Annotated in this window: 42 protein-coding genes (1 of these 42 only partly in view); 8 read left to right on the forward strand and 34 right to left on the reverse strand. The window is 69.4% G+C overall.

The window, feature by feature from the left end; genetic code table 11:
- Nucleotides 1-3,697: the 5' portion of a type VII secretion protein EccCa gene (gene eccCa / locus APZ21_RS25275; protein ID WP_054815773.1), read on the reverse strand. Its footprint begins 347 nt before the window's first position; the window shows 3,697 of its 4,044 coding nt (coding positions 1-3,697); the start codon lies at nucleotides 3,695-3,697; its stop codon lies off the left edge, out of view.
- Between the two features lie 173 nt (nucleotides 3,698-3,870).
- Between eccCa (APZ21_RS25275) and eccD (APZ21_RS25280) the strand changes: the two genes are divergently transcribed.
- Both eccD (APZ21_RS25280) and mycP (APZ21_RS25285) read left to right on the forward strand, forming a co-directional pair.
- Nucleotides 3,871-5,337, forward strand: a complete 1,467-nt coding sequence (gene eccD, locus APZ21_RS25280) for a type VII secretion integral membrane protein EccD (RefSeq protein WP_054815774.1) — start codon at nucleotides 3,871-3,873, stop codon at nucleotides 5,335-5,337.
- On the forward strand, nucleotides 5,334-6,746 hold the full coding sequence (gene mycP, locus APZ21_RS25285; RefSeq protein WP_054815775.1) for a type VII secretion-associated serine protease mycosin: 1,413 nt from the start codon (nucleotides 5,334-5,336) through the stop codon (nucleotides 6,744-6,746). The genes eccD (APZ21_RS25280) and mycP (APZ21_RS25285) overlap by 4 nt, the downstream gene beginning before the upstream one ends.
- A 21-nt stretch (nucleotides 6,747-6,767) precedes the next feature.
- Here the strand turns inward: mycP (APZ21_RS25285) and eccB (APZ21_RS25290) are convergent, their stop codons facing one another.
- A complete protein-coding gene (eccB, locus tag APZ21_RS25290; protein ID WP_054815776.1) occupies nucleotides 6,768-8,258 on the reverse strand; it encodes a type VII secretion protein EccB in 1,491 nt (496 codons plus the stop codon).
- Between the two features lie 112 nt (nucleotides 8,259-8,370).
- Here eccB (APZ21_RS25290) and eccE (APZ21_RS25295) point away from each other — a divergent pair, with 112 nt between their 5' ends.
- Entirely contained in the window at nucleotides 8,371-10,014 is a 1,644-nt protein-coding gene (eccE, locus tag APZ21_RS25295) for a type VII secretion protein EccE (RefSeq protein ID WP_054815777.1), read from the forward strand.
- A gap of 16 nt (nucleotides 10,015-10,030) precedes the next feature.
- Here eccE (APZ21_RS25295) and APZ21_RS25300 read toward each other — a convergent pair whose 3' ends face one another.
- Genes APZ21_RS25300 through APZ21_RS25310 form a run of 3 tightly spaced genes read right to left on the reverse strand, consistent with a single transcriptional unit; the run spans nucleotide 10,031 to nucleotide 12,540 of the window.
- The gene (locus tag APZ21_RS25300; RefSeq protein WP_054815778.1) at nucleotides 10,031-10,591 is read right to left on the reverse strand and encodes an NADPH-dependent FMN reductase; all 561 of its coding nucleotides are present in this window, start codon (nucleotides 10,589-10,591) and stop codon (nucleotides 10,031-10,033) included.
- Nucleotides 10,592-10,643: 52 nt separating this feature from the next.
- A complete protein-coding gene (locus APZ21_RS25305; RefSeq protein ID WP_054815779.1) occupies nucleotides 10,644-11,672 on the reverse strand; it encodes an NAD-dependent epimerase/dehydratase family protein in 1,029 nt (342 codons plus the stop codon).
- Nucleotides 11,673-11,730: 58 nt separating this feature from the next.
- Nucleotides 11,731-12,540, reverse strand: a complete 810-nt coding sequence (locus APZ21_RS25310) for an S-methyl-5'-thioadenosine phosphorylase (RefSeq protein ID WP_054815812.1) — start codon at nucleotides 12,538-12,540, stop codon at nucleotides 11,731-11,733.
- 196 nt (nucleotides 12,541-12,736) lie between these two features.
- Here APZ21_RS25310 and APZ21_RS25315 point away from each other — a divergent pair, with 196 nt between their 5' ends.
- Nucleotides 12,737-13,060, forward strand: coding sequence for a metal-sensitive transcriptional regulator (locus APZ21_RS25315; RefSeq protein WP_054815780.1), 324 nt, complete (start codon nucleotides 12,737-12,739; stop codon nucleotides 13,058-13,060).
- 13 nt (nucleotides 13,061-13,073) lie between these two features.
- Here APZ21_RS25315 and APZ21_RS25320 read toward each other — a convergent pair whose 3' ends face one another.
- From APZ21_RS25320 to infA, 9 genes are all read right to left on the reverse strand, one after another.
- The gene (locus APZ21_RS25320; protein ID WP_054815781.1) at nucleotides 13,074-13,907 is read right to left on the reverse strand and encodes an LLM class F420-dependent oxidoreductase; all 834 of its coding nucleotides are present in this window, start codon (nucleotides 13,905-13,907) and stop codon (nucleotides 13,074-13,076) included.
- Between the two features lie 115 nt (nucleotides 13,908-14,022).
- Nucleotides 14,023-14,895 (reverse strand): tRNA pseudouridine(38-40) synthase TruA, encoded by an 873-nt coding sequence (gene truA / locus APZ21_RS25325; RefSeq protein ID WP_054815813.1) that lies wholly within the window; start codon nucleotides 14,893-14,895, stop codon nucleotides 14,023-14,025.
- 81 nt (nucleotides 14,896-14,976) lie between these two features.
- Nucleotides 14,977-15,510: a 50S ribosomal protein L17 gene (gene rplQ / locus APZ21_RS25330; protein ID WP_054815782.1), complete on the reverse strand. Its 534-nt coding sequence runs from the start codon at nucleotides 15,508-15,510 to the stop codon at nucleotides 14,977-14,979.
- Nucleotides 15,511-15,591: 81 nt separating this feature from the next.
- Nucleotides 15,592-16,650, reverse strand: a complete 1,059-nt coding sequence (locus APZ21_RS25335) for a DNA-directed RNA polymerase subunit alpha (RefSeq protein ID WP_054815814.1) — start codon at nucleotides 16,648-16,650, stop codon at nucleotides 15,592-15,594.
- A gap of 96 nt (nucleotides 16,651-16,746) precedes the next feature.
- On the reverse strand, nucleotides 16,747-17,352 hold the full coding sequence (gene rpsD / locus APZ21_RS25340) for a 30S ribosomal protein S4 (protein ID WP_054815783.1): 606 nt from the start codon (nucleotides 17,350-17,352) through the stop codon (nucleotides 16,747-16,749).
- A 20-nt stretch (nucleotides 17,353-17,372) separates the two neighbouring features.
- Nucleotides 17,373-17,786, reverse strand: coding sequence for a 30S ribosomal protein S11 (gene rpsK / locus APZ21_RS25345; RefSeq protein WP_040704448.1), 414 nt, complete (start codon nucleotides 17,784-17,786; stop codon nucleotides 17,373-17,375).
- 9 nt (nucleotides 17,787-17,795) lie between these two features.
- Nucleotides 17,796-18,167: a 30S ribosomal protein S13 gene (rpsM, locus tag APZ21_RS25350; RefSeq protein ID WP_039795645.1), complete on the reverse strand. Its 372-nt coding sequence runs from the start codon at nucleotides 18,165-18,167 to the stop codon at nucleotides 17,796-17,798.
- A gap of 223 nt (nucleotides 18,168-18,390) precedes the next feature.
- Nucleotides 18,391-18,504 (reverse strand): 50S ribosomal protein L36, encoded by a 114-nt coding sequence (gene rpmJ, locus APZ21_RS25355; RefSeq protein WP_011207363.1) that lies wholly within the window; start codon nucleotides 18,502-18,504, stop codon nucleotides 18,391-18,393.
- Nucleotides 18,505-18,622: 118 nt separating this feature from the next.
- Nucleotides 18,623-18,844 carry a translation initiation factor IF-1 gene (gene infA, locus APZ21_RS25360; RefSeq protein WP_003418601.1) on the reverse strand — a complete coding sequence of 74 codons (222 nt, stop codon included), beginning with the start codon at nucleotides 18,842-18,844 and terminating at the stop codon, nucleotides 18,623-18,625.
- Between the two features lie 2,430 nt (nucleotides 18,845-21,274).
- Between infA and APZ21_RS36495 the strand changes: the two genes are divergently transcribed.
- Nucleotides 21,275-22,750: a nucleotide-binding protein gene (locus APZ21_RS36495; protein ID WP_420845277.1), complete on the forward strand. Its 1,476-nt coding sequence runs from the start codon at nucleotides 21,275-21,277 to the stop codon at nucleotides 22,748-22,750.
- A 10-nt stretch (nucleotides 22,751-22,760) separates the two neighbouring features.
- On the opposite strand, the gene APZ21_RS25370 is transcribed toward APZ21_RS36495, so the two are convergent.
- The 4 genes from APZ21_RS25370 to eccD (APZ21_RS25385) form a co-directional block, all read right to left on the reverse strand.
- On the reverse strand, nucleotides 22,761-23,261 hold the full coding sequence (locus APZ21_RS25370) for a DUF4254 domain-containing protein (protein WP_054815784.1): 501 nt from the start codon (nucleotides 23,259-23,261) through the stop codon (nucleotides 22,761-22,763).
- 275 nt (nucleotides 23,262-23,536) lie between these two features.
- Nucleotides 23,537-27,601, reverse strand: coding sequence for a type VII secretion protein EccCa (gene eccCa, locus APZ21_RS25375; protein ID WP_054815785.1), 4,065 nt, complete (start codon nucleotides 27,599-27,601; stop codon nucleotides 23,537-23,539).
- Between the two features lie 10 nt (nucleotides 27,602-27,611).
- Nucleotides 27,612-29,012: a type VII secretion-associated serine protease mycosin gene (gene mycP, locus APZ21_RS25380; RefSeq protein WP_054815786.1), complete on the reverse strand. Its 1,401-nt coding sequence runs from the start codon at nucleotides 29,010-29,012 to the stop codon at nucleotides 27,612-27,614.
- The gene (gene eccD, locus APZ21_RS25385; RefSeq protein WP_204249154.1) at nucleotides 29,009-30,469 is read right to left on the reverse strand and encodes a type VII secretion integral membrane protein EccD; all 1,461 of its coding nucleotides are present in this window, start codon (nucleotides 30,467-30,469) and stop codon (nucleotides 29,009-29,011) included. Before eccD (APZ21_RS25385) ends, mycP (APZ21_RS25380) begins: the two co-directional genes overlap by 4 nt.
- A 159-nt stretch (nucleotides 30,470-30,628) precedes the next feature.
- Here eccD (APZ21_RS25385) and eccA point away from each other — a divergent pair, with 159 nt between their 5' ends.
- Nucleotides 30,629-32,464, forward strand: coding sequence for a type VII secretion AAA-ATPase EccA (eccA, locus tag APZ21_RS25390; RefSeq protein ID WP_054815816.1), 1,836 nt, complete (start codon nucleotides 30,629-30,631; stop codon nucleotides 32,462-32,464).
- Between the two features lie 2 nt (nucleotides 32,465-32,466).
- Here eccA and eccB (APZ21_RS25395) read toward each other — a convergent pair whose 3' ends face one another.
- Nucleotides 32,467-33,978 (reverse strand): type VII secretion protein EccB, encoded by a 1,512-nt coding sequence (eccB, locus tag APZ21_RS25395; protein WP_054815787.1) that lies wholly within the window; start codon nucleotides 33,976-33,978, stop codon nucleotides 32,467-32,469.
- Between the two features lie 120 nt (nucleotides 33,979-34,098).
- Here eccB (APZ21_RS25395) and eccE (APZ21_RS25400) point away from each other — a divergent pair, with 120 nt between their 5' ends.
- A complete protein-coding gene (gene eccE / locus APZ21_RS25400; RefSeq protein WP_239476807.1) occupies nucleotides 34,099-35,847 on the forward strand; it encodes a type VII secretion protein EccE in 1,749 nt (582 codons plus the stop codon).
- Between the two features lie 105 nt (nucleotides 35,848-35,952).
- Here eccE (APZ21_RS25400) and APZ21_RS25405 read toward each other — a convergent pair whose 3' ends face one another.
- From APZ21_RS25405 to APZ21_RS25475, 15 genes are all read right to left on the reverse strand, one after another.
- Entirely contained in the window at nucleotides 35,953-36,246 is a 294-nt protein-coding gene (locus APZ21_RS25405; protein ID WP_054815789.1) for a WXG100 family type VII secretion target, read from the reverse strand.
- 24 nt (nucleotides 36,247-36,270) lie between these two features.
- Nucleotides 36,271-36,603 (reverse strand): WXG100 family type VII secretion target, encoded by a 333-nt coding sequence (locus APZ21_RS25410; protein WP_054815790.1) that lies wholly within the window; start codon nucleotides 36,601-36,603, stop codon nucleotides 36,271-36,273.
- A gap of 48 nt (nucleotides 36,604-36,651) precedes the next feature.
- Complete coding sequence (locus APZ21_RS25415) at nucleotides 36,652-37,443, reverse strand: ESX secretion-associated protein EspG (protein ID WP_054815791.1); 792 nt, start codon at nucleotides 37,441-37,443, stop codon at nucleotides 36,652-36,654.
- Nucleotides 37,440-38,444, reverse strand: coding sequence for a PPE domain-containing protein (locus APZ21_RS25420; RefSeq protein ID WP_054815792.1), 1,005 nt, complete (start codon nucleotides 38,442-38,444; stop codon nucleotides 37,440-37,442). The genes APZ21_RS25415 and APZ21_RS25420 overlap by 4 nt, the downstream gene beginning before the upstream one ends.
- 22 nt (nucleotides 38,445-38,466) lie before the next feature.
- Nucleotides 38,467-38,787, reverse strand: coding sequence for a PE family protein (locus APZ21_RS25425; RefSeq protein ID WP_054815793.1), 321 nt, complete (start codon nucleotides 38,785-38,787; stop codon nucleotides 38,467-38,469).
- 30 nt (nucleotides 38,788-38,817) lie between these two features.
- Entirely contained in the window at nucleotides 38,818-40,179 is a 1,362-nt protein-coding gene (locus APZ21_RS25430) for a hypothetical protein (protein WP_054815794.1), read from the reverse strand.
- A 2-nt stretch (nucleotides 40,180-40,181) separates the two neighbouring features.
- A complete protein-coding gene (locus tag APZ21_RS25435) occupies nucleotides 40,182-40,493 on the reverse strand; it encodes a type VII secretion target (protein WP_054815817.1) in 312 nt (103 codons plus the stop codon).
- A gap of 100 nt (nucleotides 40,494-40,593) precedes the next feature.
- Entirely contained in the window at nucleotides 40,594-40,896 is a 303-nt protein-coding gene (locus APZ21_RS25440) for a YbaB/EbfC family nucleoid-associated protein (RefSeq protein ID WP_054815795.1), read from the reverse strand.
- Nucleotides 40,893-41,225: a hypothetical protein gene (locus tag APZ21_RS25445; protein WP_054815796.1), complete on the reverse strand. Its 333-nt coding sequence runs from the start codon at nucleotides 41,223-41,225 to the stop codon at nucleotides 40,893-40,895. The genes APZ21_RS25440 and APZ21_RS25445 overlap by 4 nt, the downstream gene beginning before the upstream one ends.
- An 8-nt stretch (nucleotides 41,226-41,233) precedes the next feature.
- Nucleotides 41,234-42,016, reverse strand: a complete 783-nt coding sequence (locus APZ21_RS25450; RefSeq protein ID WP_054815797.1) for an ESX secretion-associated protein EspG — start codon at nucleotides 42,014-42,016, stop codon at nucleotides 41,234-41,236.
- Entirely contained in the window at nucleotides 42,013-43,764 is a 1,752-nt protein-coding gene (locus tag APZ21_RS25455) for a hypothetical protein (protein WP_156371327.1), read from the reverse strand. Before APZ21_RS25455 ends, APZ21_RS25450 begins: the two co-directional genes overlap by 4 nt.
- 332 nt (nucleotides 43,765-44,096) lie before the next feature.
- Nucleotides 44,097-45,320: an antitoxin YezG family protein gene (locus APZ21_RS25460; protein ID WP_054815799.1), complete on the reverse strand. Its 1,224-nt coding sequence runs from the start codon at nucleotides 45,318-45,320 to the stop codon at nucleotides 44,097-44,099.
- A gap of 37 nt (nucleotides 45,321-45,357) precedes the next feature.
- Nucleotides 45,358-45,882 carry a DUF6301 family protein gene (locus APZ21_RS25465; RefSeq protein ID WP_054815800.1) on the reverse strand — a complete coding sequence of 175 codons (525 nt, stop codon included), beginning with the start codon at nucleotides 45,880-45,882 and terminating at the stop codon, nucleotides 45,358-45,360.
- A 33-nt stretch (nucleotides 45,883-45,915) separates the two neighbouring features.
- Nucleotides 45,916-46,299 (reverse strand): hypothetical protein, encoded by a 384-nt coding sequence (locus APZ21_RS25470; protein ID WP_054815801.1) that lies wholly within the window; start codon nucleotides 46,297-46,299, stop codon nucleotides 45,916-45,918.
- Nucleotides 46,300-46,362: 63 nt separating this feature from the next.
- Nucleotides 46,363-52,695, reverse strand: coding sequence for a hypothetical protein (locus APZ21_RS25475; protein WP_204249155.1), 6,333 nt, complete (start codon nucleotides 52,693-52,695; stop codon nucleotides 46,363-46,365).
- 366 nt (nucleotides 52,696-53,061) lie between these two features.
- On the opposite strand from APZ21_RS25475, the gene APZ21_RS35240 reads away from it, so the two are divergent.
- Nucleotides 53,062-53,267: hypothetical protein (locus APZ21_RS35240; RefSeq protein ID WP_204249156.1), on the forward strand; the 206-nt coding region annotated here is incomplete at its 3' end.

Consider the following 53,267-nt stretch of genomic DNA (forward strand, 5'->3'; position numbering starts at 1 on the left):
ACCAGGAGCGATCGCGCAACTGCTGCGGGGTGACATCCGCACCCGGCGTGCGCTGGCTCACGTAGGCGGCCAGATCGGCCATGTTCTGGGTGAACTGCGGTGCGGTGGAACCGTATCCCGCGAGATATCCGTCGGGGACGAGACCGAGCATGGTGCGCCGGTAGTCGCCGAGGATGAACCGCGCCTGATTCGGGGTGTTGGACGCCGCGATGCCCTCGATGAGCGCCCGCAACAGCGTGGTCTTACCCGATTCGGTATCGCCGATGATGATGAAGTGCGGGCTCTCGTTGAAATCCACGTAGACCGGCGCGAGTTCGGATTCGTTGATACCCAGCGGAATTCGCATGGTCTTGAGATTCGGATCGGTCTGCGACGGCCAGTGCCCTGCGAGCTGGAGCAACTGTTCGCGCGGCAGCACCTCCGGCAGCATCCGCGCCGCGGGCGCGGGACGGCCGGGGGTGTGGCGGGCGATCGTCGCGACCGCGTCGCCCACGGCCTGACCGAGCGTGGTCGGGTCGGCGCTGCCGTCGATGCGAGGCAGACCGGTGAGCATGTGCAGGCATTCCGGGGTCATACCGCGACCAGGGCGCCCCTGCGGGACCAGGGCGGCGAACTTGCGGCCGAGGTCGGAATCCATCGGATCGCCGAGGCGCAATTCGATACGGGTGCCGATCTGGTCCTTGAGGGCCGGGCGCGCCTCCGCCCAGCGGTTCAGCGCGATCACCACGTGTACGCCGTAGGACAGACCCTGCACCGCCAGATTCATGATCGGCTGTTCCAGCGGTTCGAAATCCTGGCGGATCGAACTGAATCCGTCGATCACCAGGAAGACGTCGCCGAAGGGATCGTCGTGCGCGCCCGCCGCGCCGGGGCTGCTCGACGGGTCCATCGACCGCAGCCGACGGAACTCCGACATCGACTCGATGCCGAGCGCGCGGAACCGGCCCTCGCGGCCGCGCACGATGGTGGTCATCTCGGCGACGGTGCGCCGGACCTTGTCCTCGTCCAAACGGCTGGCCACCGAGCCGACGTGCGGCAGCCCCTCGAGTGCCGCGAGGGTGCCGCCACCGAAGTCCAGGCAGTAGAACTGCACCTGTTCGGCCGTGTGGGTCATCGACATCGCCATGATCATGGTGCGCAGGGCCGTCGACTTGCCCGACTGCGGACCGCCGACTACCGCGACATTGCCGCGGGAGCCGGAGAGGTCCACCACCAGCGGGTCGCGGCGCTGGTCATAGGGCCGGTCGACAATGCCGATCGGCGCGCGCAGCGTGGCCAGCGGGGAGAATTCGCCGGTGAGGATCGACCGCGGAATGAGCTGGTCGAGCGTCGGCGCCTCGTCCAGCGGCGGCAGCCAGATCTCGTGCGCGGGACGGCCGTATCCACGAATCCGCGAGACCAGCATGTTCAGGTTGGAGATCTGCTCGCCGTCCTCGGAATGATGTTCCTGCGGCTCGTGCAAGGGCTCCGCCGGTAGCGGAATGCGGTCCACGGCACGGAAATCCACGTGGTGGGCGGTGAACGGCCGTGCCTTGACGTCGATCTCGCCGCCCGCGATACCCGCGCTGGTCACTTCGCGCTGCGAACCGCCGCCGACATAGGGACCGGAGACGTAGGACGCCTGGAAGCGCTGGATCTCGCCGGAATCCGATTTCAAGTAGCCGCCACCGGGGATGCCGGGCAGGTTGTAGGCGTCGGGCACGCCGAGCACCTGGCGGGATTCGTTGGCGGAGAAGGTCTTCAGGCCGATACGGTAGGAGAGGTGGCTCTCCAGACCCTTGAGCTTGCCCTCTTCCAGGCGCTGCGAGGCCAGCAGCAGGTGTACGTGCAGTGAGCGGCCCAGCCGGCCGATCATGACGAACAGCTCCGCGAAATCCGGATGCTGGGTGAGCAGTTCGGAGAATTCGTCCAGCACCACGAACAGCGCGGGCAGCGGGTCGAGATCGGCGCCCGCGGCGCGCGCCTTCTCGTATTCGGAGACGTTGGCGAAGTTGCCCGCCTGCCGCAGCACCTCCTGGCGGCGGTTCATCTCGCCCGCCAGCGCGTCGCGCATACGGTCGACGAGGTCGGCCTCCTCCTCGAGGTTGGTGATGATGGCCGCCACGTGCGGGACGCCGTCGAGACCGAGGAAGGTCGCACCGCCCTTGAAGTCGACCAGTACCAGATTCAACTGGTCCGGCGAATGGGTGGCCAGCAGGCTCAGCACCAGCGTGCGCAGGAATTCCGATTTACCGGAACCGGTGGCGCCGATGCACAGACCGTGCGGACCCATACCGCTCTCGGCGGCCTCCTTGATATCGAGTTCGACCGGCAGGCCGTCGGCGCCGACGCCGAAGGGCACGCGCAACCGTTCCCGACCGTAGCGTGGCCGCCAGGCGTGTTCGGGATTGAAGGTGCCGATGTCGCCGAGGTTCATCAACTGCGACCAGGTCGAGATCACCTCGCTGTCGTCGGCCTCGACATCGCTGCTGCGCTGGGTGGCGGCCCGGTACGGGGCGAGCCGCCGCGCGACCTGCTGAGCCTGCTCGACGCTGATGCGGTCGATCAGCGCGAAGCGCTCCTGATTGCCGGTGGCGCCGCGGCCGATGCACTCACCGTTCTCGATGACCATCTTGATGCCGCGCGAAACCGCCAGTCGCGGAGCGTATCCGCACAGGTCGATGATGGTGACGCCCTCGTAGCCGGATTCGCGCAGCTGATCGTCCTCGGCCTCGAGCAGACCGCCGTCGACCACGATGACGATATGCACGAGATTGGCGTTCGCCGGCTGGTTGCGCGAGTAGCGGACACGATTGGCGAGCAGCGAATGCAGGCTCGCCATCGCCTCCCGGATCGAGCCGTAGAACATGCGCTGGCTGCCGATGCCGTCCTGGGCGTCGGGATGCTGGGTGTGCGGTAGCCATTTGGTCCACTCCCACTCGCGCGCGGTGTCGGGACCGGAGACGACCGCGACCAGCACCTGATCCGGCGCCTGGAACATGCACAGCTGCAACAACATCGCGCGCGACATGTCACGCGCCTCTGCGCGATCGCCGTCCAGCGCGATGGTCGCGAAGCCCTTGACCGCGATGGCGGTGGGCAGATCGGGCACCGTCGAATGAGCCCGCACGAAACGGCGCAGCGAGACCGCCGCGATCGGCTCCAATTCCTCGACCGGCCCCGTCTCCGGCGCGACCAGCCGCGTCGCGAGACGCTGACCGCCGATGCCGATGCGGGCATGGCAGAAGTCCTTGTCCCCCGCGCGCCGCTCCCACATGCGGCTGGTACCCGCCAGCATCCAGATCAGCGCGGGTTCGGGATGACTCCATTCCACCGAGGCGCGCTGCTGACTCGCGGTCTCGTCGACATCCTTGCGCACCTGATCGAGGTAGCGCAGATAGTCCTTGCGATCCTCGTTGGCCTCGGCCGCCTTCTGCCCTTTGCCCCCACCCTGTCCCGCGTACATGCCGACCATCGAGAACAGCATCATGACCGGGAACATCATGCTCATCGGATTCGACGCGATGCCGCCGCCCTGGGTGAACAGCAGGGCCATCATGCCGACCATGCCGATCACCATCACGACCGGCATCATCTTCATGAGCAGATTGCCCGGTGTGACGCGAGGGATCTCGGGCGGCGGCTGGAGGGTGACCTCACCGCCTGGGGTGCGCGGCATCTCCCGACGGGCACGGCGCTGGAACCGGACAGTACTCATCGGTCGAGAAATCCCCCTCTGCGTGCCGCAACTTCGGCCTCAGTGTAGAGGCCACAGCCGACATGTCGTACAGTTCGACCAGCATTCTGCTGTCAGGACGCCGGGGATCGCAACCTCGCCTACCGCGGTACGCGGCAGCGGAAACACGAGGTAGAAGACGAGTTGGGGGAAGCTTGACGCACGCGCGCCTTGATCACATCGACGAAGACTCCTCCCGCGGCATAGTCCGTGCGCCGGATCTGGCGCGGGTCACCATTCTGGCCAAGCACACCCAGGTGGATATGGCCATCCCGGTGGACGTTCCGGTCGCGCTCGTCATTCCCAGCGTCGTCGACATGGTCGCACAGCACAGCCGTACCAACGATTTCGACAACGAGGGTGAGCGTTTCGAACCGGCGGAATGGGTGCTGGCCCGCATCGGCCATCCCCCGTTCTCCAATTCGCTGAGCCTCGGCGAGCACGGCGTGCGCGACGGCGAGTTGCTCATGCTCGAAAGCGCCTCGCACACAGCGCCGACGCCGCTGTTCGACGACATCATGTACAACGTCGCGATCGCCGACGCCGACCACTACCGCAGCTGGACCCCGCGCACCGCGCGGATCACCGGGTCGGTGCTGGCCGCGGTCACCATGCTGGTCGGCTGCCTCGGCCTGCTGCTGTCCCCCGGCGAACTGCCGGGCTGGGTCAGCGGATCGGTTGCGGTGGGCGTGGCGATCCTGCTCGTGGTCGCGGGCATGGTGCTCAGCCGCATGTACGGCGACACCGCCACGGCGCTCGTACTCGGCGGGTGCGCGCTGCCGCCCGCCTTCGCCGCCGGAATGCTCTATGTCCCCGACGATTACGGCTGGGCGCACCTGCTGTTGGGTTTCGTGCTGCTCGGCGCGACGGCGATACTCGCCTGGCGCGTCACCGGTGTCGGACTGGCGCTGTTCATCGGCGTGGCGACGCTGGCGATCTACGCGGTGCCCGCCGCGCTCGTCGGCCTGCTCACCGCGCAGCCGACCAAGGCGATCGGCGCGTTCGGCGCCGCGCTCGGCCTCGCCGGACTCTCGTTGTCCCCGCGCATTTCGATGCTGCTGGCGAAGCTACCCCTGCCGCCGGTGCCCTCACCGGGCACGCCGATCGACCCCACCGAGGACGATCCCGACGACCACCGCGCGCTGCCCACCATGGAGGCGCTGCGGGTGAAATCCGAACGGGCCAGGATGTATCTGGCCGGTCTGGTCTCGGCGACCACGCTGGTCACCGTGGTCGGCGCGCTCGCGGCCACCGATCCCGAGGCGAAGGACCCGTACTGGCCGGGTATCGCGCTGGCGCTGGTCTGCGCGGCGGTGCTGATGTTCCGCAGCCGCACCTACGCGGGCGCCGAACAGGCCGTCGTCCTCATCGCGGGCGGCGCGTCGATCGTGCTGATCATGCTGGTGGGCGCCGGATTCGAGATGGATATGCCGCTGGCGGTGTTCGGCGCGGCCATGGTCATCCTCGTCGCCGCGCTCATCCTCGGCATCGTCATTCCGAACCAGTCGGCGACCCCGCCGATGCGCCGCGGGGTGGAATTGCTCGAATACGGCTTCGTCGCCGCCGTCCTGCCGCTGGTGTTCTGGGTGGCCTCGCTCTACTCCCTCGTCCGCGGGCTATGAGCGCGCACGGCTCCGGCCTGCGAATCGCCACCGCCGCGGTCACCCTCGGACTCAGCGCAGCCTTCGGCGTCAGCTACGGACACGGTGTCGCACACGCGGATCGGCCGCCCGCGGTGAATCCGGCCCTGCGCCCCGCGGGCGATCCGGCCGCGCCGCCGGAAAAGACCGAACGTCCCGCGAATTCGAATTGCGCCGACATCGTCACCGGCGGTTCGGGATCGACCATTCCGGCCGCGCAGCGATCACTGGATCTCGAGCGCGCCTGGAAGTTCTCCAAGGGCGAGGGGCAGGTGGTCGCCGTCATCGACACCGGTGTGGCCCGGCATCCGCGCCTGCCCGGCCTCGAGGCCGCCGGCGACTACGTGGCCCAATCCGGTGACGGCACCGAGGATTGCGACGGCCACGGCACCTTCGTCGCTGGTCTCATCGCGGCCTCGCAGGTGGACGGTCAGGGATTCGCGGGGGTCGCGCCCGAGGCGCGCATCATGACCATCCGCCAGACCAGCAAGATGTACCAGAAAGAGGGCGCGTCACGGGACAAGTCACCCGACGATCTGCCCGACGGCTACGGCAATCTGAGCACCATGGCCTCGGCGATCGTGCGCGCGGTCGATCGCGGCGCGACGGTGATCAATATCTCCGAGGTCTGGTGCGGACCGGACAAGAACGTCGACGGGCCCATCGGCGCGGCACTGGAATACGCCGTGGACCGGAATGTGGTCGTGGTGGCGGCGGCGGGCAATACCGACACGTGCAAGACCGAGAACACGGTCATCGACCCGCTCGATCCCACGGCCGATCCGTGGAGCAAGATCTCGATGAACGTTGTCCCCGCGCGCTGGGACAACTACGTGCTCGCGGTGGGCGCCATCGATGCCAACGGCGCGCCGTCGAAGTTCACGGTGCCGGGTCCCTGGCTCAGCGTCGCCGCACCCGGCGAGAACATGACCTCACTCGACCCGCGCGGCACCGGAACCGCGGTAGGCGCGGTGAATCAGCGAAACGAGCAGGGCCCCATCTCGGGCACCAGTTTCGCGACGCCCATCGTCTCGGGTGTCGTCGCGCTGGTGCGCGCCCGATTCCCGGAGCTGAGCGCGCGCGAGGTCATGCAACGCATCCAGGCCACCGCGCACGCACCGGCCGAGGGCTGGAACAAATACATCGGCTACGGCGCGGTGGATCCCGTGGCCGCGCTCACCGACGAGGTGAGCGGACCACTGCCGCCCAAGACCCCGACACCGCCGAAGAGTCAGCAGCTCGCCGTGCCCGCCGCACCGCCCGCGCCGAACAACGGCGCGCGGAATGTGGCGCTGATCGGCACCGGAATCATCGCCACCGCACTGCTGCTCGGCTATCTCGCGTCCTTCCCCATCCGCCGTCGCTTCGGCGTCTCCGAGGACGGCAGCTAGCGACCAGCGTGGGAACTCGACTCACCTCGACGAATTGCCGACCGTCTGTTTGGCCGGCGCGGGATCGGGTGAGACGCCGTCGTGGGCGACCATCGCCTCTTCGCGGCCGAGGGTGGGTCCGGCGGCGAGCAGGCCGATGATCGGCCACGGCGCCGGCTCGGCGTTGACCCCCGCGTCGGCGTCGAGACCGAGCGCCTTCTGGGCGTCGGCGTTCTTGATGCCGTAGCGGACGCCGGTATCGGCCACGTAGAAGAGGCTGTCCTTGCGCCTGCTGTCGGTTTCGATGCCGGTGGTCTGCACGAACGCGCCGGTGCCCGGCGGCACGTACACCGAATCGGCGTTCGGGCCGGAGCCGTCGGCCTGTGCCAGCGGCACCAGCTTCGCCTTGTCAGGAATCGGCAGCGTCACACCGGCGATCACCGCCAGTTCAGCGCGCTTGCCGCCGTCCTTGTTGTCGGCCGCGGCCGGAATCGGCTTCCACGACAGGCAGCTGATCGGGCGGTCGTTGACCTCGACCAGCGCGGGCGCGCGCTGCGGATAGTCGTCGACCTTGAGCGCGTGCGAGATGTGCGCGTAGGTGCGGTCGGTCTCATCGATGCGCGCATTGTCCGACGGCGAGCGGTTGGCGTTGCGGATGATGTCGGCGGTCAGCCGCGACACCTGCTGCAAACCGTCCTGGAGCACCACGTAGTACTTGTCCGGTTCCGAGGGCACCTGCACCACATCGGCGATGCGGTGATTGTTGACCTGGTAGGACACGGTGCCGCCGGGATTGTCGATCTTCGGCGGCACGATCGGCAGCACCTCGGGGATGGTGTTGACCAGACCTTCCGACACCGGACGCGGGGTGCGCCCGGTGATGCCGAGCGCGTCGGTGACGGGGCGGTCGCTCATATCGACCCGCGCCCGCTTGTTGTCGTAGACGAGATAGACGGTGTCCCTGGCCTTGACCAGCAGCGCCTGATCACCGCCGAGCGCGGACGCCTTCTCCCCCATCTCGAGATCGCCCGCGATCACCGATGTCGTCAGATCCTTGCTGCCGTCGACCTTGAGCACATCGCAGACCGTCCAGGCGCGGCCCTTGCCGTCCTTGTCGTAGCGCAGGGCCGCGGGCGCGCCGGGAATGCCGATGAGCTGACCGCGCGGCTTCTTGCCGAGTTCGGATTCCTTGACGATGACGGCCTTGCCGGACTCCCCCGAGGCGAGCCGCGCCGAGGCCAGATTCAGCGTCGGATGCACGACGTCATCGATCACCACGTACACGCCGCCGGATTCCTTGCCGATCAGTAGGGTGTTGGAACCGATCTTGTCCTGGGGACGCAGCAGCGCCAAAATGCCGCAGCCCGCGAGCACCACACAGCCGAGGACGAGTCCGACCCCGTAGGCGCGCGATTGTGAGCGCATCGGGTCGTGCAGCATGCGCACATCCCGGCGAACCAAGGCGTGTTCCATCCGGCGCACCAGGAAGCGATAGCCGCTGACCTGCCAGCGCGTAGTGGGTTTCGATGGCATGTTCTCTCCCCCGGACGGTGCTCACCTTCGCCGAACACAGTACAGTTTCGCAGGACTGTTGTTCAGCTCGACCGGTAGCATGCGGTCGATACCGGGTACTTGGGGGACGAGTATGGCCGAAGCCGCCGGAGCCGGGCCGCGCCCGCTCCTTGGTCGCATCTCAGTACAGAATCTGTTGATAGCGCAGGCGATCGGCCTCTCCGCCTGCCTGGTCGCACTGTCGGCGGGACTCGGCAGCCTGCCCGCGCTGGCCATCACCGTGCTCGCCGTGCTGCTCCCCCTGATCCCGATCGCCAAACGCACGGTGCTGGACTGGATCGCCACCTGGTGGAGCTATCTCACCCACCGGCACTACGAGATCGGCGACACCGTGGACTTCCGCGGTCCCGACGACCGCTCGCTCGGCCTGTACTGGGACGGCAGCCGAGTGGTCACCGTGGTCGAAGTGCTGCCCCCGCGCGGCGGACTCACCCGGATCTCGAGCAGCACGGTGCACGCCTCACACCTGCTGCCGCTGACCGAACTCGCGAAATGCCTGAACCAGCACGACATCCTGCTCGGCGGTATCGACATCATCAGTCACGGGCACCGCAGCCGCTCGGGTACGCCCGCGGGCAACATCTACGAGTCGTTGCTCGGACCGCTGCCCGCCACGGCTCATCGAACGGTGTGGCTCGCGATCAGCTTCGACGCCGTGGCCTGCCCGGATGCCGCGGCCCGGCGCGGCGGCGGCAGCGCGGGCGCCTCGCGCGCGGTCACCATCGCGACCCAGCGCATCGTGCGCACCCTCGAGGACGCCGACTGCGGCGCGCGCATCCTGACCGCGCCCGAGATCCGCAAGGCCGTGCTCCAGATCACGGCGGGCTACGATCCGCGCACCCTCACCCACCGGTGGCGCTATGCCGAGATCGGCAACGCGGTCAATATCGGCGCGGCGGTCGACCCCGAACAGCTCGGCTCGGATCTGCTCGCCCAACTGTGGGTGCCGCAGTCGCGCGGCACCACGGTCGCGGTGCGACTGCGGCCGGGCAGTTCGGCCGAATCGGTCAACATCGGCGCGGCCTGGCGGCTCACGGCCCGAGAACTGCCGGAGCGCAACGGGGTTCGGGGCATGGTGTCGATGGCGGGGCGGCATCGCGACGGTCTGCTCGCCCATCTGCCGCTGGCCGTGCCCGACGTGGACGACACCGTGCCGATGACCGAATACCCGATCGACGTCATCGACGCGCTGCATCTGCCCTCCTCCGGGTGCGGTCAGCTGATCGGCTCGGACGAGGATCAGCAGGGTGTCGCGGTCCGTATCGTCGGCACCGGCATATCGACGGTGTACGTGGCGGGCGAGCTGTATCTGGCCCAGCAGTTGGTCTTCCGCGCGCTCGCGGTCGGTGAGCGGGTGCTCATCCGCACCGACCGCGCGCACGCCTGGGAACACCTGGTGCAGACCATCGGCAATCCCGAGCGGCTCAGCATCGCCGTCGAAACCCACCAGTCCGACGCGGGTTTCACCGCCGCGGTGGTCGACGGCGTACTCGCGCCCGCACCGCACGCGGGCGTCACCACCATCTACCTGACGGGTGACCCGATGGGCTGGCCCGCGACCCGTCCCGACCTGTCGATCTACCAGCCCGGCGCCATCGGCAATCACGTGGTCCTGCGCACCGGCACCGCACAGGTCGAATTGACGCTGGTCTCCATTCCCCGCGAGGCCACCTATATCGGGCATCCGCGCGGCCGCCGCGCCATGCAGCACCAGTAACGGCCGCGCCCGCAACTCAGCCGGGATACGGGTCGGCGGCGCGGGCCGCGCGCAATGCGCGTGCCCACCAAGTCAATTGGCCGAGCATACGGGCCGCCGCGTCGATGGCGGCCCCGTCCCGGGTCTGGCCGTTGTCGTCGAAGGCGCGTTTGGCCCGGTGGAAGCTGACGGTCTCGCGCACCGACACCATGTGGATCTCGGCGACCACCTGACGCAGTTGCTCGACCGCGCGCAGACCGCCGGACAGTCCGCCGTAGGACACGAATCCGATGGGTTTGGCGCGCCATTCGTGTTTGGCGTTGTCGAAGGCGGATTTCAACGAGGCCGGATAGCCGTGGTTGTACTCCGAGGTCACCGCGACGAAGGCGTCCGCGGCGGCCAGTCGCGCGCGGAACGCCTCCACCTGCGGTGTCTCGGTGAGATCGAGTGGGAGATCGGTCTCGGCGAGGTCGATGACGCCGGTGTCGAAGGCCGGATCGGCGCGCACCGTGCGCAGGAACCAATCCGCGACCACGGGGGCGAACCGTTCGGGCCGCACACTGGCGACGATGACCTCTAGCCGCAGCGGAGTGTCCACCGCGCGAGCCTAACCCCGGCAGGCGACGGCCCGGCCGCACGCCCCGCCCTGGTCAGTCCGCGGGCGCGGATTCGTCGGTGGGGGAAGCGAATTCGGCCAGCCCTTCGGCCGGGGTGACCATCGCGCTGAATTCCAGTGCGCGGCGGGCGCGTTCCGTGCTGACGACCACGTGGCGGATATCGGCGAGCCGGTACTGTCCGGTGACGATCGGCGCGGGTCCGCCGCGGGCCCTGGTCATGATCGAGGCGACCTGATAGAGCGTGATCGGATGTCCCGAGGCGATATTGAGCGGCACGAAGCCGGGCAGCGGGCGCAGCACCGCCGCCACGGTCGCGGTGACCGCGTCGTCGACGTGGATGTAATCCCTGACCTGTCCGCCGTCCTCGAAGACCCGCGGCGCGGTCCCCGCCGCCAGCGCCTCCCGGAAGCGGACGTGGATGCCGTAGCGCGCACCCGGGCCGTAGATGTGGTGATAGCGCAGCGCGGTGACCGCCGAGCCGGTGCCGATACCCCAGGAATAGGCGTAGTTCTCCTCGGCCGCCTTGCTCGACGCGAAATAGCCGCGCGGCCGGGCGGGAGCCTCCTCGCCGACCGGTTCCCAGGTCAGCACCTCGCCGGTGCGCGGCGCGCGGTGGTCGAACATGCCGCGATCGAGGTCGGCGCGCAGGCGCAGCCCCGGCGAGAACGAGCCGCCGTGCACCATGCGGTAGCGACCCTCGCCGTAGACCGCCGCCGAGGAGGCCAGCACCAGTCGCCGAATCCGGGCCTGAGTCATGGCCGTGAGCAGTACCGCGGTCGCGAAATCATTGTGCGCGGCGAAATCGGCGGCGCTGGGGCCGGGTTCGGGGCCATCGGTGAGCCCGGCCAGATGACACACCACCTCGACCCCGCGCAGCAGGCCCTCCAGCGCGGCGGCGTCGCGCACGTCGACCCGGGTGACACCCTCGGGCGGCTGCGTCCGCGTGCCGTGGACGGCGGGGTGCGAGGAGTCGATGGCGACTACCTCGTGGTCGGCGGCGATCAATGCCCGCCGCACGCGCGATCCGAGGAACCCAGCCGCCCCGGTCACCAGTACTCTCATCTCCCCACTCCGCGTTCACACCGCTCGAATCGCGGTTCCTCCGTGTGCGACTCCCCACTCACGGTAGTTCGAAGGGCAGCGATACCCCCGCGTGCACACGGCACCGGTCGCAGGTGTCCTCGCCCGGCACGGCCGCGATCGCCCGGCGGATCAGTTCCTTGAAAGGGCCGAGATTGCGTTCGAACTCGGCGAAGACGTCCACCGCGTGCACGCCGTCGCCCTCCTCTAGTCCCGCGTCGAGGTCGGTGACCAGCGCCACCGCCGCATAGCACAACTCCAGTTCGCGGGCCAGAACCGCCTCGGGGTGGCCGGTCATGTTCACCAGGTCCCAGCCTTGTTCGGCGAACCACCGGCTCTCGGCGCGGGTGGAGAAGCGTGGACCCTGTACCACGACCATCGTGCCGCCCACCTTCAGCGGCAGCTCCGGGATCGCCGACTCGATGGCGGCCGTGCGCAGTTCGTCACAGTACGGATCGGCGAAGGAGACGTGCACGCCACCGCCGCCGAAATACGTCTGCATTCGGCCCGAGGTCCGGTCCACCAGCTGAGCAGGCACACCGACGGTGCCGGGCCCCCAGTCCGCGCGCAGACTACCGACCGCGCACGGGGCAAGGACTCGGCGCACCCCGAGTGAGCGCAGCGCCCACATATTCGCCAGATAGGGCAGGGTGTGCGGCGCGTACTGGTGGCGTTTGCCGTGCCGCGGCAGGAATGCCACCGCCCGTCCCTCGACCTCGCCGATCGCGATCGGAGCACTCGGCGTGCCGTACGGGGTATCGATCTCGACATCGGTCGCGTCGTTGTCGAAGAAGTCGTAGAAACCGCTGCCGCCGATGACGGCGAGCGCGGGACGGGGATGCGAACTCATGCCTGGATTCTCCCCGTCGCCGCCACCGGGCGCGCGACGGGTACTCGATTCGGGCGGTGGATGGCGCTCGGCGGTATCGTGCTTGCCTGCGCGGCGCGCGATACCGCGCACGCCTGACAAGCCCGCAGAACAAATGTACCCTATGGGGGTATCGGATACCTATCCGATACCCCGTCGGGCAGCGAGGAGATATTCGGTGACATCCCCCGAACCCAAGGCGGCCGAAGACGAGGGCCACGCCCACGGCTATATCACCGCCAAGGACGATTACCTCAAGCGGCTGCGCCGCATCGAGGGGCAGGCGCGCGGCCTGCAGCGCATGGTGGAGGAGGAAAAGTACTGCATCGATATCCTCACCCAGGTCTCGGCGATGACCAAGGCGCTCCAGGCCGTCGCCGTCGGACTGCTCGAGGATCACATCAGCCACTGCGTGGTGGACGCCGCGGTCGCAGGCGGCCCCGAGGCCGAAGCCAAGATCAAAGAGGCCACCGACGCCATCGCCCGGCTCGTGCGTTCCTGAGCCGGGCCTTCGACTAGCCGCGCAGCGGCAGCACCGCCGCCAGCGCGCGCAATGTCGCGATGTAGTCGTCGTCCAGCGGCTGGATCGCGACGTGGTCGGCCCCGGCGTCCAGATGGGCCGTCACGCCCTTGGCCAACTGCTCGGCCGAACCGTGGATCGCGAGCACGTCGACCAGTCGATCGCTGCCCGGCTGCGCCACATCCTCCTCGGAGAATCCGCTCCTGCGCAGATTCCCGACGTAGTTGACGAGGTTGAGGTACATCGACACCATCTTGCGTCCGGTCTCGCGCGCCCTGGTCACGTCCTCGTCGAGGACGACCTTCTGCTCCGACACCAGCAGCGCCTCGCCCAGCACCTCTCGGGCGCCGCGGTTGTACTCCGGCGGCACCAGATAGGGCAGCGCGCCCGCGCTGCGATCGGCCGCGAGCTTCAGCACCCGGGGACCGAGAGCCGCCACCGCGCGGGACCGCTTCGGCACGCCCGCGGCGTCGAGGACGTCGAGGTAGTCGACCAGGGCGCCGTAGGGCGTACGCGCTCGCTCACCATTGGCCTCGGGATGCCCCGCGCCGATTCCGAGCAGGAACCGGCCGGGAAAACGCCCCTCGATCCGGTGGAACGACTCGGCGACCTGCTCGGCGGGCGCCGTCCAGATATTGACGATGCTGGTGGCCACGGTGAGCGTCTCGGTGGCCTCCAGCAACGATTCGACCACCGGCAGATCCGCGGTCGGGGAGCCGCCGAGCCATAACGCGCCGTAGCCGAGTTCCTCCAGTTCACGGGCCGCTTCCTGACTGAACCCCAGATATCCGCGCCATACTCCGAACCTGCCGAGATCATCGATGGACATGTTCAGCGCAACCCACTTTCATACGGAACCTATTCCCATGCCGCGGGATACATTCCCCGAAAACATTCCGGTGAACCCTGTTTCAGATTCGAATCACGCCGGGCGGGAACTCGCGTCAACCGCCGCAGCAACCCCCGCCGTTCGCCGGCGCGGCGCGCATCTCCCGGGTACGGATATTGCGGGCGGCGAGATCGGCGTCGGCGGGATAGTCCACCGCCACCAGACTGAGCCCGTGCGCGGGCGCCACGGTGACCGCGCTGGATCGGCTCGACTCCCCGAGCAGCCCGGCGACCCATTCGACAGTGCGCCGCCCCTCCCCCACCGCCAGCACCGCGCCGACCAGACTGCGCACCATCGACCAGCAGAAGGCATCCGCGCTCACCCGCGCGGTCAGCAGGTCGCCGTCGCGGTCCCAGTCGAACCGCTGGAGTTCACGCACCGTGGTCGCGCCATCCCTGCGCCGGCAGAACGCGGCGAAATCGTGCAGCCCCAACAGACTTCGCGACGCCTCGCGCATCGGTTCCAGCTCGACCGGGCGGCACGGCACGATCCAGCGCGCGGTCAGCGGATCGGCGCCGTATGGCGCGGTGGTCAGGCGATAGCGGTAGTGCCTGCGGATCGCGGAGAATCGGGCGTCGAACTCCGGCGGCGCGACCCGCGCGCCCGTGACGCGCACATCCTTCGGCAGAAACCGGGCCATGCGGTGCACGAGCTTGGGTCCGTCGAAATCGGCGGGATCATCGAATGCGGCGGTGTCGAAATGGGCGACCTGCCCCTGCGCGTGCACCCCCGCGTCGGTGCGACCGGCGACGGTGAGCTGGATCGGCTCGCGATAGACCTTGCTCAGCGACTCCTCGAGCACGCCCTGGACGGTGCGCAACCCGGGCTGTCTGGCCCAGCCGATGAAATCGGTGCCGTCATAGGCGATATCGAGCCGGATACGGGCACGCGGCGCACCGGAATCCGGCGGCATATGGTTCGGGATCATCGCGACCTCCACGCGCACCGTTCGAAACGAGAACGAGCCCGCCGACCCGGACGGGGCGGCGGGCTCGTCGGAAACCCGGAATCAGGCGTCCTTCTTGTCCTCGGCGGCCTCGTCGGCGACCGGAGCGTCGGCGACGGCCTCATCGGCGGTCTCCTCGGCAGCGGTGTCCTCGGCGGCGGCCTCGTCGGCGACCGGAGCGGCCTCGACCTTCTGCGAGGCGGCGACGCGACGGGCGCGGTCGGCCTCATTGGTCACGGTCTTCTCCCTGACCAGCTCGATGACCGCCATCGGCGCGTTGTCACCCTTGCGCGGCAGCGTCTTGGTGATGCGCGTGTAGCCGCCCTCGCGACCCTCGAAGGAGGGGCCGATGGTGGCGAACAGTTCGTGCACCACGTCCTTGTTGCGGATGACCTTCAGCACCTCGCGACGGTCGGCGAGAGTGCCGCCCTTCGCTTTGGTGACGAGCTTCTCGGCATAGGGGCGCAGCGCCTTGGCCTTGGCCTCCGTGGTCGTGATCCGACCGTGCTCGAAGAGCGCCGTGGCCAGATTGGCGAAGATCGCCTTCTGGTGTGACGCCGACCCGCCGAAGCGGGCACCCTTCTTGGGCTTGGGCATTGTGTTCTCCTGTGTCTATGTGCGCCGCAGCGCGGCGTGCGTGCCGCGCTGCGGGGCCGACTGGGCGCCTACCCCGGCGGCCTAGAGCTGTTCGGTTTCGGCGTAGTCCTGCTCGCCGCCGTCGGTATCGCTGAACGCGCCGCTGTCGCTCCACGTTCCGGTGCTCGCGTCGTAACCCACCACCGAGGACGGGTCGAACGTCGCCGGGCTGTCCTTGAGCGAGAGGCCGAGCGCGTGCAGCTTGACCTTGACCTCATCGATGGACTTCTGGCCGAAGTTGCGGATGTCGAGCAGATCCGACTCGGTGCGGGCCACGAGCTCGCCCACCGTGTGCACACCCTCGCGCTTGAGGCAGTTGTAGGACCGGACGGTGAGGTCGAGATCCTCGATCGGCAGACCGAACGAGGCGATGTGATCCGCCTCGGCCGGCGAGGGGCCGATCTCGATGCCTTCGGCTTCGACGTTCAGTTCACGGGCCAGGCCGAACAGTTCGACCAGGGTCTTGCCCGCCGAGGCGAGCGCGTCCCGCGCGCTGATGGAGTTCTTGGTCTCCACGTCGAGGATGAGACGGTCGAAGTCGGTGCGCTGCTCGACACGGGTGGCCTCGACCTTGTAAGTCACCTTGAGCACCGGGGAGTAGATGGAATCCACCGGAATCCGGCCGATCTCCGCGCCGGACGCCTTGTTCTGCACCGCGGGGACATAGCCGCGACCGCGCTCGACGACCAGCTCGATCTCGAGCTTGCCCTTGTCGTTCAGGGTGGCGATGTGCATGTCCGGGTTGTGCACGACGACGCCGGCGGGCGGGACGATGTCACCGGCGGTGACGGTGCCCGGTCCCTGCTTGCGCACGTACATCGTGACCGGCTCGTCCTCCTCCGAGGACACGACCAGACCCTTGAGGTTCAGGATGATGTCGGTGACATCCTCCTTGACCCCGGGCACGGTGGTGAACTCGTGCAGGACGCCGTCGATGCGGATGCTCGTGACCGCGGCCCCCGGAATCGAGGACAGCAGGGTACGCCGCAGCGAGTTGCCGAGGGTGTAACCGAAGCCCGGCTCGAGCGGTTCGATGGTGAACTTCGAGCGGTTCTCGGCGACGACCTCTTCGGTCAGGGTCGGACGCTGGGAAATCAGCATGTGGATCATCCTCCTGTACGGGCGCCCACTATTTGACGCCCACGAATGGGATTTCCTGCCCACCGCGGCGGGCAGCACAGCAGCGCGAAAAGCCGGTTACTTCGAGTAGTACTCGACGATCAGCTGTTCCTGCAGCGGCACGTCGATCTGCGCGCGCTCGGGCAGCTGATGCACCAGGATGCGCAGCCGACCCGGGATCACCTGGAGCCAGCCGGGCACCGGACGGTCGCCGTAGGTCTCACGCGCCACCTGGAACGGCAGGGTGGCCGCCGACTTCTCCTTGACATCGATGATGTCGTACTGGGAGACGTGGAAGCTGGGCACGTCGACCTTCACGCCGTTGACCAGGAAGTGGCCGTGGCTGACGAGCTGACGAGCCTGGCGACGGGTACGCGCGAGTCCGGCGCGGTACACGACGTTGTCGAGCCGGGTCTCGAGCAGACGCAGCAGGTTGTCACCGGTCTTGCCCTTGAGGCGGTTGGCCTCTTCGTAGTACCGGCGGAACTGCTTCTCCATGACGCCGTAGGAGAAGCGGGCCTTCTGCTTCTCCTGGAGCTGGAGCAGGTACTCGCTCTCCTTGATACGCGCGCGGCCGTGCTGGCCGGGCGGGTACGGACGACGCTCGAACGCCTGATCGGCTCCGACGAGGTCGACACGCAGACGACGCGACTTGCGGGTGATGGGGCCTGTGTAACGAGCCATTGTTCGTTGTTCCTTTCCCGCTAGACGCGACGCCGCTTGGGCGGACGGCAGCCGTTGTGCGGCTGCGGGGTGACATCGGAGATCGTGCCCACCTCGAGGCCTGCGGCCTGCAGCGAACGGATCGCGGTCTCACGGCCCGAACCCGGGCCCTTGACGAATACGTCGACCTTCTTGACGCCGTTCTCCTGCGCCTTGCGGGCCGCGTTCTCGGCGGCGAGCTGCGCGGCGAACGGGGTCGACTTGCGCGAACCCTTGAAGCCGACGTGACCCGAGGACGCCCACGAGATGACGTTGCCGTTCGGGTCGGTGATCGACACGATCGTGTTGTTGAAGGTGCTCTTGATATGCGCGTGACCGTGCGGGACGTTCTTCTTTTCCCGGCGACGCGACTTCTGGGTCTTCTTCGGGCCCGCGGCCCTGCTCTTAGGAGGCATGCGCTATCCCTACTTCTTCTTGCCTGCGACGGTGCGCTTCGGGCCCTTGCGGGTGCGCGCGTTGGTCTTGGTCCGCTGGCCGCGCACCGGCAGGCCGCGGCGATGCCGCAGACCCTGGTAGCAGCCGATCTCGATCTTGCGACGGATGTCGGCCTGCACCTCGCGGCGCAGGTCACCCTCGACCTTGAACTCCGAGGCCTCGATGTAGTCGCGGAGTTTGGTCAGGTCGTCGTCGCTCAGATCCTTCGAGCGAAGGTCGGGGCTGACGCCCGTCGCCTCGAGGATCTCCTTCGAGCGGGTACGGCCGATGCCGAAGATGTAGGTCAGCGCGATCTCCATGCGCTTCTCGCGCGGGAGATCGACGCCCATGAGACGTGCCATGTGGCAGTTCCTTCATATTGTCGCGGAGGTCTGCTCCCTGTCCTTCCCCTCCTCTGGTGGGGCACCGGCCTCCGGTCCGGTGGTTGGCGCACACGCCCCGGGCCCGTGGGCCCGATTCCACAGCGTGTGGCTGGAGCTGGGAGTTCTTCTGTTTGCTGCCAATCCGAACCGCGTTCGGTGCTCGGCAGGTGAACCGGGGCCGCGCGGACGCGGCCCGGTGCGATCAGCCCTGGCGCTGCTTGTGGCGCAGGTTGTCGCAGATCACCATGACCCGGCCGTGACGGCGGATCACCTTGCACTTCTCGCAGATCTTCTTGACGCTCGGCTGAACCTTCACGTCCGTCCAATCTGGTTGTGGCCCACGGGGGTGTGGACACAGTTTTTCCCCAGCCGTCGACTGGGGAAGTCTCTTGGAGTGACGGGCGAACCCGTCGCGGTGAGCGCGCGGTGCGCGATCACTTGTAGCGGTACACGATCCGGCCGCGGGACAGGTCGTAGGGCGACAACTCGACGACCACCCGGTCCTCGGGAAGGATACGAATGTAGTGCTGCCGCATCTTTCCGCTGATGTGCGCGAGAACCTTGTGCCCGTTCTCGAGCTCGATACGGAACATCGCATTGGGCAGCGGCTCGACAACCCGACCCTCGACCTCGATGGCCCCGTCCTTCTTCGCCATGTCCTCCGCGATCCCGGTTCTTTCGGTCGGCACGCGCCGACCGAACCTGGTTTGATTGCCTGGTGTCTGCTTTCATGGTCACCCGGACACCCGGTCACCGAATCCATGGGAAGCTGGACTCACCGGACACGAAAGCAGTCGGCGCGTAGGTGCACCGCCGCTCCAGCTTACCGGCATGCCCCGAATCCGGCAAAAACCGCCTCCGCCCACGCGGTCTTCCGGCCGTTCGCGGCGCCGTCGGCGGGCGGTCCCTGACCACATGGGGCACGCGCTTGTCGCGTAAACTGGCGCGGGTCGAGAGTCGGTCGAAATTATCCCAGGGGGATGTCGTGAGTCAGCGCAGGGAGGCAGCCGCCCGCGCCAAACCCTCGATCACGGCTCTCTCGACCAGGAGAACTGCCCCGCATCTCACTGCGGCGCGCGTGACCGGCGCACGGCCGGATACCCACGAGACCGAGTGCGGGCTCACCCGGCGTACATGCCGGAGCGAATCGTCAGCATCCTCAGCGTCGTCAGTCCTCAGCATCGTCAGCGTCTTCAGCGTCTTCAGCGGGGTGCAGCGTGAGTCGTAACAACGACCTGCCCATGCTGCCGCCGTGGCTGTCGGAGAGCGACGTCAACGGCGGTTACGAGGCGCCCGTCCGGAATCTCCCCCAGGACGACGAGATCGATGACGCGCCCTCGCGCCGCAGGCGCGGCCGCTCGGCGGCTCCCGAAGGCGGACGCCAGGACCCCAACGCGACACCCGGCCGCAAGGACCGCCGCCGACGCCTCTTCGGCGGGCGCGACAAAGAGGAACGCCCGGAACCCGAGACGCCGCGGCAGGCGCCCGGCGAATCCGCATGGTCGGGACAGAACACCGCGACGCCGTGGTCGCAGCCGCCGCCCGCGCGGCCCGATCCTCGCGAGGGCGCTCCCGCGGGCCACACCGACCCGGGTCGGTCGCCGCGGCATTTCGACCCGGACCGATCACCGGAACCACAGCGGCATCCCGAACAGCGTCAGAGCGTCGACCAGTCCGGCCCGCAGCAGGGACGGCCGACCGGTCCCGAAGAAACGTCCGAGCCGGTGCCGCGGCAGCGCGAATGGCCGACCGGTCCCGAAGAAGCATCCGAGTTGGGGCCGCGACAGGGCGGACGGCCGACCGGCCATGAACAGGCCCCCCTTCCGGGTCCGCAGCGCCGCGACCCCTCGCCCGAACTGCCGACCCGCCAGCCAAGCACCCCTTCGGCGGGCTTCCAGCCGCTCGGCAGCAATGCCACACCCCCGCGCGGCCCGCTCGACGCCGCGCCGGGCGGCGCGCCCGCCCCCACCACGAGAATCCAGCGCTCGCGCCCCGATCTGCCGCCCGCCCCACCGGGACCGGAATCCGGCGCACCCCAGCCGCACACGGGCGAATCACCGCACCCGCCCGCTACCGGGCGTCCCCCGTTCCCCGAACCACCGGAGTCAGGGCCGACCTCGTCGACGGTCCCGCCCGGTGCGGCCGAACTTCATCCGCCCCTACCCGGCCCGCCGCCGAGCGTCGGTGCGTCGAGCGCGACCGGAGAGCACGGTATTCCGGGAGGATATGGACCCGACGGCGGTCCCGGTGCGCCCACGACCGGATCGTCGGAAACTCGAGATGTGCCCGGCACGCACGCGGCGCCCGGTGCCGGGGCGTCATCGGACACGGCCGGCGCCGCCGTCGGAACATCCGCCACCGAATCGGTTGGGGCGATTGGACCGGCGGACGCCGGTGCCGCGAGCGCGGCCGGCTCGTACGGAACAGCGGAACCATCCGATACCGCAGGCGCGCAGGCGATCCCGGGAGCCACCGCATTCGGCGCCGTCGGGCCGAATGCCGGGGGAAAATCCGATACGGCCGGGTCCGGAACGAATGAGGCGCGGCGGCCGACGGCATCCGATCGGGCCGCGAGCGAGTGGGACGGGCCGCCGCCGTGGCTGGCTCCTCCCGCGATCGAGCGGGAAGGGGCCGGTGGACCGCCTGCCGCGGTGAGCGGGCCGCCCTCGTGGCCCGCCGGGCCGGAAGCGGGGCGACCCGATCTTCCGCCGGCGGCCGGTGTCGAGGAGTCGACTTCGGACGGCGGGGTCGGACCGGCCGTCGAGGGCGAGCGGGCACAGCCGCGGCCGGATACGCGTCCGCCCGATCGGCTGCCTCCGCTGACCCCGGACAGCACGCCGACCTCGACGTACGGGCCGGAGCCCGCGCGGGCGGCTTCGCAGCGGACCGGGGGCGAGCAGGCACGGGCCGACTCACCGTACGGAACCGCACGACCCGAATCCGCGCCGCCCGCCGAGTCCGGGTCTCCCTATGGCCCGGTTCCGTCGGAAGTCCCGGCACCGTACGCGGATCACGGCAGCCCTTACGGACCGGTCTCGCCCGAAGCCGCCATGTCCGGTGAGCAGGCGCGTCCTTCGTACGGCCCCATGCCAACCGGCGCCGATCACGCACCCGACGCACCGGTCTACGCCGATCCCGACGCGGCCGCGGGATACCCGCCGGTGCCGCCGTCCAGTGGCAGACATCGACTCTCGCCGCCCGAACCCGCCGCGGGCGGTCCGGGTCACGGCGCACCGGGTCCCGGGTACGGTCCGCCGCCGGGCGGGCCGGGGTACGGCGGTGAGCCGCGCTACGGTGCGCCGGTCGGCGACGGCTCGACACCCGGTCACGGACCCGTCGCAATGCCGGAAGGGCCGGGCGGCCACGGCCCGCAAGGCGATCCGAACGCCCACATCCCGCCGGGGGCGCCGCACCGGGCTCCGGTCAGCGACCCGCTCGCACCGGGCGAACGGCGCGATCCGGGTGTGTTCGCACGGCCGCCGGAGCCGGATCAGCGCCCGCCGGGCGCGTTTCCCGCGGGTCCCCCGCCGGAACAAGGGCGGGGTCCGGTCGCGCCGCAATGGAATTCGGGTGCGCCGGGCATCGCGCAGCCGGGTGGGTCGTGGGGCACCCCGCCGCCGGGCTATCGACAGGGCGGGCCCTCGCTCGACGATGTGCCGATGCGGCGGGCCAAGAAGTCGCCGGGCAGCGGGTGGCGCAAGGCCGTGCACCATGTTTCGGGCGGTTCGATCAATCCGGGCATGTCGGCCGAGGAACGCCGACTCCAGGAACTCGTCGCCCGCATCAGGCAACCGGTGCGCGGCGATTACCGCATCGCGGTGCTGTCGCTCAAGGGCGGCGTCGGCAAGACCACGACCACCATGGGTCTCGGATCGATCTTCGCGTCGGTGCGCGGAGACCGGGTGATCGCGGTCGACGCCAATCCCGACTTCGGCACGTTGTCGCAGCGCGTTCCGCTCCAAACCCGTTCCACGGTGCGCGATCTGCTGCTCGACCCGGTGATCGAACGCTATTCCGACGTGCGCAGGCACACCTCACAGGCCACCAGCCGCCTGGAAGTGCTTGCCAGTGAACGTGATCCGGCCGCGTCGGAAGCCTTCAACGACGAGGAGTACCGAGCGGTCGCTCGAATCCTCCAGCGGTTCTACAACATAATCCTCACCGACTGCGGCACCGGACTCATGCACTCGGCCATGACCGGCGTCCTGGATCTGGCGCATTCACTGGTGCTGATCTCGTCGGCGGCGATCGACGGCGCGCGCAGTGCCGCGGCCACCCTGGACTGGCTGTCCCTGCACGGCCACGACCATCTGGTCCGCAATGCCGTCGTCGTGATCAACCTGCCGCGCGAGGGTTCACCGAATGTGGGAATACAGCAGTTGCGCGAGTACTTCCTCTCGCGCTGCCGCGCGGTGCACATCATCCCCTACGACTCACATCTGTCGGAGGGCGCCGAAATCGACCTGCACCGTCTGAGCAAGCAGGCCAAACGCGCCTACGTCGAGCTGGCGGCGACCGTCGCCGACGAATTCGGCGTCGATCACCGCCACTACCACCGGTAACGGCGGCGGCTCACCATTCGGGCAGGCGCCGCCTGCCCGCGAGCACGTCGCGCACGAGATCGTCGTAGGCGTCGGCCAATTCGGCCAGATGATGCCAGGCGCAGTGCAGCAGCTCGTCGTGCGCGTCGAGGGTCATCAGCGCGTGGTGCGCGCGCACCGAGGATTCGGCGAGCCGGTCGATGACGGCGCCGACGGTCTCGGTGTGCAATGTCGCGCCGAGCCGATGCTGGGAGACGTTGCGCGACACCCAGTCATCGATCGCCATGACCAATTCGACTCTGCGGCGCTCGATTTCGATGACGGCGGCGGGCGAGGTATCAACCGAACCGCCGCGGCCGACCAGACGCTTCTCGTGCAGCACCGCCAGATCGCGCGCGAACCACAGCAGCGGGCCGCCGACGACCCGGTGCCCGCGACATGCCCGGACCAGTAGGTCGGAGCTGGGCAGTAGCCCGAGAGTCGCCGAAGGCGCCACCGCACCGGCACACCGCTGCGCACCGGGGAGAGCCATCACGACCGTTGATGAATCCGAACCTGCCACGTTGCCTCGCCGTTCATCGCCGCACAACACCGGATCAGGACGTTCAATACAATAAACCTCTGCGGGGACCTGTCAAGCGTTACCGGGCCGTAGGGAGCCGCGGAGCATACACTTCGTTACCCAACAGAAACCGAGGAGCGCGACGGCCGCGTCCCGCCTGTCAACCGATCGCTTACCTTCTCCGGGTGGAGATCCGGGCGGGCGCCCGGATACCCGGCGAACCCGCCGACCGCACGTCCCGTGGATCAGAGAGGCGGGATGTCGGCTATGTGTACCAGCTCCACCCCGTGGCTGCGGGTGATCAGGGTGCCTCGGCCGGGGGGCATCTTGCTCGGGCGGACTTCGCCGATGAGTTTGCCCTCGTCCCGGGAGCCGCTCATGATCAGGGCGGGGACCGAGAGGTTCTTCATGGCGCCGAGGATCGGGTCGTAGAGGGCGCGGGAGACGCCGCCTATGCGCCGGGTCACGATCAGGTGCATTCCGATATCCCTGGCCTGGGGCAGGAATTCGAGCAAGGGGGCGAAGGGGTTGATCGAGCCGGTGGCGACCATGTCGTAGTCGTCGACGACGATGTAGATCTCCGGTCCCGACCACCAGCTGCGTTCGCGCAGCTGCTGCGGGGTGATGTCCGCGGCGGGGATGCGCTTGGTCAGATAGGTGGCGACCTCCTGGATCATCGGCCCGCAGGTCTGGGACGAGGTCGAGTACCCGGCGAGCTGATCGCCCTCGAGGACGCCGAGCATGGTGCGGCGGTAGTCGATGAGGATCACCCGCGCCTGGGAGGCGTCGGAGTTCTCGGCTATGCCCATGACGATATTGCGCAGCAGTGTGGTCTTGCCGGATTCCACGTCGGCGAAGGCCATCAGATGCGGTTCGGCTCCGAAATCCAGGATCAGCGGCTGCAATTCGGATTCGCCGAGACCGACGACGACGCGGGTGCGGCTGAGTTCGATGCCCTGTTCGCGGGCGGCGGCGAGCACCTGTTCGCGCGGGAAACGCAGCGGCAGCATGCGCACCTCGGGCGCGCGGCGGTCGCCGTGCAGGGCGATCAGGCCCTCCTTGGCGCGGGCGACGCCCTCGGCGAGGGTGGACGGATCGGAGTCGGAGTCCAGGCGCGGCAGTGCTATGAGCATATGCAGTTGGTCGGGGGTAAGACCGCGGCCGGGCCGGCCGACCGGCACCTGATGCGCGGTGCGGCGACCCATCTCCGAATCGCCGGGGTCGCCGAGGCGAAGTTCGAGTCGGGTGCCGATCTGGTCCTTGACCACGGGCCGGATCTCGGCCCAGCGCGACGCGGCGATGATCAGGTGGATGCCGTAGGACAGACCCTGGGTGGCGATGGCGTTGACCAGACCCTCGAGCATGTCGAACTCTTCGCGAATGACGCCCCAGCCGTCCACGACCAGGAACACGTCGCCGAACAGGTCCGCGGCCAGGGGGTCACCGGGTTCGGGCGCGGTGCCGTTGATGCGCCGCGCCTCCTGTGCGGCGAATTTGCGACGTCGGAACTCGGCCATCGACTCGATGCCGAGTTCGGCGAAGCGCTCCTCGCGCTGGCGCATGAGCGTGGTCAACTCCGCGACGGTGCGGCGCACCCGGTCGCCGTCGAGACGACCCGCGACCGAGCCGACGTGCGGCACCCCGGACAGACCCGCCATGGAACCGCCGCCGAAGTCGAGACAGTAGAACTGCACCTGATCGGGGGTGTGGGTGGCCGCGGCGGCCATGATGATGGTGCGCAGGGTCGTGGATTTGCCCGACTGCGGGCCGCCCACCACCGCGACATTGCCCTGCGCGCCCGCGAGACTGATGGTGAGCACGTCGCGGCGCTGTTCGTAGGGCTTGTCGACCACACCGATCGGCATCCACAGCTGACCGTGCCGGTTCACCGGCGAGGTCCAGTCGGGATCGGGCAGCAGCATATCGGCCGACGGCGACTCGTCCAGCGGCGGCAGCCATACCTCGTGCGCCGGCCTGCCGTGTCCGGTCAGCCGTTTGACGACGACGTCGAGCAGCGAATCGGGAATGCCTTCCTCGGCAACGGGTCCCGACGGCGGTGGCGGCGGCAGTTCGGGCAGCCGGCGCGCCGGGGTGTCCTCCGTCTGCTCCTCCGGTGCGGTTTCGTCGATCTCGACGGGCGCGGCGGTGAACACCACCGGCCGCTGCCCGCGCACCGGTTCGTTGTCGTCACCGGTGACCGAACCCGCGGGCGCCACATAGGGTCCCGACACGTAGCTCGCGTTGAACCGCAGCGGCTCGGACGCGTCGCTCTTGAGGTAGCCCGAACCCGGCACGCTTGGCAGGTGATAGGCGTCGGTGATGCCGAGCACCGCGCGCGACTCGTTGGCCGAGAAGGTGCGCAGGCCGATGCGGTAGGACAGATGCGATTCCAGGCCGCGCAGCTTGTTCTCCTCGAGCCGCTGCGAGGCCAGCAGCAGGTGCACGTGCAGCGAGCGGCCGAGTCGGCCGATCATCACGAACAGTTCCGCGAAATCCGGTTTCTGCGAGAGCAGTTCGGAGAACTCGTCGACGACGATGAACAGCGCGGGCAGCGGGTCGAGCGGCACGCCCGCCGCGCGCGCCTTCTCGTAGTCGGTGACATTGGCGTAATTGCCCGCCGAACGCAGCAGTTCCTGGCGCCGGTTCATCTCACCGGCCAGCGCGTCCTTCATGCGGTCGACGAGGGACAGTTCCTCTTCGAGGTTGGTGATGACCGCCGCGACATGCGGCAGCGAGTCGAGTCCGAGGAAGGTCGCGCCGCCCTTGAAGTCGACCAGCACCAGGTTGAGCGCATCCGGTGAATGCGTGGTCACCATGGAAAGCACCAGGGTGCGCAGGAATTCGGATTTGCCCGAACCGGTCGCGCCGATGCACAGGCCGTGTGGACCCATACCGTTCTCGGCGGATTCCTTGATGTCGATCTCGACCGGGGTGCCGTCGGGGGTGATGCCGATGGGCACGCGCAGCCGTTCGCGCGCGGTGCGCGGACGCCAGACCCTGGCCGGATCGATCTGGGCGGCGTCGGGAATGCGCAGCAGCGCCATCAATCCCGGGTCGGTGGCGGCGCCGTCGCCGAGGCTCACGATCTGCGCGGCGGTGGCAAGCCGGTATCGGGCCAGCTTGCGGGCGAATGCCTCCGCCTCGGGCAGGCCGACCGTGTCGGCGGTGGCGAAGCGTTCCACACCCGCGGCGCTGCGGGCCGAGACCGCGCCGTCGCCGATCACCAGTTGCAGTCCGCGTCGCGCGGCCAGTCCCTGTTCGGGGGCGGTCAGATCGAGCACGGTGACCGAGTCGAGGCCGGATTCGCTGATGAGCCGCTCGTTTCCGCTGATGTAACCGTCGTCGATGACGACGACGAGATGCACCCGGCCCTGTGTGGGCTGCGGGTTGCGCATGAAACGGCCGCGTTCGAGCAATTCGGCGGACAGTGCGGATTCGAGTTCGCCGAGTGAGGTGTAGATCATGCGGGAGGGGCCCATACCGTCGCGCAGGCCGGCATGCTGCACGTGCGGAAGCCATTTGGTCCAGCCCCAGTGGGCGTCGGGATCGGCGCAGACCAGGGCGACGGCGAGATTGTCGGGACCGTGGAAGGTGGTGAGCTCCATCAGCATGGCGCACACCAGTTCTCGCGCCTGATCGATGTCGCCGCCGATATTGATCGCGGGAAATGCGCGCAGCGACACCGCGGTCGGCAGTTCGTGGACCACCGAGTGGGTGCGGACGAAACGGCGCAGCGCCACCGTCGAGACCGGTTCCAGATCCTCGAGCGGACCGGTCTCGGGGCGGGCGAGTTTGGTGGCCAACCGGTGACTGCCGACCCCGACGCGCACGTTCCCGAAGTCGGGATCGCTCGGGCGGCGTTCCCACATGCGCCTGGTACCGATCAGGGCGGGCAGGTCGGCGGGTTCGGGATGACTCCAGATCAGGGTCTCCAGCTGTTTTGCCCCGGTGCCGCGCACATCCTTGCGTACCTGGTCAAGGTATCGGAAGTAGTCCTTACGTTCCTCGTTGAGTTCCACCGCGCGCTTGGGTCCGCCGCCGCGCATGCCCGCCATCATGCCGACCATCGACATGAGCATCATCATGGGGAACATCAGCATCATGGGATTGGCCAGCAGATTGCGGCCCATCGTCGCCATCATCGCGATCATGCCGACCACGGCGACCACCATGATCACCGGCATGAGCTTCATCATCAGCGGCGACGGAATGGCGCGCTGGATCTCCGGCGGCGGCGTGAGCGCGACCTCACCGCCGGGCGCACGCGGCGGTGCGATGCGGGGGCGACGGACGAAACCTTCGGTAGCCATCACAACCCCTCTAGTCGAATTCCGAGTTCAGGTCGGCCCGGCGGGTGCGGAACGGGAAGCCGAGTGCGGCACCGATACCCAACGTCGCGAGCAGGGCCGCCGATCCGATGATCGCGACCCGCCGCGGTCGCGGGTCCGGCGCGGGGGGCGGCGCCGGGGCGGCGAACGGATGGCCGCGGTCGGCGCCCGCGGCGATGGGCTCGGTGGGCAGCGGCGCGGTGAGGGCCGCCAGCGGATCGACGAGTCCGGCGCCGATGGCGTCGTCGCGACCGCGACCGGGCGCGTGCGCGGTGCGGGTGATCCGCTCGATGACCTGTCCCGCGCTCAGTTCCGGATACTTCGCCCGCACCAGCGCGGCCAGGCCCGCGACATACGGTGCGGCGAAACTGGTTCCGTCGACGGGCTGGACGCCCTCGTTGGTCTGCACGCCGTCGACCAGACCGGTGCCGCCCGGTTTGGAATCGAGCGAGACGATATTGCGCCCGATGGCCGCCGCGCCGATCCACGGCCCGTGCAGCGACAGCGCCGACGGTGTGCCGTCGGGGTCGACCGAGGCGACCGACAGCACGTACGGGGTGAACCACGCGGGCGTGGCGATGGTGCCCACCGAACCCCAACCCGATCCTGAGTTCTGGTTCTCGCACGGTCCGCCCGACTCGACATTGCCCGCGGCCGCGACGACCACGACATTGCGTTCGTAGGCGTATTTGACCGCCGCGCCGAGCGATCCGTCCGCGGTGGCGGATCCGGCCGAACTGCACGCTACTTCGGAGATATTGATCACGGTGGCGCCCATGTCGACCGCGCGCACCACGGCAGCGGCGAGGGTGAGCACGCTACCGTATCCGTCGCTGCGCAACTGATCCGGCGACTTGTCGGCGCCGCGGCGGTCCTTGGTCTCGTAGGCGAGGCTGAGCTGGCGGATCGAGAGGATCTCCGCGTCCGGCGCGACACCGACGAACGCGTCGTCGGCGGAGGGGCGCGCGGCGATGATGCCCGCGACCAGTGTTCCGTGACCGTCGCAGTCGACGGTGCCGTCGGAGTCGCTGACGTAGTCGCCGCCCGGCTCGAGCGCGGGCAAGCGCGGATGCCGGTTGACCCCGGTATCGATCACCGCGACCTTCTGTCCCGCGCCCCGGCTGAACTTCCAGGCCGAGGGCAGGTCCAGCACCCGCTGCGCGGCGGGGACCTCGGTCGGCACCGAACCGCGCAGCACCGGTTCGGCGCACAGCTGCCGCTGCTCGGTGGGTTCGAGCGGGGCCGGTCTGCCGCTGAGCGCCTGCGCCGCGCCGAGCGCGCCGTCATCGATCTTGGGCGGCGCCACCGCGAGCGCGGGCGCGGGCGCGACGGCCAGCACGGCCACGGCACAGGTCAGCCGTGCCAGTGTGCGCCGAAGTGGTGTGCGGATCATATGTTCCGTGCGGTCGAGTACACGTCCATCACCCATAGTGCCAGCGGGAACAGCGCGATGATGAGCAAATATTCGAAGATCTCGATACCGCGGCGGGTCACCGGGGTCACCTCGACGTGCGGGCCGATCACTCCGAAGCCGACCACCGCGACCGCGGTGCACAGCAGGGCCGCGACCGCGGCGAATTCGAGTGTGCCGTGGCCGAGTCCGAGGCAGGTCAGCACGGCAAGCGCCGTCAGCGCCCCCGCGCAGATCATCGTGGCGGCCTGACCGAGATCGGCGAAGGAGCGCCCGCGCAGGCACAGCACGATCGCGGCGATCAGTGCCAGCGCCACACCGCCGGAGTGCAGCGGCCCGAACGGATCCGCGGCGCCGAACGCCCCGATGCCGACCGTCGTCGCGCACGCGACGACCAGACCGGTCTGTATCTGATTAGCGATACGGGCGCGCTCCCCCAGCCCCGCGGCCGAGGGCAGCGCGATCGCGCCGACGGCGCCGATGCCCTCGATGGTCGGACGCTGTTCGTGGTCGGCCGGGTCGATGGCCCCGCCCGCGGTCGGCACCGGCGGAATGGGCAGGCGCGCGACGACGGCCGCCATGCGCGCGATCGAGGACATCAGCACGAATCCGGCGATCAGCACACCGGAGAACAGTTTCGGCAGCCCCGGATGCCAGAGCAGATACACCGCCGAGCTCACCGCGGCGACGACGCTCAGGGGAACCGCCGCGGCGAACAGGCCCGCGCCCGTGCCGATGATCCGCTGCCCGAGCACCCCCGCGACCAGTACCGTGACGCTGCCGAGCAGGGCATGGCTCGCGCCGAGCGGCCCGGGTACCAGCAGCGCGCCGCCGCCGAACAGCAGCGCCAGCGCGTCGAGCGACAGCCAGCGCGCTGTCAGCTCATCGGCGTATTTGCGGGCGGCGATGCCCGCGGCGGTCAGCGCGAGTACGCCGACGCCGAGCAGGGCGAAGGCGGGGGCGAGCGGATCGCCGTCCGCGCGCGACGCCGCGAGCAGCCCGAGCGTGGCGAGCACGGCGACCAGTGCCGTCACCAGACCGGTCCAGCGCGCCGCGCTCCCGGTCCAGGACCGGAATTCCCCTGCGGTGAGCCGTGATACGGCATCGATCACATCGTCGAACAGCGCCGGGGACTCCTTGCGGGAGACCGGACTCAGCAGCAGCAGTTCGCCGTCGTAGACCTCTGCCTCGGTCAACGTGCGATTCGGCGCGAGCGGATCCTGCCCAAGCCGGGCGAGGGTCCAGTGTTGCGCGCGCACCGGCGCCGACTCCTCCTCACCGTCGGGCACGCGCGGATCGCGCGAGCGGATCAGCGTGACCAGGTCGCCGATGAACGAGGCGATGGGGACGGTGGCGGGCAAGCCGATATCCAGCTGTGTGTCACCGCCGATCACCGAGACCCGGCACAGTTCGATCTCATTGCCTGACAACGTCGACACCCGTGATGAACTCTCAGTCGTAGCTGACTACTTCCGTTGCGACCACACCGCAGCGTTACCTAATCTAACGGACAGGCGGACGCGGCGCGATGCTGGTCCGTCACGCCTGATCGAACGTAACCTGTACACCAGCCGATGATTTCGGGGTCCGACACCAAGATGCCTGACATTCGCCAAGCCCAGCGCGCCTTCGACGCGGGTGTATTGTCCCTCGGATTGTCCATCGACGGCCAGGAATCCCAACGCGATCAGGAGTACGCGAAGCTGGCGTTCCAGCGCGCGACCGAATGGGATCCCTCGATGTGCGACGCCTGGCTCGGCCGGGCCGCGGCGGGCGAGCTGACCCGTGAGGTCCTGTTCAACCTGCACCGCACCAGCGTCGACTCGCTCGGACGCGAACAGCGAAGACTCGGGCTCGCGCCGCGCGCGCTGGCGGGGCTGTTCCTGCCCGGCCTCTACATCAACTATCCGCTGTCGAACATCACCGAGATCTGGCTGGCCTGGGCGGCGCAGCTGATCTCGGACAAGGACTACGACCAAGCGGAGAAGGTGCTCGACGAACTCGCCGCGCTGCGCCGGAACCTGGCGGAGACGCCCGACAAACAGATGGACGACCGCATCAGCGCCTACGTGCGCGGCGTACTGCACTACAACACCCAGCGCTGGCCGGATGTGATGTCGGTGCTGGCCGGTTCGGCGGACTGGAACGATCCCTATCTGGCTACCGGCGCGCACGTCATGGTCGGCACCGCCTGTGCGCAGCTCGGTCTGTTCGGCGAGGCCATCCGGCGCATGGAGGCCGCCGAGGCGGGTCCGATCCCCTCGGCGCGCTTCACCGCCATGTACAACCGCGGTCTGTGCCTGCGCGAGGCGGGCAACGAGACCGAGGCGCAGGCCCTGTTCGAGCAGGTGTATTCGCAGCTGCCCGATTTCACGGCCAATACGACGGCCATGCGCGACCGCACCTTCCGCATCGTGGTGACCAGTCGCGAATCCATCGACGCGCGCACCGACAAATGGGATCCGGCCTCGGCGCCCAACCAGGCCCAGCTCGACCAGGCGCAGGCCGAGGACCGGGCCAAGGACATCCTGGCCAAGGCCCGCGCCGAACTCGACAAGCAGGTCGGCCTCGCGTCGGTGAAGACACAGGTCGCCAAGCTGCAATCCTCGGCGCAGCTCGCGAAGATCCGTGCGGGCAAGGGTCTGTCGAGCCAGTCGCGCGGTCAGCACCTGGCCTTCACCGGCCCGCCCGGCACCGGTAAGACCACGATCGCCCGTATCGTCGCCCAGATCTACTGCGGTGTCGGGCTGTTGAAGACCGACAAGGTGGTCGAGGCCAAACGTGTCGACTTCGTCTCGCAGAATCTCGGCGGCACGGCGATCAAGACCGAGAAGCTCATCGACAGCGCGATCGACGGCGTGCTGTTCATCGACGAGGCGTACACCCTGATCCAGACCGGTCTGTCCGGCGGTGACGCGTTCGGTCGCGAGGCGGTCGACACCCTGCTGGCGCGCATGGAGAACGACCGCGACCGGCTTGTGGTCATCATCGCGGGCTACGACGGCGAGATCGATCGCCTGCTGGCCGCGAACGACGGTCTGGCCTCGCGCTTCGCCAAGCGTCTGCAATTCCCGTCCTACACCCCCGAGGAATTGGGGCAGATCGGCGAGATCATCGCGAGCAGCCGGGATTCGACTCTGTCGGAGTCGGCGTTGGCCGCGCTGATCGAATCCTGCCGGTTCCTCTACGAGTTGGAGAGCACCGACCAGAGCGGTCAGCCGCGCCGCGGTGTCGACCTGGCGGGCAACGGCCGCTTCATCCGCAATGTGATCGAGGCCGCCGAGGAGGAACGGGAATTCCGGCTGGCCAACGACACCGAACTCGACCTGTCCGAGGTCGACGACGAGGTGCTCATGCGCATCGAGGAAGCCGATATGCGCACGGCGCTGAACAGCATCATCGCCACACTCAATGTGGGACGGCCCGCGAGCTGAGGCTATTTCCCGGTGGGCAGTGAATCGTAGCTGGTCAGTGCGTCTTTGGCCGATAGGGTTGGACCCGGCACCAGCTGGCCGATGACCGACCACGGCGCGAGCCGGGGCGAATCGCCGAGACCGAGCGTGGCGGCGGTCGCCGCGTCCGCGATGCCGTAGCGAATACCGTTGTCGGCCACGTAGAACAGCGACTCGCGACGCGGGCTGCCCGGTTCGATGCCCGTCACCTGGACGTACTCACCGGTGGCGGGCCGCAGGTAAACCGCGTCCATGCGGTCGCCGGTGCCATCGGCGGTGGACAGCGAGACCGGTTCGGCCGAATCCGGCAGCGGCAGCACGGTTCCGGTCAGCAAGGTCACCGTGGCGCGTTCGCCGGGGCCGTCGACCTGTGTGTCGTCCTTGTCCTGCGCGCTCGCCATGCCCGGATTCTTCGCCCAACTGACACAGGCCACCGGCGCGTCCTCGGCCGCGACGATGCGCGGGGCGCGCTCCGGGAAGTGATCGGTCGCGAGGGTGTGCAGCACCGGCATCCGGTCCAGCGCGTCCGGCGGGACCACGGCGATCTCACGCATGCCGTGGGAGTCGGCGTTGCGCAGCAGCGCCGCGGTGAACTCCGAGACCGGCTGCACACCGTCGGCGAGCACCACGTACAGCTTGGCGCCGCCCGAGGCATTGGCCGGCACCGAGATGACGCCGCCCACCGGCACATTCGACAGCCTGCCCGGCCCCGGCTCGCCGGCGCGCGCGATGGTGGGCACGGCCAGCGCAGGCCCCTCGGTGGTGGCGCCGACGAAACCCGCGCCCATCGGGCGCGCCTTCTGCCCCGAGAGCCCGAGGGTGCGGGTGATCACCGAATTCGCCGGATCGATCTCCGCGCGGCGGCCCTGGTACACCAGATAGGTCTTGCTGTTGCGCTTCACCAGCAGCGCGTCGTCCGCGCCCGCCGCGCCGATCCGGTCGCCGAGTTCGAGCTTGCCCGCGATGGCGGTGGTCAGACCGCCCGTGACACCCGCCGCGCTGCCGCCCGCGGACAGCTGGGTGCTCTCGCACAGCGTCCAGGTGGAACTCGTTCCCTGTTTGGAACCGGGCAGCGCCGTCGGCGCGCCCGGAATGCCGAGCAGCGGCCCGCGCGGCAGCGAACCGAGTTTGTCGTCCTTGACCGACTTCGGCGATTCGGACTTGCCCGCGATCAATCGCGCCGAGGCCAGATTGAGCACGGGATGCAGCGTCTTGTCGCCGTTCTTGGACTGCACCACGACGTACAGCGCGCCGCTCTGCTTCCCGCTGACGATGAGCGCGTCGCCGATCGCGCCCTGCGGCCGCAGGAACCCGAGGATCGCCGCGCCCGCGACGATCAGCAGCCCGAGTACCGCGCCCACCCACAGCGAGCGGCTCTGCGAACGCATAGGATCGTGCAGCATTCGCACATCGCGCCTGATCAGCGCGTGATCCAATCTGCGCAGCAGGAACCGGTACCCGTTGACCTGGGCCTTGGTCGTCAGCTGTGCGGGCACGCCGACCCCCTCGGTACGTGTGATCCGAACGCGTAACTCACCATCTCGTTCGACACGGTACCGTAAATCCGTATCCGCCTCGAGCCGAGATCAGACGTATGCCGATCAGGGACAACGATTTTGAACGACGCCATGAATGCCCGGGAAACCCGGGTCGACAACGTGTACGACACACTGCGTGATCCCGACTTCTGGCTGTTCCGAATGTTTCCGCTGCGCGCGTGCCTGACCGTGTCGGTGCTCGCGGCCGTCGCGGCCTGGGTGGTGACCGCCACCACCGCCTCGACGCCCGGCGCGATCGGCGCCGCCGCGGTCGTGCTGACCATCGGACTCGTCCCGATCCGCGGACGCAATCTCGCCGCGCGGATCGGGGCGTGGACCGGGCGCAGACTGCGCGCGCGCACCGCGACCCTCGACCGGGCGCCCGCCTTCGACGTGCCCCTGTCCGAGGGCGGCGCGTGCGGCGTGCGCTGGGACGGCGACCTGCTGCTGACCATGCTGCGCGTCGCGCCGCCGCCGGACACCCTGACGCTGCTGCGCCGCAGCGCCCTCAGCGACGACCAACTGCTGCCACTGCCCGAGATCGCCCGCTGCCTGGACCAATTCGACGTCGAGCTGGCGAGCATCGACGTGATCGCCACCGGGGCGCGCACCGCGGGCACCGGCGTCGCGGCCCATCTCTACGACCGCATCCTCGGCCCGCTGCCCGCCGTCGCGCACCGCACCTGCTGGCTGGTGCTGCGTCTTGACCCGCTCGCCAACGCCGCGGCGGTCGACAAGCGCGGCGGCGCGGCCGTCGGCGCACTACGCACCATGATCATCGCCACCCGCCGGGTCGCCAACCGGCTGGCGACCCTCGGCATCGATGTCGCGATGCTGACCGCGACCGAGATGAACGGCGCCGTGCGCGAACTGACACACGGCTTCGATCCGCTGACCGTCACCGAATCGGTGCGGGGACTGTCCGGCGAGCACCGCCACATCACGCACTACCAGCTGACCGCGCCCATGCTGACCTCGAGCGGCCTGGCCGATATCTGGGCCACTCCGAGCCTGTCGACGACCGTGACGCTGCGGCTGCATCCGGGCGCGCGGCGCGGCGCCCGCCCCGACGACAAGGCGGGCACGGTCGTGCTCAACGCCGTGGTCCGCTTCGACACCGCGACGCCACCGCAGACGCCACCGCTGCCCGGTCTGCGCGAACTCACCGGCAGTCACCGACACATCCTGCTCGACGCCCTGCCGATCGGCGCGGCCGAGGAACTCGGCGGCCGCGACGGCTACCGCGGCACCCTCACCGCACTCGCCGACCTGTCCGTGCCCACCACCGGCTGCGGTCAGCTCATCGGCGCCGACCACCTCGGCCAAGGCATCGCCGTCCCGCTGATCGGGGCGGGCACGCGCCACGTCGACGTCATCGGCAATCTCGATCTGGCCCAGCAGGTCGTGCTGCGGGCCACCGCGCTCGGCGCGCACGTGATCGTGCACACCAACCGTCCCAACGCCTGGCAGACCATGGTGGCGAATCTGGCAACGCCGCAACTGCTCGCGATCGCGCCGCGCACCGCCGGCGCCACCCCGCAGCCGCAAACGGGTCCGCCGCCCGCGCCCGCGGCACCGTATCCGACCACGACGGTTCTGGTCTACGACGGCATCGCGCCGACCACCCACCTCGGCGGGGCCACCATCGTGGAAGTACGGACCGCGGAACGCGACTCGGACGCGGACCTGCCCGACGTCACGTTGATCCAGGACCCGTACCAGCCCAACCGGATCACCGTGCGCACGAGCACCGGCAGCGCCACCGTCGTCATGGTCACCACACCCGACGAGATGCACTACATCGGCGAATCGCTCGCCGCCCGCTGAGGATTCGGCGCCGAGAGTTCGGCCCCAGGTCCGCGACGACGACGGCCTGCGCACTGCGGGTGCACAGGCCGTCGTACTGCCGACCGGATACGTCCGGCGCCGAGATCAGAAGGCGGCGAAACCGTCGCCAACCTTGCCGTCGGCCTCGAGAGCGCGGTTGAGCGCCGCCTCGACCTGAGCCGCCAGCCGGTCGAGCTTGTCCAGGGTGTCGGACAACTCGGTGGTGACGTTCTTGTGTGCCTGGTCGAAGTTGGAGATGGCGTTGTCACCCTGGAGGCTCGCGCGGAAGTCCCCCGCGGCGCTCTCGAGTTCACTGATCTCGCTCTTCATCTTCCCGCCGTGCGTCTGCAGGTCGCTGTAGAGCTCGTTCATCGCCGCGGGATCGTAGAGAATCGTCATCGGAAATCCTTAGATGCAGAAGTGTCAGGCGAGGTTGGTCAGACCGCCGGAGGGGGCGCCGCCGCCACCGCCGGACAGACCGCCCTGGTCCATATTCACAATGGTGTTCTTACCGCTGTTGACGGCCTCGGTGAGGCGGTCGAACTTCTTGTTCAGCGCGTCGGCCTCGTCGTGCCACGCCTGGGCGACCTTGACGAATTCGTCGCTCGCGTCACCCTTCCAGCCGCGCAGCACCGCCTGAGCGGCGTCATCGATCTCCTTGACGGAGGTACGCAGGTTGGTGATGGACGACTCCATGTGGGAGACAACCTTGTCTACACCACCGGCTTCTACACCTACTGGTCCCTGAGGGGGCATGGTCGAACCTTTCCTTCGATATGAGTGGAACGGGAGTGGCTGATCGGTCTAGTCGGGCAGCCACCTCCCACCGGGAAGCCCCTCGAGGAGCGCACCGACGGCCTGGGTCAGGCGGTGGTCGGTGCCCGGCGTGATGGTCGACCACACCAGTCCGTCGGGCGCTGTCGTCGGCGCCACGACGATCCGGCCGCGCGCGGTGTCGTACACCGCGACCGCGCCAGGAGCTCGGCTGGTCAGCCCGTCGTGGTGGACGGTGGCGACGATCTCGGTGTAGCCGTGGCAGGTGCCGAAGGCCGTGCCGAGCACGGTCGCGTCGTGCGCGTCGATGCCGAGCGCATACATCGCGTCCACGTAGTCGGTGGGGGTTCGAGCGGCGTCGAGCCTGCGCGCGAGATCCTCGGCCGCGACGCTGGCCGCGGCGACCTCGGCGGGCGGGCAGGCGGGCAGCGCCGCCAGCAGCAGGCGGGCCAGTTCCCGGTCGGAACCGTCGATACCGGGTGCGGCGATATCGAAGCTGTCGCCGGTGCGAATCGCGGTGGCGTGCCGGACGCCGCGGCGGGCCAGGCAGATCCGCAGGACGCCGTCGGCGCTGTAGCAGCGGCCGGACAGCTCCGCCTCGGGCTGGGTGAGCGTGTGCAGGGCGTCGGCGAGTCCGGGTTCGACATCGCCGTAGCCGTCGAAGGTGCCGTCGGCCTCTAGTCGCGCGACCGCGTCGTCGCGGGCGGCCTTCCACGCCTCGAAGGTGTCCTGGCGCGGCCCGGCCGCCAGTACCAACGGCAGCGTCTGCACACCGAGCCGATCGGCCACGGCCAGCAGCGCCTCGTTGGTGAGGGTGGTCATGCCGTCCCCTCCGATGTCGGTGTGGTCTGACCCGTATCCGCCTGTGGCGCTTGCCGTTCGGCACCGCCGAGCACGGCGGGCGCGGCCTGGATCTCGCCCTCGGCCACCAGCTGGTCGAATTCCTCGTACGCGATGCCCGCGCGCGGGAAACGCGCCGCGTCCTGGCCGCCGCCCGCGGCCATCGCACCCGGCACCACCGGTGCGGTCTGCCCGGTGGCCGAGGGCACCGGCGCGGCCGTGGTCGAGGCCGGCGCGGGGGTGACGGTCGACTGCGCGTACACCGGTGCGCGGTAGGCCGTCTGGACGGGGGCCGCCATCGGAGGCAGCGAAATCGGGCCGATGGCGCCGAGACCCGGCATACCCGCGGCGGCCGCGGCGGCGGCGTCGGTTGCGGCGGACTCCGACGTGCGCGCGCCCTGTTCGGCGGCCAGTGCGGTCTCGGGCACGATCGGCGGCGGCGGCGCGTGCAGCCACGGCGTCGCCAGCGGTTCGGTGGCGGCCTCGTAGCTGCGCATCACCCGCGAGGCGACCGCCGAGGCCGCGTCGGCATCGGCATCGGTCTGCGCGGCAACGGCTTTCACCGGCGCGCCGAGCATGGTCCCGACATTCTCGAGCGCCTTCTGCACCTGCACGATCGCGTCCAGTTCGGCCGCGCCCGGCATCGCGCGCGAGGCGACCTCGTAGGCCACCACCTGCGCCCGCATGCGCGCGGCATTGGCGGCAGCCGCGGCGGCGGTCTCGACCAGCCAGTCACGCAGGGTCGAGATCCGTTCCCACACCTCGTCGCTGCGGCCGGACTGCCAGGAAGCCCGCAGCGTCCGCAGCACCTGCTCGTAGTCGAGCACGGCCGTGCCGAACGCGGTCGCCAGCCGCGTCCACGCGGCGGCCGCGTCGGCCATCGGCACCGGACCGGGACCGGTGGTGAGATCGGCGGCCAGCCGCGACGGCTCACGCGCCTCCCACACCACGCCGGTGAACCCGGGCTGCGGTGGTTCGATCATCGATCCTGCTTCCTGCCTACCGCTATCCCTGTTGAACGGCGGACCCGTTGAATCCGCCTGCGTTGTCGGATTCCATGCGCTCGAAATCGGCGACCTGCGAACGCAGGCCCGCCGCCAGCTTGCGCATCTCGTGCACGCCGCGGTCGGCGCCCGCGAGGAAGTCGTCGGCGACGTCGTTGGCGGTCAGCGCGGCCCGGCCCGACACCTCGTCGACCCCGGCGGGACCGACGTGCAGTGCGGGCGTGACCGCCTCCAGCTCATCGGTGAGCCGGTCGACCATGGCGTCGAGTGACGTCGCGGCCTTACCGGCTGCGGCGGCGTCGAATTCGAAGGTGTTGCTCACGCTGCTCTCCTCGGTTGGCGTATACCTGCGTCACAAGGTCAGTGCCTTATCGGGCGGCGGCTCCGTGGATGCCACCTCGGCGGCGCCGACCACCGGCGTCGCCACCCCTTCGATCTGTCCGACGACTTCGTCGCCGTGCTGGGCGGTGACCAGCTGGGACTGCACGGCGTCGCTGCCGCCGTCCCCGCCGCGCGCCAGCGACGCGCCGCCCGCGGCTCCCGCACCCATCGGCATGTAGCCGGGCGAGCTGCCGGTGACGGCACTGCTGCTCGTCGTGGTCGTGGTCTCGTTCGCGCCCGCGCTCGCCGCGCCCGCCGCCACGGTGTTGCGGCCCGTCCACGGGCTCAGCGGGGTCGCGGCCGCGGCGCCACCGCCGCCGATCCCCGCACCGCCGACCATGCCCACCGCGCCGAGTCCCCCGCCACCGGCGCCCGCGGCCTCGAGATCGGTCGCGCTCTCGGCGCCGTCGGCGTCGCCCACCGCCGCGCCCGCACCGGCGATCGGATTCGGGTTCGCCGCGGGGTTGTGCGCGGTCGCAAGCGAACTCGCCTGTGCCACCAACGAGGGCAGTGTGCCCGCCATCGAACCGGCGGTGCTGATCAACGGCGTGATCAGGCTCATCAGCTGGGTGAGTGATTGGGCGGAGTCGACACCGGTGGGCGCGTTGGTCACCTCGACCTTCTGGCCCGCCTGCGTCATCTGACCGCTGTGCACGAGCAATTCGGACTTGGTCTCGGCGACGATCGCCAGACCCTCGGTGATCGCCTCGACCGTCGCCGCCACCAACGCGGCCTGCCCGACCGGGGTCAGGGCGTAGGCCGGCGCCGCGGCCAAGGTCGCGGAGTAGCGCGCCATCAGCGCCGCCATCTGCGCCGAGCCCTTCGCGACGCTGCCCGCCGCCTGGGTGAGCACCGTCTTCTCCTCGCCGCTCTGCTTGGCGAGTTCGGCGCCGTCGGCCTGTGCGGCGGTGGCCTTGGTCGCGGCCTGGGTGGCCGCGGCGCTCTGCCACAGCGACATCACCGTCGACAGCGCGGTCGAGCCGAGCGAGGTCACCGTGTTCAGGACCGAGCCGAGATTCGACAGGATGTCGGCCGGATTGGCGGGAACCCCGCCCGCGGTCGGGATCGCGCCGAGTTGCCCGGTGCCGAACGACGAGGCGAGCTGGGCCAGCGGTTGCATGAGCGCGGTCAGATCGATCGTCGGCAGCGGCGGCAGTTCCGGCAGGTGCACGAATTCCGGCATCGGCGGCAGCTGCGGCAACCCAAGGGCGGAGAGCACGTCGCCGACCGGGCGGTCGAGCATCGGCGCGAGCGAACTCGCGCGCAGCAGCTCGAGTACGGTCGGGTCCGGCGACGCGGCGCCTTGGACAGGAATTCCCCCGGGATAACTCATGGCTACCCTGTGGCCGTGGCGATGCCGAGCTTGCCCGCGGTGTCGGCCATCTCGTAGGTGGCGGCGGCTTCCATCGCCGTCAACGCGGTACCCGCGTGCACCGCCGCCAACTGCGCGACCGAGCTGAGGTGGTTGGCCTGCGCGAAGACGAACGACAGCAGGAACTCCTGGCCGATGAGACCGAAGACCGGGACCGCGGCGGCGACCGTGGCCGCCTGATCCACCGCACCCGCCTGCGCGACACCGGCCGCCATCGTGGCCGACGCGCCCGCGTACGCGCGCACCGCATCGGGAACTACCGCAACTTGATTCATGGCCATCGTCCAATCTCGAAACAGGCAACGGTGTTTCGTTACCTTATCTACCCGCCCCGGGCAGTGGCTATTCCTCGCCGAAGTGAAAATCAGTCGAACCTCACGTCTTCGCCTCGTTGAACGCGGTGATCAGCGCCGCGCGCTCGGCATAGGCGCGGGCCACCGCAGCGTGTGCCGTCCGCACCAGCGAACGTTCGAAATCCTCGGGCGTGAGTTTGCCGATCGCACCGGTGAACTCGAGTCCGACCAGTGCGCCGGAACCGTCGACGACCACCGTCACCGCGCCGTCGTCGGAGGTCTCCTCGACCCTGATGTCCGCCGTGGCCTCTTGCAGATCCTGGAGCCGATACAGCTGGTCGCGCACCCGCGCCACCAGGTCGTCCATCGTCTCGATCGTGCTCATATCGACCTCAGCCAGCTCTGCGGTTCGGTGTCGTACTCCTGCTCCTCGACGATCTCCGTCGTGGCGACCTCCGCCTCGGTCGGCAGACCGGTCGCCGACAACAATGCCGGATCGAAACCCGCCTCCGCCAGTTGATTACGCCGCGCCAGCCCGGCCCGCTTGGCCGACTTCCGGCACAGCCGCAGCACCTCCGCCGCCAGTTCGCGCGGATCGCGCCGCAGCTCCGCGGGCTCGACGGCGATACCAACCGGCAGTCCCTGCTCGGTGGTCCGCACCACGATGCTCCCGGTCAGCGAGGACGCGGTGAACTCGGTGGGGAATTCCTCCATCTGCCCTCCTAGGCCCGATCGTCCTTGATGGCGCGCACTACCTCGGCGATCTGCGCGTTGATCAATCCGGTCACCCGGACGCGATCCGCGCCAACCGCGCGCGGCGGAGTACCCGGCACGACCACGTAGCGACCGTCACCGTCGAGATCGCGCCACTCGAGCTGCAACCGCAGCACGCCGCGCGGGCCGAAACGCGACCAGCCCTGCTCCACGCGGATGAGGCCCTCACGTTCGGCAGGCGTCCGCTGGAACGCCGCGGCACGCGCGGCCTGCTCGTCGTCGCTGTGGTGGACCAGCGACCGCTGGTAGGAGTAGTCGAGTTCGGTGTCGGCGGGCTCGTCCAACGGGATCTCCCCGTCCCGGCCGCCCTCGGCCTCGGGCATATTCCGGGCGATCACCTCGCCGAGCGCGACGGCGTCATGCCGCGTGACAACGAAACCCTCGGCGTGATAGACGGTTTCACCCGGCTTCTGGCGAACCATATAACCGACTTCACCTTTGCGCGCCGCGAGCAGCCGTACCGACCGGCCGGGATCGGACAGGTTCTCCCCGCCGCCGTACCCCTGCACGATCACCCGGATATCGGGATGCACCAGCACGTCCACGATCTCGTCGAGATCCCCGCCGCACCGCTGCCGAATATCGGTGTACGCCTCCCGCCGGATGCGATCGCCCTCTTCCGCGCTGCGCGGCGGGCAGGTGTGGATGAAGGGGTCCGGCATGAACTCCTCCTTGACGCCCGCCCACAGCGCATCGAATTCGTCGCCGGTGAACTGCCAGGAGTGCGTCATTGTTCCACGACCGGTCTGGCCACGATGGGCGCCTCACCCAGCGCTTCCTCCAGATGAGTCACCGAGTCGAGGTACTCCGCGCGCTTGTGCTCCTTCTGCTGTCCGCCCTGCCCCGCCGCGCCCATCGGCGACATCGGCATACCGCTCATGGGCGTACTCGAACCGGTCGAGGCCGCTCCGGCACGGAAGCTCGTCTCCGCGCCCGTCGTCGCGACCGACGCGCGCGGGAACAGCCGGGACGCGGCGTCCAGAGTCTGCGCACCGCTGCCCGCGCCGCCCGCCCCCGAGCCGACGCCACCGCCCCCACCGCCGCCACCGCCCTTGCCCGCGGCGCTCATGGCCTTCTTGGCCTGCTCCTGGAGGTCGCTCAAACCGGCCATCCCCGGAATGCCGGACAGTCCCGCCAGCGAATCCAGCCCCGCACCCGCCGCCTGCTGTGCGGCCGAGCTCGCCTGTTCCAGACCCGATTGCAGCGCCGAACCGGCCTGCTGCAAACCCGATTGCAGCGCGGAACTCGCCTGTTCGAGACCGGACTCCAGCGCCGAGGCGCCCTGTTGCCCGGCGGCGACCTGCTGGGCGCCATTGGTGGCCGAATTGCCGGCGGCGCTCTGCGTGGCCGCCTGAACGGCACTGCCGAGGGCGGACAGGCTGGAGCCGATGGCCGAGGACAGTCCCGCGGTATTGCCGCTCCCCGTGCCGGTCCCGGTCCCGGTGCCCGTGCCGGTCCCGGTTCCGTCGCCGGGACCGGGCTTGCCCGCGGTCGGCGCGGTGGGCTCCGGGAACGTGGCCATATGACTGGACGTGGCGTTCACCCCTGGCACGTAGACCGACCACATGACGGTCCTGCCGAGTTTGGCGGCCGCTTCCTTGGCCGCCTGTGCGGCGGCGGGTGAGGTGTAGCACTGGTTCAGCATCAAAGCGGTGGTCAACCCGGTCTGGGTGGAATCCAGCCAGCCCGCCGCGTAGTTCAGCAGTGTCGCGACATTGTCGATCCTCGCGATCAGCGTGTCGTTGCCGTCGTGATAGTTGGTCATCGCCTGGCGCGCCCTGGTGGCGCCACCCGGACTGGTCCAATGCTTCTGGCTTGCCTCGACTTTGGTGTGCAGGTCGTCGAAGCTGGTGTTCAGCGACTTGGAAAGCTGCCGCCACTGCGCGACCGCACCCGCCAGCGAATAGGGCACGCCCCGAATGGAATCGCGAATGCCCGCCAGCTTGTCGTAGTCGTAGGCGCCCGGATCCTCGGCCGTGATGCGCGGTGGATCGTAGGTCACACCATCCAGCAGCGAACTCGGCAGGTTCACCGAGCCGTTGCCGGTGGGATGGTTCGTCACGAAGGGTCCGTAGACGGCCTGCTTGTAGCCCTTGGACTTGGCTTGCTCGATGGTCGTGCGCAATTGGTTCATGTCGACCTGGCTCGAGCTGTCGGCGCCCTTGTAGTGCCGACCGGCCTCCATGAACGTCTCGGCGACGTCGTCGAGGATGGTCTGGTGTTTGGTCAGGATGCCGGTCAGTTCCTCGGCCTTCTTCGAGAACTGCTGCGCCAGCTGATCTCCCGAGAACAGCGAGGAGAACGCCTTCAGGTTCCCGACGAGATCCACCGACAATTTCACGGTGTTCACCTGCACGCGGGCATTGGTCGCCGCGGTCACGAGATCGGGCAATGCCGACGGCTCGAGCAGCAACGCGCCGTCGGACGCGGCGGAACGCAGCCCCGCCCATTCCTGCGCTGAAGATGGTCCCGGTGTCATTCCCGTCAGGCCTCCCTGTCCGCCCAGATCGTCCGCCCAGATCGCCGACGCCCCACCCGACGCCACTGCCCGCGACACCACTGATTCGCCCGGCTCGCAGGTGATTCTACGGTCGGCCGAGTGAATTCCGCGTGTACTGACCAACTCCCGCCGGTTACGGCGAGTCGGCCGGCAATCCCCAGTCCCGGTCAGACGGGTTACGGAAGACTCACCCGACTCGTTGCGCACGCGCCGATACCGGAGCGCCCCAACAGAAGTCTACTCCGCATTCGGAATTCGCGTCCGAGGACGCCATGCCACCAAAATCAGGGGCACTCGCCGAGAATCGACACTCATCGGTCCGCGTCCCGCGCGAGTCCGGCGCCGCGCGTCGCGGCGACCCCCGCGAGCGACAGTTGGAACCATGCGCCGTCGAGGTCGTACCGCTCGCGCGGGAACACCGCGGTCAGCGCCTCGACCGCGACCGCCGCACTCTCCGCGGCCTGCACCAGACCCGGCAGCGCGTCGAGCTGACCCCGGGTCGCCTCGGCGCCCAACAGCCCCGTCAGCAGCTCCGTCACGGTCCGCGTCGACCACATGCCAGGCACGGCGGGGGCGAGATCGTCGGCACCCGGCGAGGCACCGCGATACCAGCGCCCGTGCTCCCACCAGTAGCAGAACGTGAGCATGCCGTTGCCCGCGCGCCGATTCAACACCGGATCGGCGACCCATTCCGGCGCACCGGCATACAGCTGCGGCAACCCGGCCGAATGGTTGTAGGCCGCGTCGAGTTCCGGTGCGTTCCAGATGCCGCCGGAGAGCACCGCGCGGTCGCCCGGCAACAGGCACAGCGTCGAACCGTGATGGGTGGAGCCCTCGAAGATGTGGAAGGCGGGCGAGATCCGCGGACCCCACTCCGACCGGATCGCGACGAACGCCGCGGCGATCAGCGCCCATCGGCGCGCCATCGGTTCCAGCGCCGGGAACTCCTCGTCCGGCGCCGAACCCACGCCGACCCGGCCCGCCGCGGCATCGGCGCGCGCCTGCTCGGCCGCGACCTCCGGGCTGCGCGTCTGCCGACCCTCGTTGCGCACATACGCCGCCAGCCACACCGGCAGCCGATCGCGCGGATAGATCTCCAGATCGGTGCGATACACCGTTGGCGCGAACAGCTGATCGTCGGGAAACGGCTCGTCACCGTAGTCGAAGTCGACCTCGAGATGACCCGAACTCGTCATCGTCAGCAGATAACGCCACCACGGACCGTCACCCAATTCCGCCGACAGATGCCGGTGTTCACGCAGCAGGCCGAGCAGTTCCTCGGTGGGGAACACGCGCGCGACCCGGTCCACGTCGTCGCCGAACACGATCAGCGAGACCTCCGCCGCCGCGGTCATGGCGAAACTCGCCTCCACCCGCCGCCACCCCGCGGGCCCGAGCGCGCCGACCTCGCGGGCGATCCGATGGCTCAGCTCCGCCGCTCGTTCGGTGACGTCCTCGGCCTTCGCCGCGGCCGCCGCGGCCAGCCGGAAACCCACATCGGGCTCGGTCAGGTCGGGGGACTGCTCCCCTGCCATCGGTCACTCCTCTATTCGCACTGCTCGTCGCATCCGGTCACAGCAGACCCTGGTCTTCCAGTTCGATATTGCGGTCATCGGCGGCCAGGCGCGCGTTGGTGATCCACCACAGCAGCACCGAGACCGGGGTCCGCTGAAGCATCAGCGTCACCTCCGGGCCTGCCCAGCGGACCCGCGCGCCGTCATCCGGCCTCGAATCGTCCGGTGCGCCGATGGCCGCGGCCACAGTCGCGACCGCCTCGTCGAATATCCCGGCGACCCAGGCGTGTCCCTCGGGCGTGTCCGCGGCGAAATCGCTCAGCCGCACCTCGATCCGCACGACCCGACCGTCCTCGGCATGGAATTTGCCGCTGCCCGGACCGAATCCCGTATCGAGCAGCACCCAGCGATCCCGGCTCACCAGCGTGCGCCAGCCCATCGCCTCGGCCACCACGGGAGCGTCGGTGAGATGCCAGGACGCGTCCAGCGCACGCAATCTGATCACGAGACCGGTCAGGTCGGCCGCGGCGATCACGCGCGGCGAAGCACCGCCCGCGCGACCCGCTCCGGCGACATCACCCATGGCTCATCCGCTCCTCGCTGCCCGATCCGGCCATCAGAAGAATGCCATCACGGCATCCTCGAAATCCGGATCGTCGACGTCGACGGCGGGCGGCACGTAGCCGTGCTCGCGCACCCGGGCCACGAACTCCGGCGGCAACGCCAGCGGCCGGTCCGCCAGATACTTCAGCGAATCGACCCGCCAGATCCACACACCGTCCGAATGCAGCGACGAACCGCCCTGGATGTAGCCGTCCCCGGTCACCAGATCCTCGACCGACTCCATCACGTCCAGCACACCCGGCGCGGTGTGCATGTAGTCCAGGATGCGAGCGCGATCCGGTTCCACCGCATCGGTTTCCGCGGTGCGCAGCGAGGGCAGCTCCGCGTGCCCCTTGCCGTACATCTCGCGGTACATCGCCACCGGTTTCAATTCCACTGCGCTTCCCTACTGTTCGTCCACCACGAGCACACCGCGATCGTCGCGCCACTTCACTCCCGGTCACTGGAAGATCGTCGTCCGGCGGGTCGGGTCGGCCGCCACGTCGCGCACCAGCAAGCCGAGATCCAGCTCCGGCGGCAGCGACCGGTAGGACAGTTCGCACCGCACCTGCCCGTCCGTCAGCACGGCGAACCGGGTGATACGGCCGGCGGATCGGTCCCACCCGACCTCGACCGCACCGTCCAGCTCGAATGACAGGTTGCCGACGCGCAGGACCAAACTACCCCCGTCACGGTAGAACACCACCGGTACGTCGCCGAGATTGGCGTAATACCCCGCGGGCCGCGCGTGCGTCGACTGGGTCGCGTGCAATGTCCCGGTTCGCGGGTCGAACTCGGCCGAAAGCCCGGCCCCCGCGAACGGACGCACCAGCAGCGATTGGATTTCCGACGGCGGCCGGTACTCCGGCATCCGCCGCGCGCCCGGCCCGCTACCGCCCTGTCCCATGCCGTTGACCGGCGGCATCACCGGCGGATACACGCCACCGTTGGCATTGCTCCCGCTGCCGCCGTTCACCTGGCCGCCGTCGTTCGGATAGCCCTGGGTGGGCGACTGCGGGCCGTGCCACGACGGGTGCTGCGCGGGCAGGTGTGATCCCCCCGGGGGCAGGTTGTCCGGGGAGCCGTTCGAGTACCGATCCGGTGCCGGTCCGTACCGGTCGCCCGAATGTCCGCCGGGCGAGTGCTTGGCGGGCGATCCCCAAGCAGGCGGGTTGCCGTCGGATTGTGCCGAGCCCCACGGAGGCTGATCGACCGGACCGCTGCCGGACCAGCCATCGGGCATGGGGGCAGGCGTCTGCCCCCACGGGGGCTGAACGGGATTGCCGCTCGAAGGCGGCCAATTGTCCGGCGGGAATTGCTCCGGCCGCGCCGATCCCCACGGACGCCGACCGGTCGGATCACCATCGGGCGGCGTCCCCCAGGCAGACGCACCGCTGGGACCACCACCCGGGGAGCCCGGACCGGGTGTGCTCGACCCCCACGGCGGCTCGCCGTCAGCCGAGACGCCAGGCGAACGCCAACCGTCGGGCGGGAACGGCCCGGAAGACGTCCGACCACCCGAACCGCCGCCGGGCGGCAACCAACCCTCGGGCGGGAATCGATCGGGAGGCATCGGCGACCACCGAAGTCGATCTCCCGAACCACCGCCGGGCGACTGCCAACCCTCGGGTGGGAACCGATCCGGCGTCGGCACCCATGGCGGTCGACCGTTCGGGTCACCGCCGGGCGACTGCCAACCCTCGGGTGGGAACCGATCCGGCGTCGGCACCCAGGTCGGCGGCGCCGGGGCGGTCGGTTCCGGGTCCGTTGGCACCGGGTCGGTCGGCCACGGCGGGAGCGGAGGCAGCGTCGGCGGTTCCGTCGGGATCGGCGGCACGGTCGGGTCGGGCAGACACGGGCCACCCGGCGGGCACTGGGGATCGTGGGGACACGTCGGGTCGGGTGGGCTGGTCGGCGGCTCGGTCGGAACCGGCTGCCGCGGGGGTTCCGGTTGCCGCGGAGGCACCGGCGGTTGTTGCGGAGGCACCGGCGGCTCCGGCGGTCGCGGAGGTTCGGGCGGAGGCGTCGGCGTGGGCGTGGGCACCGGCCAGTCGGACCCGTCGAACGGCGGAACCTCTACCTCGTAGTCCTTCTCGTGCTCCCGATGCTGAATATGCGAGCGCAGCGCCCACCCCGGCACCTGCCGACGCCGCCGTGGCCCATCGGCATCGGGATCGCGCACCGCGCCCCGGTCATCCCCGCCGCCGCGCTTGCGACCATCGGCCTCGTCACCTTCACGGCGTCGACCGGTATCACCACTGTCATCGCCGTCACCGACACGACCACGATCACCACCGCCGCGCGTCGACTCGTCACCGGTGTCACCATCCGGCAGTCGACGAGATTCGGCCGAATCGTCGGCGCCGCGTGTCCGATCCGTATCGCCGGCGCCGTCCGGCGCGCGCTGATGATCCGGCGCGTGCGCCGCCGAGTCGCCGCGCCCGAATCCCAGGTCGAAGGGCTTGTCGACGTCGCCGCTCCCATCGGGGTCCCGCCGGTCGCCCGCATTCTCCCGCGTTCCCGCCGCATCGGCCTCACCCGACTCCGACGCCCCGACCTCGGTCGGACCGAGCCGCCGCGGGGCGCTGCCATCACCGGCACCGCTCACCTGCCCGTTTCCACCGGCCGGGCGACCGTTCGTGGCGGCTCGACCGTCGGCATCGGAGGAGGTTCCCGCCGTGGGCGGAACCGAACCGGATCCATCGTGACCGCTCGGCCGCCGCGGCTCGCCCGGGACAACCGCGCGGGTCGATCCGTCGCCGGCCACGGGCGGAGCGTCCGTGGTCGGCGCACCCGGTGCGGTATCGGGATCCGACCCGTTGGTCGCTCCATCGGGCACCACCGCCGAAGACGCGGAGCCGTCGGAAACATCGACCGCCGGACCGGTTTCGCGGTCGCGCGCGTCCACCCCCGGGTCACCTGGACGAGAGCCGTTCTGGTCGTTCACATCCCGATCGCTCGAAGGCGAATCCCTCGGCAGGTCGGGATGTGTCGGGGATCCGTCCGAAGACGGTGACTGCCGCGGCGCTCGCGTATCCCGGATATCGGGCCGGGTCGGCGGCCCGCCGGAGGCAGGCGGAAGTTGCGGGGTACGCGATCCGGGCGGGACGGCGGGAGGTTCGGAGGGCGGCAGGGCCGCGTCCGTCGGGCCCGCGGGGAGTCCGTCCGTCGGCGGTAGGGCCGGGTATCCGCCCGCGACCTGCGGGTTTGCGGGTTCGGGGGCCTGTGGTTCGGTCAGCAGGGCGCGCAGTTCGGCGATGTCGGCGAGCCGTTGGCGGATCTCGTCGCGGAGTTGTTCGTGCACCTCGGCGAGCTGTTCGAGGGTCAAGCGCTCGTGCTTGTCGATGCGACCGTCGCGGAACAGTTCGTAGACCTCGGCGAAGCGTTGGCCGGTCGCGTCGGTGAGGTCTACGCCGAGCAGGCGAGCGTAGTCACGGCTCGGGCCGGGCAGCGCGCCTTCGGGAACCGGGGGCAGCGGCCCGGTATCGGACAGGTCGGTCGCGCCGACCTCGCGGAGGAAGTCGAGTGCGTCGCGATCGTGGACGGGTGGGTCGTCGCCCCTTGCCCTCGGATCGGTGGCGGGGTCGTAGACGAGATCGTTGGTGTAGGGGTCGATCGCGCCGAGTGCTCGCACGTAGTCCGCGAGCGGACGGGTGAGGTCATCGAGGTCGCCGCGGACCATGCGGTTGGCGATGGCCTCGGCGAGAGCGTCGGCGCCCGCGCGCAGTGCGCCGCGTTCCAGGCCGAGATGGGGGGCGAGCGCGTCGCGGGCCGCGTCAACGGCGGCGGCGTCGACGGAGCGCAGCTCCTTGGCGTAGGCGGCGAGGTCACTGATCTGCTGATGCCTGCGGGCCGACCGCGTGTCCGGGTCGCCGAGCGTATTCGCGACGACCTCGGGAGTGAGGTCCTCGGCCTCGACTCCGAGCCTGTGCGCGAGCGCGCTGCGCGCGTCGTGCAGGTCGTTGAAGGTGTCGATGGCGTCCGCGGACAGCGCGAAATCCACGAGCGCTTCGACCTGCCGCGCGCGCACCTGGTTGGCGCGGTCGAGATCGCTCAGCAGCGCGCGCAGATCCTCACCCGACATGGCGGTCGGGTCAGCGATGCCGAGCCGCCGCGCCACCTCGGCGATATCGGACCGGATTTCGGCCGCCGACCGCGGTTCCCGCCCGAACGGAGTCGTGTCATCCTGCGCCGCAGGCAGATTGGCAGCCGGTTCGGCATTCGACGGCGGCGGGTCCACCATCCGCCACGGGCCGATCCCCTCCCGCACCATCGTGACGTCGACGGTGCGACCGTCCACCTCGGTGCGCACGTGGCGCACATCGGGCGGGTCGAGTTCGACCATGTGCACACGTCCCGCGTCGTCCAATGCGACGGCGCGGATCTCGATGCCGACCTCGCCCCGGTTCAACCGCTCGATGAAATCCGGGTCCGCACCGGCCAGCGCGCGCGCCAGAGCTCGCTCGTGTCCGGCCCCGGTATCGACTATGGCGATCCGATTGTTCTCCTGGTCGAGTATCAGGCGGTCACCCGAATCGGCGGCTTCGAAATCCGCTACCCGGCGAGTGAATTCGTCGAGCACGCCGGCATTTCGATCCAATTCCGCGCGCAGCCGAGCCATTTCGGCGTCACGGTCCCGAGCGAGCGCTTCGATGTCGACGCCCGCCAGATGCGCCCATGCCGATCGTTCGTCACGCAATCCATAACGGCGCAACGCGTTTTCGAAGTACTTGCGCAGCCCTTGGTCGCGTCCGGGCTGCTCGGTATCCTCGAGATCGTCCCAGTGCCTGACCCATTCGCCACCGTTGTTGACTCCACGCCAGTCCAGCATGCGGGTATCGCCGCCATTGGCCGCGATGACCTCCTTGAGGAAATTCCCCAGCGGATCCTTGCTGCCGAAACTGGTCGACCGATACGGGGTGTGCGCGTTCTCCTCGTCGAAGCCGCGCGCGGCGGCCTCGAGTCCCTGGATCACGCCGTCGCGGCGCAGCAGTCGGTATTCGCCCTCCGCGACGGCGCGTCGCAGACCCTCGGGACTGAAATCGGTGAGCTGAATGCCGAGTTCGTGGGCGAGCGCCTCGAGCGCGGCGGCGTCGGCGAGGCGCTGACGCACCGCGTCAACGACATCCTCGGCCCAGGGCGGCAGCGGTTCGGCGGGTTCGACGGACGCGTCGCCGGACCGCGGAACTTGCACCGGGTCCTCGTGTGAACCGGAGGGCAACCCGCGATCGCGGCCTTCGGGCAGTTCGTTGTCCCCGCGGCTCTCCGGCTCGAGCAGATGATCGAGTCCGGCATCGCGCAGTTCCCGCTCTATCCGACGCCGCAGCTCCGGGTCGGCGTCGGATATCCACGGCTTGTATTCGGTGCCGTCGACATTGCGCAGCGGCAGGAATTCCCCCGCGTGGTCGGCGATCCGCGAGGAAAGGTGCTTGAGAATAGGCACCAGTTCGCGGTTCTGCCACATGAGCACACCCTCTTTGAGAATGCGCGCCGGGTTGAACTTGGTCTGCAACTGCTCGTATTCGTCGCCGTGCGGACCGTGCGGAGTCGGGTCCTTCTCCTTGGTGAGCGGCAGACCGGCGCCGTGACCGAGTAGCGACTGACCGGAACTATCGATACCGGAACCCGAGGGATACTTGGGGTATTCGCCCCAGTAGCCGTTGTTCATCCGATCCCAGAGCCTGCGCAGCCACGACTTCTTCGGCGCGACCTCGACCGCCTTCTCGAGGCCCGGCGCGGGCGGGGCCACCCGTTCGACGGACTCGAAATGCCAGGAGTCGGGTCCGTCGGAGACCAGCCGGACCAGCATCCGCTCGCCATCCACCTCGATCGACAGGCAGCGGTCGTCGAGAGCGGAGGCGAGCAGATCCGACAGATGCGCCAGATCGGCGGCATCGCGAGCCACACCCGCGCGCAACCGGGCGATATCGTCGGCGGCGCGCGTCAGACCGGGATCGGTGGGCAGGCCGAGCCGGTTCGCCCGCCGCCGCGCACGCGCCTCCAACTGCGCCCGCGCGAGCGGATCGGTCGCCTCCTGGGCGCGCCGCACGGTCTCGGCGAATGCCTCGATCGCCCCCGCCCGCATGAGCTGCCGATACCGGTGTGCGTCGATCGCGCCCGGATCGGTGGGATCGACACCGAACCGGGTGGCGAGGCGCTCGGCCACCCCCTGCGCCGACTCCACCCGCGGCGTGCTCGGATGCTGCGCGGGGCCGTCCCCCGCGGGCAACAGCGCCGAGGGTCGCAGCGGAAGTTCGCCCGCCTCTGGCTCCGGTGCCGCCGACAGTTCTTGCCGCGCATCGTCTTCCAGCCCCGCTCGGCGCAGTTCCTCGGTGATTCGCTCGCGCGCCTCGGGGTCGCCCTCGAAACGCCAGGCTTCGTAACCGTCCTGCACCTCGTCGAGATCGAGGGCCTCGTAGTCGTCCGGGTACCGCATAGGCGCGCCCAACACGGCGTCGGGATCGAGTGCGCCGTCGAGGAATCCGCGCGCCCGCGCCATATCGGCGATCTCCGCCAGCGCACCCAGCGGATCGGGCAGTCGCGTGAGCGCTTCGCCCAAACCCAGCGCTTCGGCCAGCCTGCGAACATGCTCGGCCTCCGCATCGGTCAGCGGCGGTGTGTCGTCGTGCACCGAGGGCGGCAGATCCGCCAGTTCCCGCAAGAACTTTCGCGCGTCATCGAGGAAGTCACCGTGCCGCGTCGCCCGGTCCGCGGTATCGTCCGCGCCGTTCGGATGCGTCGAGTCGAGACCGTTCTCGCCGATCGGTTCCAGTTCGCCTGCGGTTGCGGGCAAACCGCGCCGCGGCTCGCGATGCGGTTCCTCCGGTTCCGGGCTCAGAGCGGGCGGCGCGTTCGACGGCGGTTTCGACGGCGGACCGGCGGGTGCGGGCCGCGGACCGTCCGGGTCCGCATCGTCATCCCCGCGCCCTCCATCGTCATCCGCACCGGCTGATTCGTCACCCTCGCCATCGGAATCCCGGCGCGTCGGATACGCGCCCTCGCCCCGCGCACCTTCCGAAATCGCGGTGCCCTCGCCGTCTTCGCCCCCGTCCGGGCGCGTCCCCTCGGTACCGCCCGCACGCTCGACAAGTTCCCCGAACCGCGCGTCCAGCGCACTGCGAAGCGCGTCGAACTCCCGCTGCGCCTGCAAATAAGCCTCGTGAGCGGCAGCGTCCGCCGCAGCCTCCTCCTCGGAGACGCCGCGCGAAGTCTCGGCCAATTCCGCACGCAGCCGGTCGAACTCCGCCTGCGCACGCCGATACGACTCCAACGCAACAGCATCCGCCGCCGCCTCGGAATCGACACCATCCGGCCGCGTCGCCGACTCCCCAACGCCCCCACCCGCACGATCGAGAAGCTCACCGA

Origin of the sequence: Nocardia arizonensis (assembly GCF_001310275.1) — a bacterium.
GTDB classification, from domain to species: domain Bacteria; phylum Actinomycetota; class Actinomycetes; order Mycobacteriales; family Mycobacteriaceae; genus Nocardia; species Nocardia arizonensis.

Coding starts and splice junctions, on each gene's coding strand:
- APZ21_RS25415 (WP_054815791.1), bottom strand. CDS start 37,443: ATGACCACCCTCACCAACGAGGCGCTGCTGGCCGTGGCCGATCGGCTC.
- APZ21_RS25460 (WP_054815799.1), bottom strand. CDS start 45,320: ATGGCAGGGGAGCAGTCCCCCGACCTGACCGAGCCCGATGTGGGTTTC.
- eccA (WP_054815816.1), top strand. CDS start 30,629: ATGCCTGACATTCGCCAAGCCCAGCGCGCCTTCGACGCGGGTGTATTG.
- infA (WP_003418601.1), bottom strand. CDS start 18,844: ATGGCGAAGAAGGACGGGGCCATCGAGGTCGAGGGTCGGGTTGTCGAG.
- rplQ (WP_054815782.1), bottom strand. CDS start 15,510: ATGCCCAAGCCCAAGAAGGGTGCCCGCTTCGGCGGGTCGGCGTCACAC.
- APZ21_RS25450 (WP_054815797.1), bottom strand. CDS start 42,016: ATGACGCACTCCTGGCAGTTCACCGGCGACGAATTCGATGCGCTGTGG.
- APZ21_RS36495 (WP_420845277.1), top strand. CDS start 21,275: ATGCCAACCGGCGCCGATCACGCACCCGACGCACCGGTCTACGCCGAT.
- eccCa (WP_054815785.1), bottom strand. CDS start 27,601: ATGGCTACCGAAGGTTTCGTCCGTCGCCCCCGCATCGCACCGCCGCGT.
- APZ21_RS25320 (WP_054815781.1), bottom strand. CDS start 13,907: ATGTCCATCGATGATCTCGGCAGGTTCGGAGTATGGCGCGGATATCTG.
- mycP (WP_054815775.1), top strand. CDS start 5,334: ATGAGCGCGCACGGCTCCGGCCTGCGAATCGCCACCGCCGCGGTCACC.
- APZ21_RS25410 (WP_054815790.1), bottom strand. CDS start 36,603: ATGCCCCCTCAGGGACCAGTAGGTGTAGAAGCCGGTGGTGTAGACAAG.
- APZ21_RS25465 (WP_054815800.1), bottom strand. CDS start 45,882: ATGGGTGATGTCGCCGGAGCGGGTCGCGCGGGCGGTGCTTCGCCGCGC.
- APZ21_RS25370 (WP_054815784.1), bottom strand. CDS start 23,261: ATGGCTCTCCCCGGTGCGCAGCGGTGTGCCGGTGCGGTGGCGCCTTCG.
- truA (WP_054815813.1), bottom strand. CDS start 14,895: ATGATCCCGAACCATATGCCGCCGGATTCCGGTGCGCCGCGTGCCCGT.
- rpsM (WP_039795645.1), bottom strand. CDS start 18,167: ATGGCACGTCTCATGGGCGTCGATCTCCCGCGCGAGAAGCGCATGGAG.
- APZ21_RS25335 (WP_054815814.1), bottom strand. CDS start 16,650: ATGCTGATTTCCCAGCGTCCGACCCTGACCGAAGAGGTCGTCGCCGAG.
- mycP (WP_054815786.1), bottom strand. CDS start 29,012: ATGATCCGCACACCACTTCGGCGCACACTGGCACGGCTGACCTGTGCC.
- APZ21_RS25405 (WP_054815789.1), bottom strand. CDS start 36,246: ATGACGATTCTCTACGATCCCGCGGCGATGAACGAGCTCTACAGCGAC.
- eccB (WP_054815776.1), bottom strand. CDS start 8,258: ATGCCATCGAAACCCACTACGCGCTGGCAGGTCAGCGGCTATCGCTTC.
- APZ21_RS25305 (WP_054815779.1), bottom strand. CDS start 11,672: ATGAGAGTACTGGTGACCGGGGCGGCTGGGTTCCTCGGATCGCGCGTG.
- rpsK (WP_040704448.1), bottom strand. CDS start 17,786: ATGCCTCCTAAGAGCAGGGCCGCGGGCCCGAAGAAGACCCAGAAGTCG.
- rpsD (WP_054815783.1), bottom strand. CDS start 17,352: ATGGCTCGTTACACAGGCCCCATCACCCGCAAGTCGCGTCGTCTGCGT.
- APZ21_RS25430 (WP_054815794.1), bottom strand. CDS start 40,179: ATGAGTTATCCCGGGGGAATTCCTGTCCAAGGCGCCGCGTCGCCGGAC.
- APZ21_RS25435 (WP_054815817.1), bottom strand. CDS start 40,493: ATGAATCAAGTTGCGGTAGTTCCCGATGCGGTGCGCGCGTACGCGGGC.
- APZ21_RS25440 (WP_054815795.1), bottom strand. CDS start 40,896: ATGAGCACGATCGAGACGATGGACGACCTGGTGGCGCGGGTGCGCGAC.
- APZ21_RS25455 (WP_156371327.1), bottom strand. CDS start 43,764: ATGACACCGGGACCATCTTCAGCGCAGGAATGGGCGGGGCTGCGTTCC.
- APZ21_RS25420 (WP_054815792.1), bottom strand. CDS start 38,444: ATGATCGAACCACCGCAGCCCGGGTTCACCGGCGTGGTGTGGGAGGCG.
- APZ21_RS25445 (WP_054815796.1), bottom strand. CDS start 41,225: ATGGAGGAATTCCCCACCGAGTTCACCGCGTCCTCGCTGACCGGGAGC.
- APZ21_RS25310 (WP_054815812.1), bottom strand. CDS start 12,540: ATGAGTTCGCATCCCCGTCCCGCGCTCGCCGTCATCGGCGGCAGCGGT.
- eccE (WP_054815777.1), top strand. CDS start 8,371: ATGGCCGAAGCCGCCGGAGCCGGGCCGCGCCCGCTCCTTGGTCGCATC.